This window comes from Urechidicola vernalis, from assembly GCF_031846385.1.
GTDB classification, from domain to species: Bacteria; Bacteroidota; Bacteroidia; order Flavobacteriales; family Flavobacteriaceae; genus Urechidicola; species Urechidicola vernalis.
The window spans coordinates 1-57,671 of record NZ_JAVRHV010000004.1; the positions used below are offsets into that span (position 1 = coordinate 1).

Annotated in this window: 57 protein-coding genes and 1 tRNA gene (1 of these 58 running past the window's edge); 16 read left to right on the forward strand and 42 right to left on the reverse strand. The window is 34.6% G+C overall.

What is annotated here, in order from left to right:
- Positions 1-133 precede the first annotated feature (133 nt).
- Complete coding sequence (locus RM519_RS08660; protein ID WP_311593311.1) at positions 134-1,315, reverse strand: tyrosine-type recombinase/integrase; 1,182 nt, start codon at positions 1,313-1,315, stop codon at positions 134-136.
- Positions 1,316-1,418: 103 nt separating this feature from the next.
- Positions 1,419-1,754 carry a single-stranded DNA-binding protein gene (locus RM519_RS08665; RefSeq protein WP_311593312.1) on the reverse strand — a complete coding sequence of 112 codons (336 nt, stop codon included), beginning with the start codon at positions 1,752-1,754 and terminating at the stop codon, positions 1,419-1,421.
- A gap of 171 nt (positions 1,755-1,925) precedes the next feature.
- On the opposite strand from RM519_RS08665, the gene RM519_RS08670 reads away from it, so the two are divergent.
- Both RM519_RS08670 and RM519_RS08675 read left to right on the forward strand, forming a co-directional pair.
- The gene (locus tag RM519_RS08670; RefSeq protein WP_311593314.1) at positions 1,926-2,522 is read left to right on the forward strand and encodes a YdeI/OmpD-associated family protein; all 597 of its coding nucleotides are present in this window, start codon (positions 1,926-1,928) and stop codon (positions 2,520-2,522) included.
- On the forward strand, positions 2,523-2,873 hold the full coding sequence (locus tag RM519_RS08675; RefSeq protein ID WP_311593315.1) for a hypothetical protein: 351 nt from the start codon (positions 2,523-2,525) through the stop codon (positions 2,871-2,873).
- On the opposite strand, the gene RM519_RS08680 is transcribed toward RM519_RS08675, so the two are convergent.
- The 6 genes from RM519_RS08680 to RM519_RS08705 all read right to left on the reverse strand — a co-directional run bounded on the left by RM519_RS08680 (position 2,874) and on the right by RM519_RS08705 (position 7,736).
- Positions 2,874-3,335, reverse strand: a complete 462-nt coding sequence (locus RM519_RS08680) for a CBS domain-containing protein (RefSeq protein WP_311593316.1) — start codon at positions 3,333-3,335, stop codon at positions 2,874-2,876.
- A 97-nt stretch (positions 3,336-3,432) separates the two neighbouring features.
- A complete protein-coding gene (pyk, locus tag RM519_RS08685) occupies positions 3,433-4,860 on the reverse strand; it encodes a pyruvate kinase (protein WP_311593317.1) in 1,428 nt (475 codons plus the stop codon).
- A 2-nt stretch (positions 4,861-4,862) separates the two neighbouring features.
- Positions 4,863-5,324, reverse strand: a complete 462-nt coding sequence (locus tag RM519_RS08690; protein WP_311593318.1) for an IPExxxVDY family protein — start codon at positions 5,322-5,324, stop codon at positions 4,863-4,865.
- 91 nt (positions 5,325-5,415) lie between these two features.
- The gene (rnc, locus tag RM519_RS08695) at positions 5,416-6,156 is read right to left on the reverse strand and encodes a ribonuclease III (RefSeq protein ID WP_311593320.1); all 741 of its coding nucleotides are present in this window, start codon (positions 6,154-6,156) and stop codon (positions 5,416-5,418) included.
- Positions 6,157-6,165: 9 nt separating this feature from the next.
- Positions 6,166-7,416 (reverse strand): beta-ketoacyl-ACP synthase II, encoded by a 1,251-nt coding sequence (fabF, locus tag RM519_RS08700; RefSeq protein ID WP_311593321.1) that lies wholly within the window; start codon positions 7,414-7,416, stop codon positions 6,166-6,168.
- A gap of 86 nt (positions 7,417-7,502) precedes the next feature.
- On the reverse strand, positions 7,503-7,736 hold the full coding sequence (locus RM519_RS08705) for an acyl carrier protein (RefSeq protein WP_311593322.1): 234 nt from the start codon (positions 7,734-7,736) through the stop codon (positions 7,503-7,505).
- A gap of 178 nt (positions 7,737-7,914) precedes the next feature.
- Here RM519_RS08705 and purN point away from each other — a divergent pair, with 178 nt between their 5' ends.
- Together purN and RM519_RS08715 are read left to right on the forward strand one after the other, a co-directional pair.
- Positions 7,915-8,484, forward strand: a complete 570-nt coding sequence (gene purN / locus RM519_RS08710) for a phosphoribosylglycinamide formyltransferase (protein WP_311593323.1) — start codon at positions 7,915-7,917, stop codon at positions 8,482-8,484.
- The gene (locus tag RM519_RS08715; protein WP_311593324.1) at positions 8,477-9,109 is read left to right on the forward strand and encodes a ribonuclease H1 domain-containing protein; all 633 of its coding nucleotides are present in this window, start codon (positions 8,477-8,479) and stop codon (positions 9,107-9,109) included. Before purN ends, RM519_RS08715 begins: the two co-directional genes overlap by 8 nt.
- Here the strand turns inward: RM519_RS08715 and dsrP are convergent, their stop codons facing one another.
- From dsrP to RM519_RS08760, 9 genes are all read right to left on the reverse strand, one after another.
- Positions 9,110-10,327, reverse strand: coding sequence for a sulfate reduction electron transfer complex DsrMKJOP subunit DsrP (gene dsrP / locus RM519_RS08720; protein ID WP_311593325.1), 1,218 nt, complete (start codon positions 10,325-10,327; stop codon positions 9,110-9,112). It abuts the gene before it with no gap.
- A 24-nt stretch (positions 10,328-10,351) separates the two neighbouring features.
- Positions 10,352-11,485: a 4Fe-4S dicluster domain-containing protein gene (locus tag RM519_RS08725; RefSeq protein WP_311593326.1), complete on the reverse strand. Its 1,134-nt coding sequence runs from the start codon at positions 11,483-11,485 to the stop codon at positions 10,352-10,354.
- Complete coding sequence (locus tag RM519_RS08730) at positions 11,485-12,120, reverse strand: cytochrome c3 family protein (RefSeq protein ID WP_311593327.1); 636 nt, start codon at positions 12,118-12,120, stop codon at positions 11,485-11,487. Before RM519_RS08730 ends, RM519_RS08725 begins: the two co-directional genes overlap by 1 nt.
- The gene (locus tag RM519_RS08735; RefSeq protein ID WP_311593329.1) at positions 12,107-12,799 is read right to left on the reverse strand and encodes a nitrate reductase cytochrome c-type subunit; all 693 of its coding nucleotides are present in this window, start codon (positions 12,797-12,799) and stop codon (positions 12,107-12,109) included. Before RM519_RS08735 ends, RM519_RS08730 begins: the two co-directional genes overlap by 14 nt.
- A gap of 2 nt (positions 12,800-12,801) precedes the next feature.
- Positions 12,802-15,126, reverse strand: coding sequence for a molybdopterin-dependent oxidoreductase (locus RM519_RS08740; RefSeq protein ID WP_311593330.1), 2,325 nt, complete (start codon positions 15,124-15,126; stop codon positions 12,802-12,804).
- A gap of 7 nt (positions 15,127-15,133) precedes the next feature.
- Complete coding sequence (locus tag RM519_RS08745; protein WP_311593331.1) at positions 15,134-15,370, reverse strand: hypothetical protein; 237 nt, start codon at positions 15,368-15,370, stop codon at positions 15,134-15,136.
- 142 nt (positions 15,371-15,512) lie between these two features.
- Positions 15,513-15,917: a hypothetical protein gene (locus tag RM519_RS08750; protein ID WP_311593332.1), complete on the reverse strand. Its 405-nt coding sequence runs from the start codon at positions 15,915-15,917 to the stop codon at positions 15,513-15,515.
- Between the two features lie 41 nt (positions 15,918-15,958).
- The gene (locus RM519_RS08755; RefSeq protein WP_311593333.1) at positions 15,959-17,074 is read right to left on the reverse strand and encodes a zinc metalloprotease; all 1,116 of its coding nucleotides are present in this window, start codon (positions 17,072-17,074) and stop codon (positions 15,959-15,961) included.
- Positions 17,075-17,237: 163 nt separating this feature from the next.
- Positions 17,238-18,455 carry an aminotransferase class V-fold PLP-dependent enzyme gene (locus tag RM519_RS08760; protein WP_311593334.1) on the reverse strand — a complete coding sequence of 406 codons (1,218 nt, stop codon included), beginning with the start codon at positions 18,453-18,455 and terminating at the stop codon, positions 17,238-17,240.
- A gap of 95 nt (positions 18,456-18,550) precedes the next feature.
- Between RM519_RS08760 and RM519_RS08765 the strand changes: the two genes are divergently transcribed.
- Positions 18,551-19,783, forward strand: coding sequence for a M14 family metallopeptidase (locus RM519_RS08765; RefSeq protein WP_311593336.1), 1,233 nt, complete (start codon positions 18,551-18,553; stop codon positions 19,781-19,783).
- Between the two features lie 4 nt (positions 19,784-19,787).
- Positions 19,788-21,122 carry a serine hydrolase domain-containing protein gene (locus tag RM519_RS08770; protein ID WP_311593337.1) on the forward strand — a complete coding sequence of 445 codons (1,335 nt, stop codon included), beginning with the start codon at positions 19,788-19,790 and terminating at the stop codon, positions 21,120-21,122.
- Between the two features lie 95 nt (positions 21,123-21,217).
- Here the strand turns inward: RM519_RS08770 and RM519_RS08775 are convergent, their stop codons facing one another.
- The 6 genes from RM519_RS08775 to RM519_RS08800 form a co-directional block, all read right to left on the reverse strand.
- On the reverse strand, positions 21,218-23,089 hold the full coding sequence (locus RM519_RS08775) for a M1 family metallopeptidase (RefSeq protein WP_311593339.1): 1,872 nt from the start codon (positions 23,087-23,089) through the stop codon (positions 21,218-21,220).
- 22 nt (positions 23,090-23,111) lie between these two features.
- Positions 23,112-24,773 carry a S8 family peptidase gene (locus RM519_RS08780; RefSeq protein WP_311593340.1) on the reverse strand — a complete coding sequence of 554 codons (1,662 nt, stop codon included), beginning with the start codon at positions 24,771-24,773 and terminating at the stop codon, positions 23,112-23,114.
- Between the two features lie 7 nt (positions 24,774-24,780).
- Positions 24,781-25,641, reverse strand: a complete 861-nt coding sequence (locus tag RM519_RS08785; protein ID WP_311593342.1) for an MBL fold metallo-hydrolase — start codon at positions 25,639-25,641, stop codon at positions 24,781-24,783.
- A 95-nt stretch (positions 25,642-25,736) separates the two neighbouring features.
- A tRNA-Cys gene (locus RM519_RS08790) sits at positions 25,737-25,807 on the reverse strand.
- Positions 25,808-25,853: 46 nt separating this feature from the next.
- A complete protein-coding gene (gene folB, locus RM519_RS08795; RefSeq protein WP_311593343.1) occupies positions 25,854-26,216 on the reverse strand; it encodes a dihydroneopterin aldolase in 363 nt (120 codons plus the stop codon).
- A gap of 1 nt (position 26,217) precedes the next feature.
- The gene (locus RM519_RS08800) at positions 26,218-26,424 is read right to left on the reverse strand and encodes a zinc ribbon domain-containing protein (protein ID WP_432280183.1); all 207 of its coding nucleotides are present in this window, start codon (positions 26,422-26,424) and stop codon (positions 26,218-26,220) included.
- A gap of 100 nt (positions 26,425-26,524) precedes the next feature.
- Between RM519_RS08800 and RM519_RS08805 the strand changes: the two genes are divergently transcribed.
- Positions 26,525-28,618 carry a glutamine--tRNA ligase/YqeY domain fusion protein gene (locus RM519_RS08805; protein ID WP_311593344.1) on the forward strand — a complete coding sequence of 698 codons (2,094 nt, stop codon included), beginning with the start codon at positions 26,525-26,527 and terminating at the stop codon, positions 28,616-28,618.
- Positions 28,619-28,643: 25 nt separating this feature from the next.
- Here RM519_RS08805 and RM519_RS08810 read toward each other — a convergent pair whose 3' ends face one another.
- From RM519_RS08810 to trhO, 11 genes are all read right to left on the reverse strand, one after another.
- Entirely contained in the window at positions 28,644-29,621 is a 978-nt protein-coding gene (locus tag RM519_RS08810) for a DUF4837 family protein (RefSeq protein ID WP_311593345.1), read from the reverse strand.
- A 10-nt stretch (positions 29,622-29,631) separates the two neighbouring features.
- A complete protein-coding gene (locus RM519_RS08815; protein WP_311593346.1) occupies positions 29,632-31,215 on the reverse strand; it encodes a LysM peptidoglycan-binding domain-containing protein in 1,584 nt (527 codons plus the stop codon).
- 1 nt (position 31,216) lies between these two features.
- The gene (locus RM519_RS08820; RefSeq protein ID WP_311593347.1) at positions 31,217-31,975 is read right to left on the reverse strand and encodes an exodeoxyribonuclease III; all 759 of its coding nucleotides are present in this window, start codon (positions 31,973-31,975) and stop codon (positions 31,217-31,219) included.
- Between the two features lie 9 nt (positions 31,976-31,984).
- A complete protein-coding gene (locus RM519_RS08825) occupies positions 31,985-32,641 on the reverse strand; it encodes a 3-oxoacid CoA-transferase subunit B (protein ID WP_311593348.1) in 657 nt (218 codons plus the stop codon).
- 4 nt (positions 32,642-32,645) lie between these two features.
- Complete coding sequence (locus RM519_RS08830) at positions 32,646-33,347, reverse strand: CoA transferase subunit A (protein WP_311593349.1); 702 nt, start codon at positions 33,345-33,347, stop codon at positions 32,646-32,648.
- Positions 33,348-33,358: 11 nt separating this feature from the next.
- Positions 33,359-35,686 carry a transglycosylase domain-containing protein gene (locus RM519_RS08835; RefSeq protein ID WP_311593350.1) on the reverse strand — a complete coding sequence of 776 codons (2,328 nt, stop codon included), beginning with the start codon at positions 35,684-35,686 and terminating at the stop codon, positions 33,359-33,361.
- 14 nt (positions 35,687-35,700) lie between these two features.
- Entirely contained in the window at positions 35,701-36,186 is a 486-nt protein-coding gene (locus tag RM519_RS08840; RefSeq protein WP_311593351.1) for a gliding motility lipoprotein GldH, read from the reverse strand.
- Entirely contained in the window at positions 36,179-37,483 is a 1,305-nt protein-coding gene (locus tag RM519_RS08845; protein ID WP_311593352.1) for a PSP1 domain-containing protein, read from the reverse strand. The genes RM519_RS08840 and RM519_RS08845 overlap by 8 nt, the downstream gene beginning before the upstream one ends.
- A 129-nt stretch (positions 37,484-37,612) precedes the next feature.
- On the reverse strand, positions 37,613-37,843 hold the full coding sequence (locus tag RM519_RS08850; protein WP_311593353.1) for a ferredoxin: 231 nt from the start codon (positions 37,841-37,843) through the stop codon (positions 37,613-37,615).
- Positions 37,843-39,087 (reverse strand): peptidase U32 family protein, encoded by a 1,245-nt coding sequence (locus RM519_RS08855; RefSeq protein ID WP_311593354.1) that lies wholly within the window; start codon positions 39,085-39,087, stop codon positions 37,843-37,845. The genes RM519_RS08850 and RM519_RS08855 overlap by 1 nt, the downstream gene beginning before the upstream one ends.
- A gap of 4 nt (positions 39,088-39,091) precedes the next feature.
- Complete coding sequence (trhO, locus tag RM519_RS08860) at positions 39,092-40,123, reverse strand: oxygen-dependent tRNA uridine(34) hydroxylase TrhO (protein ID WP_311593355.1); 1,032 nt, start codon at positions 40,121-40,123, stop codon at positions 39,092-39,094.
- Between the two features lie 208 nt (positions 40,124-40,331).
- Between trhO and RM519_RS08865 the strand changes: the two genes are divergently transcribed.
- Together RM519_RS08865 and RM519_RS08870 are read left to right on the forward strand one after the other, a co-directional pair.
- The gene (locus tag RM519_RS08865) at positions 40,332-41,321 is read left to right on the forward strand and encodes an aspartate-semialdehyde dehydrogenase (protein ID WP_311593356.1); all 990 of its coding nucleotides are present in this window, start codon (positions 40,332-40,334) and stop codon (positions 41,319-41,321) included.
- An 86-nt stretch (positions 41,322-41,407) separates the two neighbouring features.
- Positions 41,408-41,851: a GNAT family N-acetyltransferase gene (locus tag RM519_RS08870; RefSeq protein ID WP_311593357.1), complete on the forward strand. Its 444-nt coding sequence runs from the start codon at positions 41,408-41,410 to the stop codon at positions 41,849-41,851.
- Between the two features lie 3 nt (positions 41,852-41,854).
- On the opposite strand, the gene RM519_RS08875 is transcribed toward RM519_RS08870, so the two are convergent.
- The gene (locus tag RM519_RS08875; RefSeq protein WP_311593358.1) at positions 41,855-43,879 is read right to left on the reverse strand and encodes a YgiQ family radical SAM protein; all 2,025 of its coding nucleotides are present in this window, start codon (positions 43,877-43,879) and stop codon (positions 41,855-41,857) included.
- 111 nt (positions 43,880-43,990) lie between these two features.
- On the opposite strand from RM519_RS08875, the gene RM519_RS08880 reads away from it, so the two are divergent.
- Positions 43,991-45,139 (forward strand): NAD-dependent epimerase/dehydratase family protein, encoded by a 1,149-nt coding sequence (locus tag RM519_RS08880; RefSeq protein ID WP_311593359.1) that lies wholly within the window; start codon positions 43,991-43,993, stop codon positions 45,137-45,139.
- Between the two features lie 40 nt (positions 45,140-45,179).
- Here RM519_RS08880 and trxA read toward each other — a convergent pair whose 3' ends face one another.
- A complete protein-coding gene (trxA, locus tag RM519_RS08885) occupies positions 45,180-45,539 on the reverse strand; it encodes a thioredoxin (RefSeq protein WP_311593360.1) in 360 nt (119 codons plus the stop codon).
- 128 nt (positions 45,540-45,667) lie between these two features.
- On the opposite strand from trxA, the gene RM519_RS08890 reads away from it, so the two are divergent.
- The gene (locus tag RM519_RS08890) at positions 45,668-47,824 is read left to right on the forward strand and encodes a prolyl oligopeptidase family serine peptidase (protein WP_311593361.1); all 2,157 of its coding nucleotides are present in this window, start codon (positions 45,668-45,670) and stop codon (positions 47,822-47,824) included.
- A gap of 68 nt (positions 47,825-47,892) precedes the next feature.
- Positions 47,893-48,810 carry an ABC transporter ATP-binding protein gene (locus tag RM519_RS08895; protein ID WP_311593362.1) on the forward strand — a complete coding sequence of 306 codons (918 nt, stop codon included), beginning with the start codon at positions 47,893-47,895 and terminating at the stop codon, positions 48,808-48,810.
- Between the two features lie 33 nt (positions 48,811-48,843).
- Here the strand turns inward: RM519_RS08895 and RM519_RS08900 are convergent, their stop codons facing one another.
- The 4 genes from RM519_RS08900 to dinB are packed head-to-tail and all read right to left on the reverse strand — an operon-like array spanning position 48,844 to position 51,954.
- Positions 48,844-49,293 carry a 3-oxoacyl-ACP synthase gene (locus RM519_RS08900; RefSeq protein WP_311593363.1) on the reverse strand — a complete coding sequence of 150 codons (450 nt, stop codon included), beginning with the start codon at positions 49,291-49,293 and terminating at the stop codon, positions 48,844-48,846.
- A gap of 1 nt (position 49,294) precedes the next feature.
- Positions 49,295-50,398 (reverse strand): NAD(P)/FAD-dependent oxidoreductase, encoded by a 1,104-nt coding sequence (locus RM519_RS08905; protein WP_311593364.1) that lies wholly within the window; start codon positions 50,396-50,398, stop codon positions 49,295-49,297.
- Complete coding sequence (locus RM519_RS08910; protein WP_311593365.1) at positions 50,399-50,851, reverse strand: GNAT family N-acetyltransferase; 453 nt, start codon at positions 50,849-50,851, stop codon at positions 50,399-50,401.
- Between the two features lie 11 nt (positions 50,852-50,862).
- Positions 50,863-51,954, reverse strand: coding sequence for a DNA polymerase IV (gene dinB / locus RM519_RS08915; RefSeq protein ID WP_311593367.1), 1,092 nt, complete (start codon positions 51,952-51,954; stop codon positions 50,863-50,865).
- A gap of 72 nt (positions 51,955-52,026) precedes the next feature.
- On the opposite strand from dinB, the gene RM519_RS08920 reads away from it, so the two are divergent.
- On the forward strand, positions 52,027-52,425 hold the full coding sequence (locus tag RM519_RS08920) for a hypothetical protein (RefSeq protein WP_311593369.1): 399 nt from the start codon (positions 52,027-52,029) through the stop codon (positions 52,423-52,425).
- Between the two features lie 81 nt (positions 52,426-52,506).
- Here RM519_RS08920 and gdhA read toward each other — a convergent pair whose 3' ends face one another.
- Entirely contained in the window at positions 52,507-53,850 is a 1,344-nt protein-coding gene (gene gdhA, locus RM519_RS08925; protein ID WP_311593370.1) for an NADP-specific glutamate dehydrogenase, read from the reverse strand.
- A 192-nt stretch (positions 53,851-54,042) separates the two neighbouring features.
- Between gdhA and pheS the strand changes: the two genes are divergently transcribed.
- Together pheS and RM519_RS08935 are read left to right on the forward strand one after the other, a co-directional pair.
- Complete coding sequence (gene pheS, locus RM519_RS08930) at positions 54,043-55,062, forward strand: phenylalanine--tRNA ligase subunit alpha (protein ID WP_311593371.1); 1,020 nt, start codon at positions 54,043-54,045, stop codon at positions 55,060-55,062.
- An 18-nt stretch (positions 55,063-55,080) separates the two neighbouring features.
- Positions 55,081-55,479 (forward strand): hypothetical protein, encoded by a 399-nt coding sequence (locus RM519_RS08935; protein ID WP_311593372.1) that lies wholly within the window; start codon positions 55,081-55,083, stop codon positions 55,477-55,479.
- Between the two features lie 9 nt (positions 55,480-55,488).
- On the opposite strand, the gene RM519_RS08940 is transcribed toward RM519_RS08935, so the two are convergent.
- Positions 55,489-56,484: an NAD(P)H-dependent glycerol-3-phosphate dehydrogenase gene (locus RM519_RS08940; RefSeq protein WP_311593373.1), complete on the reverse strand. Its 996-nt coding sequence runs from the start codon at positions 56,482-56,484 to the stop codon at positions 55,489-55,491.
- A gap of 88 nt (positions 56,485-56,572) precedes the next feature.
- Between RM519_RS08940 and RM519_RS08945 the strand changes: the two genes are divergently transcribed.
- Positions 56,573-57,671: the 5' portion of a lipopolysaccharide biosynthesis protein gene (locus tag RM519_RS08945; RefSeq protein ID WP_311593374.1), read on the forward strand. The gene runs 359 nt beyond the window's last position; the window shows 1,099 of its 1,458 coding nt (coding positions 1-1,099); it begins with the start codon at positions 56,573-56,575; the stop codon falls past the right edge of the window.

Consider the following 57,671-nt stretch of genomic DNA (forward strand, 5'->3'; position numbering starts at 1 on the left):
TTGTTATATCCTAAGAAAAACTTGGTTTATCGGGGTATTATGCTCCCGATAAAGGAACTTTTGATTTATTTTATCAAAATTCAATAACCCTATTTTAATTCTTCTTGCAAAATCAAATATAAAAAACATTTCACTAATAATTAATGGATAATCTAGGATTGTTATAACCATTCTGGTTATTTATTAAACTTTTTGCAACAGTATCTAATGGGCTTTCAATATTTAATAAGTCTTTTTTCGAAACATGCGTGTAAATCATAGTGGTTTCAGGCTTCGCATGCCCTAACAATTCTTGTATATAACGCAGGTCTACTCCATTTTCTAATAAGTGAGTTGCATAACTATGCCGCAAAGTGTGTGGCGTAACTCTTTTTCTTATTTGCGCATTTTTACAAGACACTTTTAAAAATGATCGAATGCTTTCTGGGGCATATTTCGCGTTATTTCTTCCTTCTGCAAAATATAAATTAGGCGCATAAGTTGCCATATAATTTTTAAGCAAAGGAATCATACTTTGAGCCAAGATAATGTTTCTATCTTTTCTTCCCTTGGAGTTCTTAACAACGATTTGTCTTCGATCAATATCAATATCCTGAATTCTTAAATTAACCAACTCGCTTATTCTTAACCCTGCCGAATAGATCATAGCAATAATTGCCCGATGCTTTAAGTTTTTGGTGCTTTTTAGAATAGTTATAATTTCTTCTTTAGATAATACTGTCGGTAATATTTTAGAATTCTTAGGCCGTACTAATTTTACCGAATCAATCTTTGAATTTGAATAAAAAACGGTGAACAATTTTATTGCGCTAATAAGTTGTCGTTGGGTGCTAATACTATATCCTTTCGGAGCAAAAACTTCACCTAAATAGCGTTCAACATCCTTATGAGACAATTCCTCTAATTGTATATCATTTGCATATTCAATAAAATCGGCGATTAAGGTAAAGTAAGTTTTAACCGTACTTATACTATACCTCCGACCTTGTAAAAACTGTACATATAATTTTATAACCTGTTTGTTTTCTTTAGATATAATTTGTCGTTTTCGTAAAACCTTTCCCCTAACTTCTTTTTTTAAAGAAGGGTCCTTTATTATTTTAGTATACGCCTTAAAATTATTTTCGGCATTGTATAATGTAGAAGAGGTAAAAACAGTGTGCCATATTTTTAGGCGTTTACACCAGCGGTATTTTTTAGTGTTCTTAACAATATTGATTAATTCTTGATTAAAATCAAATTGTAATGCAAGACGTACTTCGCCATCATGTAGTATCTTTTTTAATTTAATAGGAGGAAGGGATGATATATGCATAGTTTCAATTTTTGTTTTAGACAACAAACTAAAGCCCCAAAGAGTATGGGGCTCTACTACTAGTTGCTTAAGTATATTTTTTAATTTATAAGTTAAGCCGCTTTTATTTTCCGCCCAACATCAACAACTCATTACATACCACTTCGGTAACATAGCGCTTGTTCCCTTCTTTATCATCATAAGAACGAGAGGTTAATTTACCTTCAATGGCAATTTCACTTCCTTTTTCTAAATAACTCTCTACAATATCTGCAGTTTTATTCCATGCAACTACGTTGTGCCATTCTGTATTTTGAACTTTTTCGCCTTGTGCATTTTTGTAGGTTTCGTTTGTAGCAATTGAAAATTTTGCTAATTTTTTTCCAGAATCCATGGTAATAATTTCTGGGTTGTTTCCTAGGTTTCCGATTAACTGTACTTTGTTTCTTAACGTATTCATAAGATAAGTTTTTAAATATTAATAAATGTTGTTTGTCAACTATTGACGATGCAAAGATGAATCGATTGGGTAAATCTTACCGGTTGTTAAACGGTTACTTTCGATAGTAAGCGATAGAGTCGTTTACATTCGAAAAAATAATTGTATATTTATTGAATAAATTGAAGGGTTATGAAAGGTTTTACATCAGTTGAAGAGTATATAGAAAATCATTCAGAATGGTTGCAAGAATTAGAGTTTTTACGAGAATTGACGTTTAAAACAACATTTGAAGAAACTGTAAAATGGGGAGCGCCTACCTATACGGTTAATGGAAAAAACGTGATGGGTATTGGTGCCTTTAAAAGCTATGTTGGCCTTTGGTTTTTTAATGGAAGTTTTCTGACGGACAAAGAAAACAAACTAATAAATGCCCAAGATGGAAAGACAAAAGGAATGCGACAATGGCGATTTAATTCGATTAAAGAAATGGATCCGAATTTAATTCTTTCCTATATGAATGAAGCCATTGAAAATCAAAAAGAAGGTAAAACGATAAAAGTTGCCAAACCAAAAAAAGAGGTTTTAATTCCAGTTGAATTAAAAGCAGCATTAGATTCAGATCAGAAATTAAAAGACGCATTTGAAAAGTTTACACCCTCAAAACAACGCGAATTTACAGAGCATATTTCTAGTGCAAAAAGAGAAGCAACAAAGCAAAGTAGAATTGAAAAAATTGTACCAATGATTCTACAAGGAATCGGTTTACACGATAAATATAGAAAATAAATGGAGGGGCAAAATTGTTTAGAATGCGGAACGGCATTCAAGGGTAGAATAGATAAGAAGTTTTGTTCTGATTATTGCCGGAACACTTTTAATAACAAAGTGAATAAGGAAAGTAAGAACATGATTCGTAACGTTAACTATCGTTTAAGGAAAAATTATAAGACGTTAAGCGAATTAAATAAATCTGGAAAAACGAAGGTTACAAGAGTAAAAATGATTAGTAATAATTTCGATTTTAATGTATTCACATCAATCTATACAACCAAAACAGGCAATACCTATTATTACGTATACGATCAAGGTTATTTGGCCCTAGAAAACGACTATTATTTATTGGTTAAAAGTGAATAACTACCAATCATGACCCTTATGGTCTAAGGCAGCTTTTAGAATATCTTTTTGTGAAATTTGCCCAATGAGATTTCCATTTTTCATTATCGGAAATCTTCGTCTTTTAGATTTTAAAAACTTGTTTGCTGCGTCAAAAATATCCATACTTCCATCAATGGTTTCAACATTTTTAATCATATACGATGAAACCTTTTTATCGCTTATTGGCATATTGTAATAACGACTTTCAGAAATTTGCTTAATACAATCTCCTTCGGAAATAATACCGACTAAATCACCCTTTTTATTTACTACAGGGCCACCAGAAATTTTATTGGAAATAAGTGTGTCAATTACACTTAACAATGTTTGGTCTTCGCTAAACGTGATTAGTTTTTTAGTCATAAAATCTGAAACTAAAATAGCTCTGTTTTCGTTTTTATCTATTGCTTTTTTCGGAGCTTTAAAGTTCTTGATTCCCATTATTTTCAATTTTGATTGAACGTGAATATAAACAAAAAAAATCAGTCATCCAAAGATAAACTTTTGAATGACTGACATGTATTTGTTTGAAGAGTGATTATTTTACCTGTGTTAATCTCATGGTATTCACCATTCCTTTTTCCTTAACAGGCATAGATGTTAAGTTAATTACGTAATCATCTTTTTGTAAAAGCCCCTTTTCTTTAGCAATCTGGTTGATTTCTCTTATCGTAGTATCTGTGTTTACTAAATTGCTATAGTAAAATGCTTTAACACCCCATAAAAGGTTTAACATTGTTAAAATTCGCTTGTTAGAAGTGAAAGCTAAAATATGAGTGTTTCTTGGTCTCCAAGCTGATACTTGAAAGGCTGTATAGCCAGAATTTGTTAATGTTGCTATGGCCGCTGCATCTATATCATTGGCCATTAACGCGGCATGATGACAAACTGCTTTTGAAATATATCGTTTTGTTTTAATATGCGGAGCATCAGCAGGAACTTTAATAATTGGAGAGTTCTCAACACTTTCTACAATATCAGACATATACTGAATTACATTAGCAGGATCTATACCTACAGAAGTCTCTCCGGACAACATAACTGCATCAGCGCCATCAATAATTGAGTTGGCAACATCATTCACTTCAGCTCTTGTAGGTACCAAGTTTTCAATCATAGACTCCATCATTTGCGTGGCAATAATTACTGGAATTCTAGCTTGTTTTGCTCTTAAGACTAAATTTTTCTGAACTAATGGAACTTCGTTCATCGGAATCTCAACTCCTAAATCACCACGAGCAACCATTATGGCATCGCAAAAAGGAATTAACGAATCTATATTTTTAACCGCTTCTGGTTTTTCAATTTTTGCAATCACCGGTATTCTATGTTCAGAGTGTTTCGCAATTAAATCGTGTAACATTTTTAAATCCTCACCAGTTCTTACAAATGAAAGTGCAATCCAATCTACTTCTAGCCCAATTGCAAAAATTGCATCTTCAATATCTTTCTCTGTTAATGCAGGTTGTGAAATATTTGTGTTTGGTAAATTAACTCCTTTTTTAGATTTTAATTCACCACCTCGTACAACTTTCGTAGTAACATTTTTATCTCCATCAGAATCAATAACTTCAAACATTAATTTTCCATCGTCAACTAAAATGTTTTCACCTTTTTTTACATCTTGAGGAAAAGTTTGATAGGTCATAAAGGCCTTCTTATTATTTCCGATACACTTTTCAGTTGTAAAAGTAAATGTGTCACCATCCTTTAAAAGCGCTTCTTCCATTACGCCAACACGTAATTTTGGACCTTGTAAATCTGCTAATATAGCTGTGTTTGTTCCAGTTTCCTCGTTTAATTCACGAATAATTTTAACGCGTTCTGTAACGTCAGAATAATCAGCGTGCGAAAAATTTATTCTAAAAACATTGACTCCTGCCAGAATCATATTTCTTAAAGTATCTTTATCTGAACTTGCTGGGCCAAGTGTAGCAACTATTTTGGTCTTTTTTGTTTGTGACATAGTTAAAAAATTAAATAATCCTTAGATTTTAACTCCGCTGGATTAATTTGATATGATGTTATAATTTGATTGATCTTATTAATTTTATCAATTCTTTTATTCAATTCGTTGTTGGTAATATCTCCTTCAATTTTAAGAAAATAATCTATATTTTTCTTTTCAGGAATTAGATATGAGATATTGCTAAACTGAACTTCACTATTAAATAGGTTTAATTCAGTCGATTGCCTTGCATTCCCTACAAATTTATTGGCAATTAAATGTATTGTTAGTTGATGTTGCTCGTTAATAAATTCAAAAACTGAAAACGAGGCGACATCATTTTTAAAATCTAATTGATTTTTTGAGTTTGTAAAATTTGTTTTCAAATGCCGATTTAGCAAAAATGCTAAGCGATAATCTTCTTCAGAAGTATGAATTCCAATTAATGAATAATCGTCTCCTAAATCTAATTCAAAACGCATAAGTAAATAAATGTACAGAATGCAAATTTACGCAATGTTTCGGTAAATTGAGTAGATAATTAAAACTAAAACGTTTTAGTGTTTACAGTTTTTATTGATTTTGGGAAATTTCTTTTTGAAAAGCATAATAGGCTCTTTTGGCGGCAATCTCTTCTGCTTTTTTCTTTGAAGTGGCTCTTCCTTTGGCAATTATTTTACCTTCTAATGATAATTTTACACTAAAATGACGCACCGTATCGTTGCCAGTGTCATCATAAATATCAAATAAAAAGTCCTTTTTCTCTTTCTGACACCACTCAATAAATAAACTCTTATAACTTGTAATTTTCCCTTCTAACTTTGGAATATCTACATAGGGTTTAATGACTCTTTTGCGAATGAATTTTTTACAAAATAAGTAGCCTCGATCTAGATAAATAGCACCGATTAAGGCTTCAAAAATATTTCCGTTTATATTTTCGCCAAATTTTGATTTGGCCACATTACTAGAAACGAATTTAATAAGATTTAAATCTCTTCCTAATTCATTTAAATGCTCTCTACTAACAATCTTTGAGCGCATTTGTGTGAGATACCCCTCGTTGCCCGATGGTACTTTTTTAAATAAGTATGAAGCAATTACAGCGCCAAGCATGGCGTCTCCAAGAAATTCTAAACGTTCATAGTTTTGAGGATTTCCTTTGGCATCTACATACTTAACAGATCTATGCACAAAAGCCTTTTTGTAATACGTTAAATCAACAGGTGAGAATCCTAAAATGGTTTTCAATTCACGATAAAAAGTCGCATCTTCTTTGGGATGCGACGGTATGATTTTTCGTATAAAACGCATTTAAAAGATTTAATCCATTTTTTTGAAAAGCACACAAGCATTGTGTCCTCCAAAACCAAAAGTATTACTCATTGCAATTTTTACATCGCGTTTTTGAGGTTTGTTAAGCGTAAGATTTAATTTTCCATCAATTCGTTCATCATTTGTTGTATGATTAATTGTTGGAGGAATTATTCCGTGCTTGATAGACAAGATAGAAGAAATAGCTTCTATAACTCCTGCTGCACCTAATAAGTGCCCTGTCATCGATTTTGTAGAATTGATATTGATATTGTAAGCATGTTCGCCAAAAACATCAACAATAGCCTTTGTTTCGGCAATATCGCCTAAAGGAGTCGAGGTACCATGTACATTTATGGCATCTACATCTTCTATTGCAACATTTGCGTCATCTAAACAGTTTAACATTACGTTTCTTGCGCCCAACCCTTCTGGATGTGGAGCTGTAATATGATGTGCATCTGCAGATAATCCGCCACCGCCTAATTCGGCATAAATTTTAGCACCACGTGCAACAGCGTGCTCGTATTCTTCAAGAATCATAGCTCCAGCACCTTCACCTAAAACAAAACCATCTCTAGTTTCGTCAAATGGTCTAGAGGCAGTCTCTGGACTTTCATTTCTTGTAGATAAAGCGTGCATGGCATTGAATCCGCCAATACCTGCTTTGGCTACAGCAGCTTCAGAACCACCTGTTACAAATACATCAGCTTTCCCTAATCTAATATAATTAAAGGCATCAATAATAGCATTTGCTGACGATGCACAAGCCGATACTGTTGTAAAGTTAGGTCCTCTAAATCCATATTTAATTGAGATAAACCCAGGGGCGATATCTGCAATCATTTTAGGAATAAAAAATGGATTGAATCGTGGCGATCCATCTCCAGCAGCATAATTTAATACCTCGTTTTGGAAAGTTTCCAATCCGCCAATTCCGGCACCCCAAATTACACCAACTCTATCTAGGTTTAATTGTTCCACATCTAATTTAGCATCAACAATGGCTTCGTCAGATGCTACCATAGCATACTGCGCAAATTTGTCCATTTTACGAGCTTCCTTTCTGTGGATAAAATCAGTCACATTAAAGTTCTTTACTTCACAAGCAAAGCGTGTTTTAAACTTTTCAGCATCAAAATGTGTGATAGGCGCTGCACCACTCACTCCATTCACCAACCCATTCCAATATTCTTCAATATTGTTTCCAATTGGTGTTAAGGCTCCTAGACCAGTTACTACAACTCTTTTTAATTCCATATGTGGATGATTTTATTGTTTCTAAAAAATGACTACGAGTCCAATTATTTACATATTGAACTCGTAGCTAGTGTATCTTTAGATTACTATTTTGCTCCTTCAATATAGCTAATTGCTTGACCAACAGTTCCAATATTCTCTGCTTGATCATCTGGAATTTGAATATCAAATTCTTTTTCGAATTCCATGATTAACTCAACAGTGTCAAGTGAATCTGCTCCTAAGTCGTTTGTGAAGCTTGCTTCTGCTGTTACTTCATTCTCGTCAACTCCTAATTTGTCAACGATAATAGCTTTTACTCTAGATGCAATGTCTGACATAATTTTTTATTTTTTAAATTTAAATTCTCGGCAAAAATAAAAAACTTATTTTGTTTATTCATCGTTACCCACAAAAATGTGATACTAATATAAAAAAATTAACTCAATTTTTGAACATTCTTCGTAATTGTTAATAATTATGCGTTTTTTTGTTCTCCTCTTTAACGCTTTACTATAGATGAAACGTATTGTCATTTTTGCATCTGGTTCTGGCTCAAATGCCGAAAATATATTTGAATATTTTAAAACGTCTAATGCAGTTAAAATTGTGAGTTTTATAACGAACAATCCAAATGCGAAAGTATTAGATCGCGCTAAAAGACTAGGAGTTGAAAGTTTGGTTTTTAATCGTTCCGAATTTAATGATGAAACTCTACTGGGTAAATACCTTCAAGAAAACGCAGACTTTATTGTGTTAGCTGGTTTCTTATGGCGAATTCCTGAATATATGGTGAAGGCATTTTCGAATAAAATGATCAATATTCATCCTGCTTTATTACCGAAATATGGTGGGAAAGGAATGTACGGAATGCATGTGCATAATGCTGTAGTAGAAAATAAAGAAAATGAAACAGGTATTACAATTCATTTTGTAAATGAAAACTACGACGAGGGTGCTATTATTTTTCAAGCCAATACCAACGTATTACCTTCAGACTCCCCTGACGATGTTGCTGGTAAAATACATGCGTTAGAATATGAACACTTTCCAAAAATAATTGAACAAGTACTTTTAAAGCATGGCTAAGAAAAAGTTTTACGTTGTTTGGAGCGGACATAAATCAGGTGTGTTTACATCGTGGAATGTCTGTAAGAAACATATTACCAACTTTAAAGGTGCACAGTACAAATCATTTGCTTCAAAGGATCTTGCAGAAAAGGCATTTAAAGGTAAATATGCCGATTATGTAGGTAAGGATACCAAAACGGTAAAATTATCTCCAGAAGAAATTGCGAAATATGGTAAACCCATTGTTCCTTCCTTAGCTGTTGATGCTGCTTGTAGCGGAAACCCCGGTAAAATGGAGTATAGAGGAGTAGACACCGAAACAAAAAAGCAATTTTTTATTCAAGGACCTTTTGAAAAAGGGACCAATAATATAGGGGAGTTTTTGGCTTTGGTTCATGGCCTTGGTTTTTTGAAAAACAACAAGTCCAACCTTCCTATTTATTCAGATTCGAAAATTGCGATGAGTTGGGTCAAAAAAGGGCAGTGCAGAACCAATTTACAGATTACTTCAGAAAACAAAGACTTGTTCGATTTTGTAAAGCGCGCAGAAAAATGGCTTAAAGAAAACAGTTACACTACCAAAATATTAAAATGGGAAACCAAAGCCTGGGGAGAAATTCCGGCAGACTTTGGTAGAAAGTAATCATTTTTTAAATCGTAGTTTCTTCGTTTCAATTCCAATGGCCGTCTTTGCAAGAATTGTGAATACAAAAGCACCCATGGCCCAAATACCAAGAGTCACCATTATTTCGATTCCTGTTGGTGTGTATTCAGCAATTTTACCATAAGGACCAGGAATAAATCCAGGAATGATCAATCCAAACCCTTTTTCTATCCAAATAGCAATAAATAACATAAAGCAAGCCACGTATAAGATTTTTAAATTGTTACGGAGTTTGTTGAATGTAAGAATTATTGTGGCTGTAACATTTAAGGTAATTGCCGTCCAGATCCATGGTAATAAAGCTCCTTTTCCATGTAACCCAAAAAATAAATAATACGCACTTTCACTGTGATGCGTCGGTGCATAGAACTCTTTAAACAATTCAGAAACCAACATAATTAAATTGATTTGTGCAGCAACAGTGACTACCATTGCTATTTTTTTGATGGTTTTGTCTTCTATTTTAAATTCGGAAAATGAACGAATCAATGCCAAAACCAAAATAATTAAGGCTGGCCCAGCAGCAAAGGCAGAAGCCAAGAATCTAGGACCTAATAGAGCATTGTTCCAAAATGGTCTTGCTTGTAATCCTTGATATAAAAAGGCGGTTACTAAATGAATTCCGACAGCCCAAAAAACAGATAAAATCGCACCTGGTATATATACTTTTGGGTTAGCTTCCTTACCCTGATAATGCCTAAAAAGGATGTAAAATGGGATACTAAGATTTAAAAATAAATAGCCATTCAGCACTAAAACATCCCAAGTCAACATAGAATTAGGGAAGTTAAAAACTCCAATTCCGGGAATCATATGCCATAATACGGAAGGCCCTCCCATATCTGCAACTACAAATGCTAAACACATAATTAAAGCCGCAACGGCCAATCCTTCACCAATCAATACCGCTTGTTTAAAATCAATATCTTTTAATACATATGTTGGCATTACCAACATGACTGCTGCGGCTGCCACACCAACTAAAAAAGTAAAATTAGAAATATACAATCCCCAACTAACACGATCTGTCATTCCAGTTACACTCAGGCCTTCATCTAATTGAATGGAATAACAATACATACCCGCTAGCATAACAAGTGTTAAAAAAGCCATCCATAAATGGTACCTTTTTGACCCATGTGTTATGGTATCTAAACTATCGGTAATTAAACTTTTTAAAACCTTTAATCTTCTCATTTGATTTCGTTTTATTGTTGGACATTAGTCCATGAAATACCAAAACTTTGGTTCTGTTCCTAAATCTTCTTTTAAACGGAAAACTTTTTTGTTTTCTAATACCCAACGGATAGAACTTTTTGGGTCTAAGAGGTTCCCGAATATTCTTGCACCGGTAGGGCAGGCTTCTACACAGGCTGGGTTTTCACCGGCTCTAGAGCGTTGAACGCAAAACGTACATTTTTCAACTACCCCTTTTTTACGCATTCTATTCCCTAAATAATGCTGGTTGTGATTTACTTGCTCTTCCGGAACTTCTGGTTTAGACCAGTTAAATCTACGACCATCATAAGGACAAGCAGCCATGCAATATCTACATCCTACACACCAGTCATAATCTACAACCACTAATCCGTCATCTTCTCTCCACGTAGCTTGGACCGGACATACTTCAATACAAGGGGGGTTGTCGCAATGGAAACACTGAGTACCCATATAAAAATGTCCTTCTGCTGGAACCTCATGATAGTAGTTATCATCAGCCTCATCAAACTTTAATCCTTTGCCGTCTTTCATTTCATGAATACGGATATATTGCATTTGTGAATTTCTATCTTGGTTGTTTTCTTCAACACAGGCATTCACACAATCCATATAACCCTGACATTTAGAAATGTTGAAAGCATAGCCAAACAAAACATCTTCCTCAGCATTTTTAGAAGACATACTTATGGTTTTACCTGTTCTTAATTGATAAGAGCGCACCAGTCTATCTACTGTCGCCGATTTCTCGTCATTGGTCATTAATTTATAGTTTCCTTTAAACTGTTCTTCCCAATCTATTTGTGCTTTTTCTTTGGTTTCATCTCCAGCCACTATACTGCATGACGTACTAACTGCACCAGCGCCAATTAGCAAACTTGCCGTTAGTTTTTTAAACGCAGATCTACGATCCATCTTAACATCAAATACTTGCTCAAAACCGTCTTTACTTCTTTCTTCTCCTATTGATGCATCTACAGCAGCCTCATAAAATTCTTGTTCGTTTAATTCTGGTTGCTTTTGATTTGAATGAGAACCGCAGCCGCCAGATGTTTTTCCACATCCGCAAGACGATTCTGATACCTTTTTCCTGCTATTAAGGTTTAGGGAAAACCATTTTTTACTGTCGTTGCTCATTATTTCCTTTCTTTAATTTTTTCTGTATTAAATCTTGCAGGCCATCTAGTTTCAAAACTAGGGCTGTGTGGGTTATGACAATTCACGCAAGTCATAGAAGCTCTTGGAGGTGCCCAACTTTCAATTCTTTTTCCATGTGCACCGCCAGTCCAATCTTTAAATTGGTTCGTATGGCATTGGCTACATAAATTATAACTGTTATTAAAATCAATTTTTTGGTCAGTTAAACTTGTTAATTGATCCATATTAGATCCATCATGGCATGTAATACAATTCATAGTTAATTCACTAGCATGCTTCAGTTTGATGTCCCAATGCGCTTTTTTACCTTCTCCTTTTTTTAATTTTGCTAAAGGTTCACTATGACATTCTGTACAGTTAAAAGATTTAATATGCTCTTTGCGTTTGGGAATTAGAAAGGTTTGACCATTTTCTGTAATTTCCATTAAATCCATTCCTTCTAAATATTTGTCTGAAGAAATACTAGTGCCATTGTAATGTTTGCCTTCCGCTTCAATTTTATCCGTTACTCCATGATATTCATGTTCGCCATGTTTTCCACAGGATGAAAATAAAATTAGGCATAAAACAAGGCAGCCTAACCTTTGTAATATTTGTTGACTATTTAGTTTCATTTAAATACTTTTTAAAGTTACCGATATCTGCAGTCTTTTTGTTATTAAGAACATGACATTGACGGCAGTTTACACGTTCTGGATGCGTGACTCTAATTTCTTTTGGGGCAGCCGGCCCAGCATGACATGATAAGCAATTTTCGCGCATTTGTATTTGATGTGGGATAATGGGCGGGCTACTTACTAAAGCATTGTTTTCTCCTGCTTTTGGCGCTTTATTTTTCGGAAAGTTTGTTCCTTTAAATGCACTTGCTGTTAGTTGTGATACATGACACTGCCTACAATTTATCATCTCTGGGTGCGGTGTTACAGGGGTGTACATTTTAAACTTTGCGGCATATCCACCATTTTCATGACATTTTAAACAACTATTGCCACCCATATTTCTTTCTTCAGTAACTTCATGCGGTATATATGGTGGCGCTCCATAATACGCACGATTCTCGTAGTAAGTATCTAAACTACGTTGATGATTTTCATCATAAGGCATTTTGTCGTACTCCAAGGCGAATTCTGCTCGTTTAAAAACCCCTTCTTCCGATGGTATTGAAGGTACAGCATCAGAAGCATCCAATGGAATATAAGCGTCTTCTAAACCTGATTCATAACTGCGATTCCATACCACAATAAAGGATAGGAATAAGAGGGTGAACAATGATAAAATTCCTGCTCTTTTCATAATTATGCTTTTTCAACTTTTACAGCACATTTCTTATAATCTGGCTCTTTTGAAATTGGACAGAAAGAATCAAGTGTAATGTCGTTAATTAACATATTCTCATCAAAAAATGGTACAAATACTTGCATAGGAGCAGGTACACCACGTTCGTTTACAGAAGCAGGTAAAATAATTTCACCACGCCTCGTTGTCAACTTCATTTTATCCCCGGTTTTTACTTGCATGCGTTTGGCATCTCCAGGATTTAACTCTACATACGCATGCGGCATTGCTCTATGAAGTACTGGAATTCTACGTGTCATAGATCCCGTATGCCAATGTTCAACCACACGACCAGTATTTAACCAATAAGGATATTCAGCATCAGGCTCTTCAGCAGCGGGTTCGTACGGACGTTGCCAAATCACGGCTTTACCGTCTGGTTTTCCATAAAAATGGTAATCTTCTCCGTTACTACAAGCCGGGTCGTATTTAGCGTTAAATCTCCATTGCGTCGATTTTCCATCTACATATGGCCACATTGCACCAGATTCTTCTTTAAGAACTTCCAGCGGAGCCATTCGATGTTTATCATTATCATGATGGCGACGGTATTCGTTATAAATCTCTTTAATATGTGTTTCTTCATTGTAGTAGAATTGCTTTTCGAAGCCCATTCTTTTTGCAACTTCTACCAATTGCCAAGTGTCGCTCATCGCTTCTCCTGGCGGGTCAATCATTTTCTCAAAATGTTGTGTTCTTCTTTCGGAGTTACCATACATTCCTTCTCGTTCTACCCACATTGCTGATGGTAAAATTACATCGGCAATATCAGTTGTTGGAGTTGGGTAAATGTCAGAAACCACAATAAAACGTCCTTCTTTTTTAGTAGCATCTCTATATCGTTTTAACTTAGGCATTGTTACCATCGGGTTGGTTACTTGAATCCACATAAACTTGATATCACCTCTATCTAAGGCTCTAAACATTTCTACTGTATGATATGTTGGTTTTGGGTCAATATTTTCTGCTGGAACATCCCAAATTTTTGCAGCAAACGCTCTGTGTTCAGCATTCGCTACAACTCCATGTGGTAGTTTATGTGTAAGTGTTCCAACCTCTCTAACAGTACCACAAGCACTTGGCTGCCCAGTTAATGAGAATGGACTATTACCAGGTTGTGAAATTTTACCTGTTAAAAGATGAATATTATAAACCAAGTTATTGATCCAGGTTCCTCGAGTATGTTGGTTCATACCCATACACCAAAGTGACATTACTTTTTTGTTTGGGTCTCCATAAAATGAGGCCATATATTTAATGTCCTTAGCGGAAACTCCCGATATTTTTTCAACCTTCTCAGGGGTATAATCTTCTAAGAATGTTTTGTATTCTTCAAATGATATTTTCTCTGGTTTATCTGTAAACGAATATTTGTCTTCCAAACCATAGCCCATATCTGTTAATCCTTTAGAGAAATTGCAATGTTTCGCCACAAAAGATTTATTTACCCAACCATTGTTTATTATTTCATAACAAATTGCATTGGCAACAGCTAAGTCTGTTTGAGGAAGGAATAAAATTGATTTATCTGCCGCCATACTAGTACGCGTAGTTCTAGTAGCAAAGTCGATAATTTTTACGCCTCTTTTTAAGCGCTGATCTAATAATCTAGAGAATAATACTGGATGCATTTCAGCCATATTATTACCCCAAAGGATGAATACATCGGCATGATCCATATCTTCATAACAGCCCATTGGTTCATCAATTCCAAAAGAAGTCATAAACCCAGTTACGGCACTAGCCATACATAAACGTGCATTTGCCTCTACATTGTTTGTTCCAATACAACCTTTAAATAATTTTGAAGCAGCATATCCATCTGGAATTGTCCATTGACCCGAACCATAAATAGAAACCGAATCCTTTCCATGATCTTTAATAGTTTCTTGCATTTTGGAAGCCACTAAATCAAGCGCCTCTTCCATAGAAGTTTCTACATAGCGACCATTTTTCTTTACCAGAGGTTTTGTCAATCTATCTTTGCCATAAAATGCCATTACGGAGTGGTACCCTTTTACGCAACACAAACCTTTGTTTACAGCGGAATTAGGATCCCCTTTAACCGCTACGGCTTTTCCATTTTCTACACCGACCATAACTCCACAACCCACACCACAGAACCTACAAGGTGCCTTTTTCCAATCTAAATCGCCTTTTGGTAAATTGCGTTGTTGTTCCTCGGCAAAGATAATTCCAGGAAACATAGAGGCAGCAGCGGTCATTGCAGACAATACAGCCATTTTTTTGATAAAACTACGTCTATTAGAAGTTGAAGTATACATTGTATTGTTAATTTTTAGGTGAATTGAAACCAGATACCATTGCCAATAATTTTAAACTCTTAATGGTGTCTAATTGATCTTTTAAATTTGCTTCTTCTGTTTTGTCTTTAGTATCAGTAACTAAAATTAAAACATCTTTATTTTCTGCAGGAATGACTTCGCAATTGGCCAAACTAGAAAGTTCAGCAACCAATGTTTCTTTTTGGTTTTCGTGCGGATGCGCCAAATAACTTTTTATAGGCATATAGCAGTTAGTTTAGTTTTAGATACCAAATTTAAAGGGAGCAATTTTTTAATTCTATGATATATATCATAGAGCCAGACAGGTATCTGTCTCAAATTTAATAAATTAATTTTAATTATTTGAAAGACAGTAAAAAGTTGCTCTAATTAGAATCGATGTAAATTAAATCGAAAATATAATCGATTAGTTCCTTAAGTTCGTTTGGAGGGTTTCCATGATCGAATGTTGATGATTTAAATTTTTTGCTATTACATTCAATTATCAAAGTTGCCGCCATCGCACCATCGAAATGACTTTTGGTAGAAGGGGGAACTAAAGTTGGAATAGCGTTTAAATCGATTTTACTTAAAAGAGCGTCTATTTTTTTCAATTCCTTTTTAGACAGTTTTTTTTGACCAGACTTTTGATTTTTGGAAAACTTTAATATTGAATTTGAAATTTCAAATTCAAAAGAACTTCCTCGGGTAGAGGCGTAATAACTTAAGGAGATATCATTATTTATATTTCCAATAAAAAGTAAAAATAAAAAACTAAAAGGGAGTTTCATTAAAAGAAAAAAGGAGGTCATTAGACCTCCTTATATTATGCTTAATTAATTAAATCTTCTCTAATTCCACCACTGGCAAACAATGCTCTCATTCTATCTACCTGCCCATTAGTAAACATATACATACAAGAATCATCAACATAATCCATATAATTCATATGCATATCTCTAGATCTACAATGAGAAATTACTTCATTAGGTCCAGGGCAATAGTAATTAGGTCTGTCTGAACTTGGAGTATCACCTACAAAATCGTCTTGCTTACAACGGCCATCACCCCAGATATGTCTTAGGTTTAAGTAGTGCCCTACTTCATGAGTTCCAGTTCTTCCTTGATCAAATGGTTGAGTAGCCGTTCCATTTGTTCCAAAGTATTTATGACCAATTACAACACCATCCGTAGTTTGTGAACCACCAGGAAATTGGGCGTATCCTAAAATAGTATTACTTCCTGATGTTAAATAATTTACCACCCATATATTTAAATGAGTTGATGGTGAAATAGCATCCTGACCACCATTACTTGAATATTTCATAGAGTTGTCAGTCGGCCAAGAAGTTCTGTTACTTTGTTTGATAGTTGTTCCTGCTAGGGTGAATTGTACATTAGCATTTCCCGCTACTCCTGAAAAATCACTAGGTATAGAACTAAAGTCACCATTACTTGCAGAAAAATCGGCATTTAATACATCAATTTGAGATTGAATTTGAGATTGAGAAATGTTTTCACTAGAGTTATTATAAATTACATGAACATAAACAGGGATATTAACAGTACCTTCATATGGTGTAGGTTCTTCGCCTCCACCACCGCCATTGCCGCCGCCATTGCCATTTCCTCCACCTGGTCTATCAGGTTTTTTACCAGCAATAAACTGACGCGTGTGTTTTTCTACATTATACATTTTTTGATACAAACCAGGGTTAGCGTCTAACTGTTGGTTTAATACTTTCATAGAAAAACATTTTTCTACAATTCCTTTTCCATTCGCAACTTTGCCGGTGTCATCTGACTGATCTGTATATAGGTAAAAATCGGTCATGTCAACATCTTGAGCAACAGATAATTCATCCGATGATGGGACAATTTCAGATTGATCTTCACAAGAAATTAGAAATGCTGTACATAGTAAAAGTAATAAGCAACTTTTTTTCATTTTAAATAATTTAAGTTAGTAATAATTTGAGGTCGTTTAGCAATTTTTCGACATCCCAATTTAACAAAAAAATATTAAAATGCTCGGGGGTAGTTGATTATGAGTTTAATTAAAGAAGAAAAATTAATGAAAAATAGATTTGATTGAATTTTATTCAAAAAAACTATCTAAGCATCATCTGTGCTTTTTGCACTGCACCTACTAAAACATCAATTTCTTCTTTGGTATTGTAAAATGAAAATGAGGCTCTAACGGTACCTGGTATTTTATAAAAATCCATAATAGGTTGTGCACAATGATGTCCAGTACGAACAGCGACTCCAAGTTTATCTAATATCACACCAATGTCATAAGGGTGGATTCCTTCTATGTTAAATGAAATGACTGACGTTTTCTTAGATGAAGTACCGTATATTTTAAGACCGTCAATCTTAAGTAGTTCCGAAGTTCCGTATTCGAGAAGTTCCTTTTCTTTAGTTTCAATTATATCAAAACCGATTGCATTTGCATAATCTAATGCTGCTCCAAATGCAATTCCACCACAAATATTTGGTGTTCCAGCTTCGAATTTATGAGGTAAATCTGCATAGGTAGTTTTTTCAAAAGTGACCTCTTTAATCATTTCACCTCCGCCTTGGTATGGTGGTAGTTTATTAAGCCATTCTTCTTTTCCGTAAAGCATCCCAACTCCTGTTGGTCCATAAATTTTATGTGCAGATGCCACATAGAAATCAACATCTAATGCTTGTACATCAGGCTTAATATGCGGACAAGCCTGAGCGCCATCAATTAAAACAGCAGCACCCACTTTATGCGCTTTTTTTATGATTTCTTCAATTGGGTTAATAGTTCCTAAAGCATTCGATATATGATTGGTAAAGACCAATTTAGTTTTTTCAGAAAGTAATTGATCATAGGCATCCATTTGTAATTCTCCTTCTTGGTTCATAGGAATTACTTTTAGAACTGCACCTGTGCGTTCGCACAACATTTGCCACGGAACAATATTAGAATGATGTTCTAAAGCAGAAACAATAATCTCATCGCCCTTTTCAAGAATTTCTGCAAATCCGGTTGCGATAATGTTGATGCTATGAGTTGTACCTGAAGTCATAATGATTTCAAAAGACTTCTTAGCATTGAAATGTTTTTGAATTTTTAAACGCGCCTCTTCGTATTTATCGGTTGCTTCCTGGCTTAAGGTGTGCACACCTCTGTGAATATTGGCATTGTAATTAGAATAGTAGTCTACAATTGCATCAATAACCGGTTGCGGTGTTTGTGCAGTTGCAGCATTGTCGAAATACACCAATGGTTTTCCGTTTACTTTTCGGTTTAAAATCGGAAATTCTGATCGGATCTTTTCTATATCAAATGCCATAATATGCTAATTGTCTGAATAAGATACAAAACTACAAATTAAGTGCTATTTTTGATGCAATCTAAATTGGAATTATCTCAATAATTATTAGCTCTATGAACATTCTTAAAAAGTTAACGCTAACTATTTTAACTTCTGCATTAATTGCTAGTTGTGCCACTGGAAAATTAAAAACATATGATGTACTTAAGCCCTCTGATACTTCAACCAGAGAAATAAGTTATCAAGAAAAGAAAATATTTAGCCCAGATGAGGTAGTCTATGCAGACAATCAATTTTTAGGGGCACGTTTAAATAGCTTTGAAAAGTTAAACGATTCTACATACCAAGCAACTATTTTGCCTGAGAATGAACCGATAAATCAAAGCCCAAATTATGCATTTCAAATTTGGTCTAAATCGGAGAAAGAAATTTATTTAAAATTAAATTATCCAACATCTGTTCATCGTTATTGGCCAAAATTAAGCGATAATAGATTGCACTGGTATCCAATAGACTCTAGCCGATATAAATTAGTGGATTCTCTTCAAAACGCACTATTAAAGTTAAAAATTTCTCCTAAAAAACAATGGGTTTCTGCACAAGAAATATGGAATTCAGACGACAATAAACAATGGTCTGAAACAACGTCAAATCATGAGAACGTTCGCTATTCAGTTATTGGTAAGAGTAAATTAGGAAAAGACATCATTGCCTTAGATATCTATAAAGATTCTCCAAAGAAAAAAGACATGATTGTGGTGGTAAGCCGCCAACATCCGCCAGAAGTAACGGGTTATTTGGCCATGCAATCTTTTGTTGAAGAACTATTAAGTGACACAAGATTGTCAAAAGATTTTTTAGAGAAACATAGAATATTGGTTGTTCCAATGATCAATCCAGATGGTGTAGATTTAGGACATTGGCGTCATAATACTGGAGGAGTCGATTTAAATAGAGATTGGGCTTATTATAAACAAACCGAGGTTGATGTAGCCGTGAACTATCTTGTTAATGAGTCAAACAAATATAAAAACAAGGTACTATTCGGTATCGATTTTCACTCCACCCAAACAGATTTATATTACACAATTCCTGAAGAAACAAAATCAGTTATCCATCCATTTAAAGACTATTGGATTCAAGGGATTGATGACGCATTTGAAGGGTATACGCCAGATGACCAGCCTTATGCTTTAGAGCAACCCGTTTCAAAAACTTGGTTCTACAAACAGTTTGGTGCAGAAGCCATGACCTACGAGATTGGAGATGAAACACCACGTGATTTTATAGACGCTAAAGCTAGAGTGGCGGCAAAGGAAATGATGAAGTTGTTAATTCTGAGATAAGTATATGAAAAAGTTTTTTAAGTATTTCGTAATATTCTTGGCTCTTGGGTTGGTATATACAGTGTATACAAACTATCCGAGGCTCAATTTAATTACAGGTTTTTCCGCAAAAAGTACGGCTTCAATCGTGTTTTTAGCGGATAGGACATTAGAATCGGTAGAAGAATTTGACAATAACTTTCCTCCAATTACGGAAGGTGCTAGTAGTGTAGATAAAGTTTCTAAAACTACATCGGCCAAGGTGTTTGGATTGAAAAAAAGAACGGCAGTTTATAGGGAAGGCCTTGGGGCCGTTTTGGTGAACGATGAATATGACGAGAACGAACCCTATCTCGTTCCGAAAAGAGATAAAACACCAAAAGCACTTCCGTTTCCTTATGGGAATTTACCTCAAAAAGATACCGTATTTAAAAATGTTGATTATAACAGGATTAACGGAGCTGTAGATCAGGCTTTTGATAAAAATGGGGACTGGAATAAGAAGACGAGGTCTTTATTAGTTGTTTATAAGGATCAGATTATTGCTGAGCAATACGCAGATGGCTTCGACGAAAATTCATTGCATTTGGGTTGGTCTATGACAAAAAGTGTGATGAGCACTGTTTATGGGGTTTTGAACGAACAAGGAAAAATGGATGTGAATTCGCGTGCACCAATTGTGGAATGGCAGAACGATGAACGCGCTGAAATTACAATTAACAATCTGTTACAAATGAATAGTGGCTTGGATTGGGTAGAGGATTATTTTATCATTTCTGATGTAACCAAAATGTTGTTTTTAGAGAGTGACATGACGAAATCGGCTATTGAAAAACCACTTGTTGGTAAACCAAATGAGTCTTGGTATTACTCTTCTGGAACGAGTAATTTATTATCCGGAATTTTAAGAAATCAATTTGATTCACGTCAAGCCTATTTAGATTTTTGGTATTCTGATTTTATTGACAGAATTGGAATGCATTCCATGACTGTTGAAGCCGATATGGCAGGAAATTATGTAGCCTCATCATATGCATGGGCTACTGCGCGCGATTGGGCAAAATTTGGTTTGTTGTACGAGCACGATGGCAATTGGAATGGAGATCAAGTATTAACTGCAGAGTGGATTGATTATGCCACTACTCCAACCAATACATCTAACAATACCTATGGAGCACAACTTTGGTTAAATGCAAATGGGAAATTCCCGGATGCGCCTAGAAATATGTTTTATGCCGATGGATTTCAAGGCCAACATGTTTTTGTATTACAAGATCAAGATTTAGTTATTGTTAGAACGGGACTGTCGGATATTGACTACAATTATATCATTAAAGAAGTATTAGAGAGTATTAAGTAGCGTGAGCTGTTATGCTACCTTTCATTGGATTGACAATTAAAAAACCCAGTTCTGAAAATACAGAACTGGGTTTTTTAATTATAAGAATTGTCTTACTAATTTTTAACTTCTAAATCTGCTGGTTGTTCTTCACCAACAAGTTCAATAACATTATTGGTTCTATCAACATCCGCCATTAATTGAGAAGGGTCAATCTCTACAGATTTAATATCCTTAGATGCTTTAATTGTATATGTTGGATGCACCCAAGCCCAGTTGCTTAAAACAGTCGCTTGTGTAGGTTTTTGGCCTAACATCATTTGTAACGGAATGTAAAAATCTTCAGAAGTACCATCCGTATAGTTAACGGTTACATCAACAGGCATTGGCATTTTACCAATTCTTTCTAAAGTGATGTTTTTATTTGCTACTACTTTAATACCGAAATCTATAGTATGTGTAGTTTTAGCAAATTCGTTTAAATACCAATCTAATTGCATTCCAGAAACTTTTTCTGCAGTCCTTTTAATGTCGTTTGGAGTTGGATGTTTAAATGAAAAATCTTCAAAATACTTATGAATAGTTTTGGCAAGATTTTCTTTACCAATTACATATTCTAATTGTGCTAAAAATACAGCCCCTTTGCTATAAGCAGCAGCACCATATGCGCTATTGTATTTGTAATGATCTGCATAGGTTGTTAATGGTTGCTCTTTTCCAGAATTTGCCAAACCGATGTAACCTCTATAAGATCCACTCGCAGGATTACTGCTTTTTCTCTCCATCACTTCATTCATTGCTCTACCAGAAATGTATGATGTAAATCCTTCATCCATCCATTCGTGTTTTGTTTCATTGGTAGCCAATAAAAATTGGAACCAAGTGTGCGCAAATTCGTGAGCCGTAACTCCAATTAAACTTCCTAGATTTCTACCACCTGTAATTAAGGTACACATAGCATATTCCATACCGCCATCACCTCCTTGAATAACAGAATATTGCTTGTAAGGATATTGTCCAATATGCTTGTTGAAATAAGAAAGGATATCGGCTGTTTTAGGTTGTAATAATTTCCAGTTTTTTGTGATCGTTGAATCGTTTTTGTAAAAGAAGTGCAATTCAACATCATTCTCTGCTATTATTTTATCATGAATATATTCAGGATCTGCAGCCCATGTAAAGTCATGTACATTTGGTGCTTTAAAATGCCAAGTTAATTTTTCACCTTCTGGCAATTTCATTTTCTTATCCGGATTTTCATATCCATGCCCAACTTCTTGCGCATTTTGTAAATAACCAGTTCCACCAATAGTGTAGTCCTTATCGATATGAATTGTTACATCATAATCTCCCCAAACCCCATGAAACTCGCGAGCAATATATTCTCTTGCGCTCCAACCTTCAAAATCATATTCGGCAATTTTAGGAAACCATTGCGCCATTGATAAAGCAATTCCTTCCTTACTATTTCTACCGTTTCTTCTAATTTGTAAAGGAACTTGTGCTTCCCAAACCATTTCAAAAGTGGATTTTTTTCCAGATGCTAAAGGTGTATTTAAAGTTACTTTTAAGATAGTTCCAATAACTTCAAATTTTACAGGCTTTCCGTCTTGTTTTAATGAAAGTATTTTTTGATAACCTATTTCATTCGGTTTTAATTTTGCAATTCTAGATTCATAAACAGGTCTGTATTTAGAACCTACATTCTCAACCATTCTTTTATCTGGATCGTCAATATTTTGCAAACGAACATCCATATTGCTTCCTGGTTGAAAAGCGTTAAAGAACAAGTGATAAAACACTTTATCCAAATCGTCTGGTGAATTATTGGTGTAAACCAATTTTTGATTTCCTTTATATTGATATGTATTCACATCCATATCGATATCCATGGTGTAATCTACATGTTGTTGCCAATATGAATGTGATTGCGCAGATAACGAAACAATACACAGGCATAATAAAGAGGTTAAGATTAGTTTTTTCATGCTACTGAATTTAGGTTATTATTTATTTTTGGTTAACTATTTGATTTGCTAAAACTAAGGCATTGTATGCGTTTAAGATACTTCCTGAAACTGATAGGTCTTTAAAAGCAACTAAGGTTTCATCGCCACCTGGCAATAATACATCAAAATTCACTTTTGTTCCAGAATTCATAATAATATGTTTTACTTGGCTTGCAGAAAGTTCTGGATAGTAAGATCTAATCAATGCAGCAACTCCCGCTACTGCCGGAGCGGCCATAGATGTTCCTTGAATCGATTCATATTCATTATTAGGAACCGTCGAATAAATTTCAGATCCTGGAGCGAAAATATCTACATTCTTTCTTCCGTAATTAGAAAATGATGAAACTAAATTTTTATCGTAATGCTTCGTAATAGATCCAATAGTAATTACATTGTCTACTATTTCAGTAATTTTATCTGGAGCATCTGTTGGAAAGTTATTTACTTTATCAATATTCTTCGCATCGTTTCCGGCAGCATGTACTAAAAGTACGTCATGTTTCTCGGCATATTTTATTGCATCATAAACCCATTCTGCGTTTGGCGAGTATGATTTTCCAAAACTCATATTAATTACTTTAGCACCATTGTCTACAGCATATCTAATGGCAAGGGCAACATCTTTGTCATATTCATCTCCATCTGGTATAGCACGTACAGAAAGTAATTGTACATTTTGAGCAACTCCATTCATTCCGGCACCATTATTTCGGGTAGCGAATCCAATTCCCGATACATGCGTTCCATGCATTTCATCTTCTAAAGAACCAATTACATAGTTATTTCCGTAAGGTACATCAGAGAGATTAGTTACATCATCATTGGTTTTTCTACCATTAAATTCAAGATTGTAGTTGAAATCTGCCTGCCCTTTATAATAGTCTTTCCCTTCTTGAAGTTTTTCAATAAACTCTTGCGGACTTCTGCCTGCAGCGACAACTTTTATTAAATAAGGGTCGATTTTATCTTGAGGTAATGTCTTTAATTCGTCTATTGAATAAGTAGATTTGTTCAATTCTTTTTGCGCAAAAGCATCGCTTTTAGAAATGCGTTCTAATAGCCCCGAAAAAAAGGAAACATTCATTTGTAATTCCTCGTTTTTCTCATTGAACTCGGCCTTTAGTTCTTTGTAAAAGACATACTCTTTTTGTTGAGATTCTGATACTTCTTCCTCTGAAACTCCATCGTAAGTTTTGCTTAACGCTGCATACAATCTTGTTAATTCTAATTGCTCTGGGTTCGCGGTTCCTTCAGGGCCGCCTAAAAAATTCCAACCATTAATATCATCAACATACCCGTTTTTATCATCATCTTTTCCGTTGTTTGGAATCTCATCAATATTGGTCCAAACGTTGTCTTTTAAATCTTCATGTGTAATATCAATACCAGAATCAATAACTCCAACAATTACCGTTTCCCCTTTCTTATCGGCTAAAAACTCGTAGGCTTTTTCGATACTCATACCCGGAATAGAGTCCGTTGCCAAATCGACCTGAGGCCATTTCTGTAATTCCTCTAAATACATTTCCTGTTGTTTTGCAGGCACATTTATGGTTTCAAATGTATTCTCTGGAACAGGAATTTTATGAATTGATTTTGAGGGATTACAACTCGCTAATAGGGCTATAAATCCTAAACTTAAAAAAGATGTTTTGTTCATTTACTATTTAATTAAAAATTTCTGAGAATTTAAATGTTTGGTTTAATCGAACTCCCTTTTCGGTGTCCTTAACCGTACATAATTCTGTTTTACAATCGTGCTCTAAAAAAAGATAATAGTTTTGGTTAGCAGCAATCTTTAGAAATTTTTCTTTTTCTTGAATTGTGAGCAACGGTCTGGTATCATATCCCATAACATATGGTAAAGGAATGTGTCCGGTAGTTGGTAACAAATCAGCCATAAATACCAAGGTTTTATCTTGATATTTAAGCATTGGTAGCATTTGTTTTTCTGTATGTCCGTCTACAAATAAGACGTCGAATCCAAGCGAAGTGTTTATAATTGAATCAGTACTATTATGGTTTATAAAGTTTAACTGACCACTTTCTTCAATTGGAGTTATATTTTCTTTTAAAAAGGAGGCTTTTTCTCTAGCATTTGGTTTGGTAGCCCAATCCCAATGGTTAGAATTACTCCAAAATTTTGCATTTTTAAATGCGGGTTGATAAAAGGTTTTATCGTTATTCCATTCAATGGCACCTCCGCAATGATCAAAGTGCAAATGCGTTAAGAATACATCGGTAATATCATCTCTATGAAAACCTAAATTGGCTAAAGATGTATCTAAGGTAAAATTGCCAAATAGGTAATAATATCCAAAAAATTTGTCCGATTGTTTGTTTCCCATACCCGTATCAACAAGAATTAAACGGTCACCATCTTCAATTAAAAGACAACGCATGCTTAAATCAATCATATTATTGGAGTCTGCTGGATTGGTTCTTTGCCACAAACTTTTTGGCACAACGCCAAACATGGCACCACCATCAAGTTTAAAATTTCCAGTTTCTAAAGGGTATAACTTCATCTATTCTTATGCGGCTGCAAAGGTCTGAAATTAAAACAATTATTTCTGTTAAAAAAATTAAAAAACCGCCAATACAAAGTAAGGCGGTTTTCTAGAGGCGTCGAACGGATTCGAACCGATGTACAAGCTTTTGCAGAGCTCTGCCTAGCCACTCGGCCACGACGCCAATAAGGCTGCAAATTTAATTATTTTTATTTTGCAAACAAGTATTTTTAACCTTTCCTTTTTCTACTTAAAGAAACAGTTACCATTTCTACATTTCCGCCTATCGGTGGATTTATTTTTGAAACATCTATATTCGCGATAGTCACCATTGGGATTTCCTTCAAAATTCTAACGATAATTCGATCTGCCACATGTTCTAGAAGTTTCGATCTAATGGCCATTTCTTCCTTAACTATAAGGTTTAGATGTACATAGTCGACTGTATCTGCAAGTTCATCAGACATTGTTGATTTTGCAAGGTCTGCTTTTACTTTTATGTCAACTCGATAATCAGATCCAATCTTTCCTTCTTCTACTAAACATCCGTGATAGGCATATAACTGAATGTTTTCAACTTTTATAATGCCCATTTTATCCTGTAAAAAAATCAAAAATATTACTTAAAGCTCTTGTTGGGGCCTTATAAAACTCTGTGTATTTACATCTTTCACAAGTAACAGAAGTGTATTTCTCTGTTTGTACATCAAAAATTTTGGATAAGGCTCCGCCCGTTGCTCTCATTTGTCCAATTTCGTACGAATTGCTTTTACACTTTGGACAGGTGTAATTTAATCCCATTTCATTCATCTCATTTCTTTTTTTCAAATATACAAACCACGCCATTATTTGTAGTGGTATTGCCAAAAAAATCAATAATTTTGCAATTCATTTTAATACTATGGCTGAAGAGACTAAATCTTTGAATTTTATAGAGCAAATCGTTGAAGATGATTTGGCAAATGGATTGGATAAAAGCAAGTTGCGTTTTCGTTTTCCTCCAGAACCTAATGGGTATTTGCATATAGGACATGCAGCATCTATCTGTTTAAATTTTGGATTAGGGCTGCGTTATAATGCACCTGTAAATTTGCGATTTGATGACACCAATCCGGCGAAGGAGGAGCAAGAATATGTAGATGCAATTAAAAATGACGTACAATGGCTTGGGTTTAAGTGGGATCAAGTATTGTATTCTTCGGATTATTTTCAGCAATTATATGATTGGACGATTGATCTAATTAATGATGGAAAGGCGTATGTTGACGAACAATCTTCTGAAGAGATAAGAGAACAAAAAGGAACGCCAACAAGCCCAGGAACAAACAGTCCATATAGAGATAGGCCCATTTCAGAAAACTTGGAATTATTCCAAAAAATGAAGGATGGTGCATTCGATGAAGGTGCTGTTGTGTTGCGTGCTAAGATTGATATGCAGCATAATAATATGCATATGCGCGATCCAATTTTATACCGTGTATTAAAAAAGTCGCACCACAGAACTGGAGATGATTGGTGTATTTATCCTATGTATGATTGGACCCATGGAGAATCTGATTATTTGGAGCAAATTTCTCATTCGTTCTGTACATTAGAATTTAAAAGTCATAGAGAATTATATGATTGGTATTTAGACCAAGTTGTAGATTCTGAAAAAATAAGACCAAAACAACGTGAGTTTGCGCGTCGAAACTTGAGTTATACGGTAATGAGTAAGCGTAAATTATTGCAATTAGTTGAAAGCGGTGCCGTTAATGGTTGGGACGACCCTAGAATGCCTACAATATCTGGATTGCGAAGACGAGGTTATACACCAGAATCTATTGTTAATTTTAGTAAAATTTCTGGAATTGCGAAACGAGATTCTATTACCGATGTAGCCTTATTAGAATTTTGTATTCGAGATTATTTGAATAAAATAGCGCCAAGAGTAATGGCTGTGTTAGATCCATTAAAAATTGTAATCACGAATTATCCTGAGGACAAAGAGGAGTTTGTTGATGCTAATTATAATGATTACGAAGAAGGATTTGGAAGTAGAGCAGTCCCATTTTCTAGAGAGATTTATATAGAGAAAGAAGATTTTAGAGAAGAAGCCAATAAAAAGTTCTTTCGTTTAAAATTAGGAGGTGAAGTTCGTTTAAAAAACACCTATATTATTAAGGCGAATGAGGTGATAAAGGATAGCGAAGGAAATATTATTGAAGTACATTGCACTTATGATGAGGATTCTAAAAGTGGTAGTGGTACCGAAGCAAGTAAAAGAAAAGTGAAAGGAACTTTGCACTGGGTATCTATAAAACATGCCGAAAAAGTGGAAGTTCGGTTATACGATAGATTGTTTACAGATGAGGCACCAGATGGTCATAAAGAAAGAGATTTTAAGGATTTTATCAATCCAAATTCTTTAGCAATAGGAACTGCATTCGTAGAGCCTAGCCTTAAAAATTCTGAAGTAGGGGATAAATTTCAATTTCAACGTAAAGGATATTTTTGTGTAGATACCGATTCGAATACAGACAAACTAATTTTTAATAAAACAGTAGGTTTAAAAGATTCCTTTGCAAAGATTGAAAAGAAAGCATCACAACCTGCTAAGAACGATTCGTTTGAAAAAGTAGGACCGCTAGCGGGTAAATATTTGAAAGCGAGAAGCGACGAAGATAAAAATGAAATTAAATCAGAAATAGCGGGGTTAAGTCAGAATATCTCTTTCAACTTTTTGTTAAGTCCAATGCAAATAGCCAAGTCAAACAAAGAAATTTTAGCCTGTTTGTTAGTGTTAGGTTCGGGTATTGAAATAACAGAAAATAAAGAGTTCGATGGTTTTATTACAAATATTTTAAAATCGAATAATTCTACAATAAAAGTAGAAGGGATAAAATACATATTGAACAATACAATGTTAAAGACAAAGTTCAATTCTGATTTGAATACCTTAAAAACAACGGATAAGAACAGTTATGTAAGAAACTTGCTAGAAGAGCAACTTTAATAGATACTTTATTTAATAATCGATTTTAGTTCAGTTTTACAGTTTTTAAAACCGCTTCAATCTCGAACATATAATCTCTTTTGTTGGTTGCCGGAGCATAGGTAAATCCTTCTATTACTACTAATCTATTGTTAGGTTTGTCTACAATAGTATAACTTAAAAAAGGGCCTGCCATAAATGCATTTTTTACTTCCCATTTTCCTCTAGTTTGATACGCTTTCTTTTCATCAATTTTAGTGGATAGCACTTGGGGTGGATATGCTGCTTCTGTAATCATATACATTCCTTCTTTTTCACCAGGAATATACTTTTCACCAATTAAGTCTCTTGTAGTTAAAATGTTTAACCCATCTTCATCTTCTTGAGACGAAATAGGCATTTCATAGACTAACAAATTTGTGTTTTGTCCATCACGCACATGCTGTCTAAGCCATAAAAAATCACCTGTATCATCTACCAATTTATAGGCTCCAGGAATTTGCATACTAACTCCTAAGTTTTTTAAAGTATTTAATTTACTAATATCCAATTGATTTTTTCGCAATCTATATTGAACGGCTTTTAAATCTTCATTCTTAAATATTTGAACAATATGCGCTTTCTTTTCTTCAATAGTTTTGAGCAATGATTCCTTATTTGGCTCTATTAATTTCACAATAGTTTGTGGTTTGGCATATACGTCTCTTTGAATGGTAAACTCAGATGTAGCTCCTAAACCAACGATTAAAATACTTTTAGATCGTTTAAATAAGTGGCCAAAACCATTTACTTCTACATGTGTAATATTAAATTGTGGTTCTTTTTGTGGAAGCCCATAAACATCTTCTCTTAGCGCATCTTGTAATGCGGTTCCTTCAGCATTGTCCCAAAATTCATTGTCCATTACAACTAATAATTGGTTCATTCTTCCGTTGGAATCCACCAGCATTAGTTCTGGTTTTTTATTATTACAAGAAAATAATACGGCACATATTATTAATGTAGAAAGGACACGAATTTTCATAAAAGTTGAATTAATAGATTTTTAGTTTCATTCCAGGTTTCAATGACTTAGCCGACCAAATATCATTCCATTCTTTCAAATTTTGAACTGAAACATTAGAATATTTTTGCGAAATTAACCAAAGAGAATCTCCTTTTTGAACGGTATACGTTTTAAATGAACCTTTAGGTTTTGAAGTCGTTGAAGATTTTTTGGTTGTTGAGGTACTAGCCGTTGCACCCGACTTTCTTGGATAAATTGTAAGACGTTGCCCAACCTTTAAGCGATTGCTTCTTAACCCATTCCAGCGTTTTATTGAACTGACACTTACTCCGTATCTATTTGCAATTTTTCCTAAATAATCTCCGCTTACAACTCGGTATCTAATACGATCATTTTGTTCTATGTATTGTGGAAGTGTCTGTTCACGTTTTTTCTCTTCTTCATCAACAAAAGCGTATAACTCTTTTTCATTGCTTGCAAATTGACCGATATTGTACAATGGAAGTCTCACATAATAATCACGTCCTTTTACATGAGGTATAATATCTAACTTGTACTGAGGATTTAAGAATTGCAACATCTCAATATCAACATCTAAATATTTGTTTAATTGCTCAAATGTTATCTGCTGTTTTAGATGAATTGTATCAGTTTCAAATAAATTGATCACCTCTTTTTCAGGTTTTAAACCATGTTCTTCGGCATATTCAAAAATATAAAGTGTTGCATAAAAAGCAGGTACATATCCGGCCGTTTCTCGAGGTAAATAATTTCGCATGTTCCAATAATTCTTGCTACCACCCGAACGTCTTATGGCCTTGTTTACGTTTCCTGGACCAGAATTGTATGCAGCTAGCGCTAAATCCCAATCGCCAAACATTTTGTACAATGCCGCTAAATATTCACAAGCAGCTTTAGTCGCCTTTAATGGGTCTTGACGATCATCTACATAAGAACTAACGTCTAGTTTAAATTGTTTCCCGGTTTGATACATAAACTGCCATAACCCAGTTGCGCCTACTCTAGATTTTGCTCTTGGCTTTAAGGCGGATTCTACAATGGCTAAATATTTCATTTCCATCGGAATGTCATATCTATCCAGCTCCGCTTCAAACAAAGGGAAATAGTATTGTGCGCGCGCCATTAACTTGGCAAATGTTTGTCTTCGGTTTTTTAAATAACTTTTAATTATGCGTTCTAAACTAGCGTTGTACTCTACATTAAAAGGGGTGTTACTATCTAAATGCGCTAAACGTTCTTTTAAAAGTTCAGTTGGTAATTCTGGTAAAACCACATCTTCTAACAATTCTTCTGTAAGTACATATTGAATTGTATCATACAAAGGAGAGCTGTACATTTCTTGTAACCATAAACTATCAATTAACGTAATCTCTTTATGATTTTTTAACTGATTTGTTTCTGGAAGAACGGTATCATTTATTGCAAGATTTGCTTCTTGTAAATTTTTTATGGTATCGTTTACTGTATTTTCCTTTAATTCGCTAAAACGAGTTTTCAGTGAATCAGTAATTGTTTTATCTGCTTCTTTTTGAGCAATAATTTCACTCGAAAAAAGAAGAACACATCCTATTAGGGCTATTCTCAACTTCATATTAATCTATTTCTACTCCAATTGGGCAATGGTCTGAATGCTTTGCGTCAGGTAAAATAAAGGCTCTTTTAATTTGATTTTTTAAAGGCTCGCTAACCATGCAATAGTCTATACGCCAACCTTTGTTATTATTACGAGCATTCGCTCTGTAGCTCCACCAAGAATAATGATCTGGTTCTTTGTTTAGATGTCTAAAACTATCTATAAAACCACTGTTTATAAAGTTTCCAATCCATTCTCGTTCAATAGGTAGAAATCCAGAAACGCCTTTCATTTTCGGATTGTGAATGTCTATTGCTTCATGACAAATATTATAATCACCACAAATAATTAGGTTCGGAATCTCTTTCTTTAACTCATTTACATATTCTTGAAATTCTGCCATATAGTTCAACTTAAAATTAAGTCGAGCATCATTTGTTCCTGAAGGTAAATACAAACTCATTATGGATACATTGTCAAAATCAACGCGAAGGTTTCTACCTTCAAAATCCATTGTTTCTATTCCTGTACCATATTCCACATGATTGGGTTCAGACTTGCATAAAACAGCAACACTGCTATATCCTTTTTTTTGTGCAGAAAACCAATAATGGTATTTGTACCCTACATCTTCAAACACGTTTAAATCCAATTGCTCTTTGTGTGCTTTTGTTTCTTGAATACACACAACGTCCGGATCTGCGGCCTTTAACCAATCTATAAACCCTTTTTTAAGGGCTGCTCTTATGCCATTTACATTATAAGAGATTATCTTCATTCTTTATACTTATAATTTCATTTCAGGAATAACTCCTTCAACAATTAATTTTCCTGCCGTTGCAGTTTTAATTTCCTCTACCGATACTCCGGGAGCTCTTTCGATTAAGTGAAATGCATTTTCTTTTATTTCTAAAACCGCTAAATTGGTCACTATTTTCTTAACGCAACCCACACCCGTTAGAGGTAGTGAACATTGTTCAAGTAATTTAGATTCTCCTCTTTTATTGGTATGCATCATAGCAACAATAATATTCTCTGCAGAAGCTACTAAATCCATAGCACCTCCCATCCCTTTAACCATACGTCCAGGAATTTTCCAATTGGCTATATCTCCATTTTGAGCAACTTCCATGGCTCCTAAAACTGTTAATTGCACGTGTTGTCCACGAATCATGGCAAAACTAGTGGCTGAGTCAAATAACGAACCACCTTTTAAAACGGTTACTGTTTGTTTTCCTGCATTTATCATATCTGCATCTTCGGTTCCCTCAATAGGAAATGGTCCCATTCCAAGTAATCCGTTTTCAGACTGAAACTCAACTTCAATTCCTTCCGGAATATAATTTGCAACCAGGGTTGGAATTCCAATACCCAAATTTACATACCATTTATCTTGTAATTCTTGTGCAATTCTTTGTGCTATTTCTTGTTTTGATAACGCCATAATATTAAGATTTAGGAGTTACTGTTCGCTGTTCAATTCGCTTTTCATAATTTGTTCCTTGAAAAATGCGTTGAACAAATATTCCTGGTGTATGAATTTGATTTGGGTCTAATTCACCAACCTCTACCAATTCTTCTACTTCGGCCACTGTTATTTTACCTGCCATTGCCATCATTGGGTTAAAGTTTCTAGCAGTTCCTTTAAAGATTAAATTACCTGCAGTATCTCCTTTCCATGCTTTTACAAAGGCAAATTGTGGATTAAATGCATGTTCCAAAACATACATTTTTCCATTGAATTCTCTCGTTTCTTTTCCTTCTGCGACTTCAGTTCCATAGCCAGCAGGTGTAAAAAATGCCGGAATCCCAGCCCCTGTAGCTCTGCATCTTTCGGCCAACGTGCCCTGCGGAATTAAATCTACTTCCAATTCGCCGCTTAACATTTGGCGTTCGAATTCATCATTTTCTCCTACATAGGAAGAAATCATTTTTTTGATTTGACGTTTCTGTAATAGTAACCCCAATCCAAAATCATCTACACCAGCATTATTTGATATACAAGTCAAATCAGATACTCCGAGTTTTACTAATTCAGAAATACTATTCTCTGGAATTCCACAAAGGCCAAATCCGCCCAGCATAAATTCCATTCCTGATGTTACTCCTTTCAGAGCTTCTTCAGCATTAGAGACTACTTTGTTTATCATGGCAATAAATTTTAAAATTCTATTTCTTCTTCTACCTCTTTTTTCTTTTCTTCTAAAGGATCTTCACCTTCTTCAGGTTCGTCAGAGCAGTTAATTCTAATTGAAACGTCCTCAGGTTTTTCAAATTCTTCTTGACTTATACTTAAAGATTCATCTTCATATAATTTCTTATAGTACAAAGCCCATATTGGCAGTGCCATAGAGGCTCCTTGCCCTTGTGTAATAAATTCGAAATGCGTAGCGCGGTCTTCACCACCTACCCAAACACCAGTGGCTAAATTTGGAACTATTCCCATAAACCAACCATCAGACTGGTTTTGAGTAGTTCCTGTTTTACCGGCAATAGGGTTGGTAAACTCATAAGGATATCCGGTAGCAATGTTATCCGGATAACTGCCCCAATTTCCTCTTAAACGGACACCTGAACCGGCAGTAGTAACACCTTCTAATAAATTCAATATTACGTATGAAGATTCCTCACTCAAAACCTCTTTGGTTTCAGGAGTGAATTGTTCTAGAATTGTACCGTTTTTGTCTTCAATCCGTAACACCATCATTTGTCCAACTCTTAAACCTTTGTTTGCAAAAGTAGAGTAAGCGCCAACCATTTCATATAAACTTAGATCTACAGAACCTAAAGCAATGGCAGGTACTTCTGGAATTTTACTATCTATGCCTAAAGAATGCGCAAACCGCACTACGTTCTTCGGATGTACTGCATCAATTGTTCGAGCTGTAATTACGTTTACTGATTTTGCCAAAGCATCTTTTAAAGTAAGCATTCCGCCATAAGCATCTTCAGGGTTTTCATCCGCTCCAGAATTTTTTGGAGACCAATCATCTGGCATTCCGTATTTGTCCTTAGAGATTGTATATGGTGTATTCGGGAAACTATCACATGGAGACCATTTCAATTGATTAATTGCAGTTGCATATACAAATGGTTTAAAGGTTGACCCCACCTGGCGTTTTTGTTGTTTTACGGCGTCAAATTTAAAATGCTTATAATTTGTACCTCCTACCCAGGCTTTAACATGGCCTGTTTGCGGTTCTATGGACATTAAACCAGCACGTAAAAAATGCTTGTAATAAACAATGGAATCATAAGGAGTCATAATTGTGTCTATATCTCCTTTGTATGAAAACACACGCATTTCGGTTTTTTCACGAAACGTTTGTCTAATTTCTTTATCATCTTTTCCTTGTGCCTTCATCCTTTTCCAACGTGTAGAACGTTTCATAGCTTGTAGCATTATGCGCTCACGATCTTCTAATTCAACATCATAGAATGGGGCTGTTTTATTTCGTTTTTGTTCTTTAAAAAAGATGCGTTGCAAATTTTGCATATGCTCATTTGCTGCTTCTTCCGCATATTGTTGCATACGAGAATCTATAGTTACATAAATCTTTAAACCGTCTCTATGTAAGTTGTATTTATCTCCATTTGGTTTTGGATTGTTTTTAATCCACCCATTCATATAACTTCTTAGATATTCTCTGAAATGAGTTGCCAAACCATCGGCGTGACTTTCCGGAGACCAGTTTAAAACAATAGGTAATTCTTGAAGAGAATCTTTCTCTTTTTCTGTCAAAAAGCCATTTTTAGCCATTTGACTGAACACTACGTTTCTTCTTGCTAAAGATTTGTCTTTAGAAATTTCTCTTTTCGGATTAAATTGCCTTGGGTTCTTTAGCATTGCTACCAAAACCGCTGATTCCTGAACATTTAAGTCCTTCGGTTCTTTCCCGAAGTAAATACGAGATGCCGAACGAATTCCAACAGCTAAATACAAGAAATCGTACTTGTTCAAGTACATGGTTAAGATTTCTTCTTTGGTATATTGGCGTTCTAACCGAATTGAAATTACGTATTCTTTCACTTTTTGAAACACACGGCCAAAAACATTTTTAGACCCTTCTCCATGAAACAATAATTTTGAAAGTTGCTGAGTAGTAGTGCTTCCTCCACCGTCTTGACCCAATTTTACAATAGCTCGTGCAGTGGCTTTAAAATCGATTCCTGAATGTTCAAAAAAACGTTCATCCTCTGTAGCTACTAGTGCTTTGACAAGGTTGTCTGGTAAGTCTTTAAATTTAACCGGAGTTCTGTTTTCATAAGCATATTTTCCAAGTGTCTTACCATCAATAGAAATTACTTCAGAGGCTAAATTTGATTCTGGATTTTCTAATTCTTCAAATGAAGGCATATGTCCAAGCGCACCAATGGATGCTAATAAAAAAGGTAATATTGCTAGAATAACACCTGCAATGAACAGTTGCCAAAACAATTTAAGGTAGTTTCTAGACGTTGCTTTTTTTGCTGATTTTTTCTTTGCCATTTTTAAATGGGAGTTTAATGGTTTATTGCTTCTATTCTAAAGCCAAGGTCTGTAACACCTCTTAACGAATCTAATGCCTGAATATTGCCAATTTTACGCATTGCTTGTTCCACTTTTATTGTGTATTGTCCTAGCTGGTTAAAGCGGACATTTTCTTTATAAAATAATTTATTTTCTTTAATATCTGTATAACCCGATCCAAGAAAGTTTCCTTCTTTATCCGTCATTTCATACTCTAGAGTATCAATTACTCTAAACCCATCAGGAAAATTGATTTGCGCTATAATAAATAGATTGCTGAATTCATAATCTTTGTTGTTCCTTAGGTTGATAAATAAGTTGTTCGTTGTAATTGTATCATCAACCTGCACATTAAACAAAACGGGCTTGTTTTTAAGCCAAATATCATTGTCTAATGAGTTGTATTCATCGAAAACTCGATTAGAATCACATGAAATAATTGCAATTCCCAAAAAAACAATTAAGAAAATATTACGCATCTTTTTGATTGTTTTGGTTTGGTTTAGGTCTTGGTTTTCTTCTTTTATTTCGGTTATTTCCTTGATTAGGATTCTTATTGTTGCCTTGAGGTTGCTGTTTTTTAGGACGCTCTTTTTGTCCACCTTCTTTTTGCCCTCCCTTTTGTTTATTTTGATGTTGAGGTTTTTTGCCTGGTTTTCTTTTATTTCTTCTTCGTTTATTACGTTTTGGTTGATCAAATCGTGTTAGACTATCCTCACCTACTGCATCTTCAAAACTTACCTTTTTCTCCGAAACAGCATCCAATTCGTAATCTTCTAAAGATGATACAGTCTCACCTCCTTTATTCGCTTCAACTATTTCTTTTAGTTGTTCAAGATCTAATTTGTACCATTTAAAAGACTCATCTTTATACGTATACCAGAACTCTTCTTTAAAAATATCCATTTTCACAAAAACAGCGTCACCTCTATCTGTTTTTAAAACGGTTTCTTTTTTAGGGAAACTTTTAATGGCATCTAAATAAGAATCTAATTCAAAATTTAAGCAGCATTTCAGTTTTCCACATTGTCCTGAAAGTTTTTGAGGGTTTAGAGATAATTGTTGATAACGTGCCGAAGCCGTGTTCACTTTTCTAAAATCAGTTAACCAAGTTGAGCAGCATAACTCTCTTCCACAAGAACCGACACCTCCTAAACGAGCAGCTTCTTGTCGCAGTCCAACTTGCTTCATTTCTACTCTAATGCTAAATGCACTAGCTAAATCGCGAATAAGTTGTCTAAAATCTACACGTTCATCGGCTGTATAATAGAAGGTTGCTTTATTTCCATCACCCTGATATTCAACATCTGACAACTTCATTTTTAGGCCTAAACGACCTAAAATTTCTCGGCCTCTTCTTTGTGTTTCAATTTCTTTATCGCGTGCTTTTTCCCAAATATCAATATCACGCACAGAAGATTTTCTATAGATTTTTTTAACATCTTCGCTGTCAATCGCCACCCCCTTTTTCTTCATTTGAATGCGAACCAATTCACCTGTAAGCGATACCGTTCCAACATCATGCCCTGGCGATCCTTCAACAGTAACCACCTCGCCCATGCACAATTGCAATCCTTCGTTTTTGTAGAAATGTTTCCGTCCGTTTTTAAAACGAACTTCCACTATATTGAAAGGTTCCTGACCGCTTGGAAGTGTCATATTAGACAGCCAATCAAAAACCGTTAATTTATCACAACTACCAGTACCACAGTTTCCATTGCTTTTACAGCCTTTTGGAACACCATCTTTGGTAGTAGAGCAACTATTACAGCCCATATTTATATATTTTGAAATGTCTAGTTAACAAGATTAAAAGACATTAGGGATTCAACCAATCATTTTCACTAATCCGTAAAGATATGGAAAAAAGAAGAGGTGAATGAGAAAAATTTTAAGCGAAAGTAACTACACCTGTTTTACATCAATAATCTTAACTGGGCAGGCTTCTTTAGCCTTAAAACTCTCATCAAAAATATTTTCGTCAGGCGACTTTAGGGTAAAAAAACCTTTTTTCTCTTGTGAATGTAGTAAGACCGATTTTCCGTCTTTTTTTGACATTTGAAACTGTCCTGGCGCTAATTCAACACAATAGTTGCAACCAATACATTTGGCTCTTTGTAAAGTAATTACAACCATTAGGCTTCAACTTTGTTTTCTACTATTTTGTATAATTTATCTGAAGGACGAATTCTAAATTCTAAAGGTATGGTCACAGAATCGCCTTTCTGGGCTTTCTCTCCAGACAAATCATTTACATACATTTCTGAAACCTTCATTTCTTTTGCTCCTGTAGTTGGCCCTGTAATTAAAATAGTGTCACCCACATTTACGTCATAAGCTTCAATCTTAAATTCTCCAATTTTTGGTTTCGGAAAATAGTGCATTCCTTTACCCAGATAAACTTTTTTCTGTGTAGCATGACTTCCAGAACCTTTGCTCCATTCTCCTAGCTTTTGGCCTAAATAATAGCCACTCCAAAATCCACGGTTATAGACTTTCTCCAATTCTTGCATCCAACCGATTACCTTTTCTTTGGTATATGTTCCTGCTTCAATTTCGTCAATCGCCTCTCGGTAGCATTTTATAACTCTGGCAACATATTCTGGAGCGCGCCCTCTTCCTTCAATCTTTAAAACTTTAATTCCTGCATCTTCAATTTCATCTAAAAAATCAATAGTACATAAATCTTTTGGAGACATAATATACTCATTGTCCAGTTCCATTTCAAAACCAGTTTCCTGATCTATGACCGTATATTTTTTACGGCAGTTTTGCTTACAAGCTCCTCTATTTGCAGATGAGTTGTGCGAGTGTAAACTCATATAGCATTTTCCTGAAACCGCCATGCAAAGCGCACCATGTCCAAAGATTTCAACCTCTAGTAATTTACCTGAAGGTCCTCGAACATCATCCTTTTCTATTTGCTCTGTAATCTTTTTTACCTGGCGTAAGCTCAACTCACGACTCAATACTATAGTATCAGCAAACATGGCGTAAAACTTCGCAGTTTCAATATTGGTGATATTAATTTGAGTAGAAATATGCACCTCCATTCCAATAGCTCTTGCGCTAGCAATTACCGCCTGATCCATTGCAATTACTGCAGTGATATCGGCATCTTTTGCTTTTTGTATCAGTGTTTTTACAATCGATAAATCGTGATCGTAAACAATTGTATTCAGGGTAAGATAGGTTCTTACATTCTTCGCGTTACATCTGTCAGAAATTTCTTGTAAATCTTCTAGGGTAAAATTAATAGATGCTCTAGCCCTCATGTTCAATTGCTCAACACCAAAATAAATGGAATCAGCACCATTATCTAAAGCGGCTTGCATAGATTCAAAATTCCCTGCAGGTGCCATTAGTTCTATTTTTTGCATCCTATTACTTTTTGAATTTTAAGGCCTCAGAACGTCCTTTTTTGAAGATTTTATTGCTATTTCCTTTTCCTTTTCGCAATGCTTTTTGCTCTTCAAAGGATAAGGCGGCAATTTCCTTGCAGTCTTCGGAACAACAAGTATTCATTTTCTCTGAACATGATTCACATTGAATAAATAACAAATGACATGCTTCATTATCACAATTCACATGTGTATCACAAGGCTCACCACATTGATGACAATTAGAAACTACATCATCAGAAATACGTTCTGCTCTTCTATGGTCAAACACAAAGTTTTTACCTTTAAACTTATTTTCCAACTCTTGACTTTCAACTTGACGTACGTAATTAATGATTCCGCCTTCTAGTTGAAATACATTCTTAAATCCTTTATGCTTGTAATAGGCGCTCGCTTTTTCACAGCGAATACCTCCTGTACAATACATCAACAAGTTTTTGTCTTCCTTGTTATCTTTTAAATCTTCTTCAATAATGTCTAAAGAATCTCTGAACGTATCAACATCAGGAGTCACTGCACCATCAAAATGACCAATTTCACTTTCATAATGATTTCGCATATCCACACAAACAGTGTTAGGATCGGCCAACATATTATTAAATTCCTCTGCATTTAAATGAACCCCAATATCTGTAACATCAAACGTATCATCATTCAGACCATCGGCAACAATTTTATTTCTAACTTTTATTTTTAGTTTTAAGAATGATTTATTGTCTTGCTCAACAGCAATGTTTAATCGCACATCTTTCAGGAAATCAATACTGTCTAAATGGGCTTTAAACTGCTTGAAGTTTTCTGCAGGTACAGACAACTGAGCATTGATACCTTCATAGGAAACGTAAATACGCCCTAAAACATCTAATTTATCCCATTCAATGAATAAGTGATCTCTAAAAATCTGTGGATTTTCTATCTTATGATATTGATAGAAAGAAATTGTTAAACGGTCTTTTCCCGCTTTATCTATTAATTCAGCGCGCTCTTTGGCACTTAACTTATTGTACAGTTGCATGCTATACCAATTTAGTTAAACAAAAATTTCCTGCAAATGTACGTTAGATTCCTTGATTTTGAGCCATTTTAAGTCAAAAATACTTGTTACGCATTCAATTTTGTTAACTATTTAACAATCTGATAAAAATTGATTAAAATTCTCTAATTCATTTTTATATGGTTGATTTTTCCAATCTTTGCACCACTAAAATTTAAAGAAAGAAATTATGAGAGTTGCTGTTGTTGGCGCTACTGGAATGGTAGGAACTGTAATGTTGAGAGTGTTAGCTGAAAGAAAATTTCCAATTACGGAATTAATCCCTGTTGCTTCGGCAAGATCTGCGGGTAAAAAATTACCATATAACGGAGAAGAATATACTGTTGTAACATTAGAAGATGCAGTAAAAATGAATGTTGATATAGCGTTGTTTTCTGCTGGAGGAGATACATCTTTAGAATGGGCTCCAAAATTTGCAGCGGCCGGAACAACGGTGGTAGACAATTCATCGGCATGGAGAATGGACCCAACTAAAAAATTGGTAGTTCCTGAAATTAATGGAGATGTTTTAACTGCTGAAGATAAAATTATAGCGAACCCAAATTGTTCTACAATTCAGTTGGTAATGGCATTGGCGCCATTGCATGACAAGTATAAAATGAAGCGTTTGATTATTTCTACATACCAGTCCGTTTCTGGAACAGGTGTAAAAGCTGTTCAGCAATTAGATAATGAAGAAGCAGGTGTTGAAGGTGAAATGGCCTATCCACACCCAATTGGAAGAAATGCTTTGCCACATTGTGATATTTTTATGGATAATGGGTATACTAAAGAAGAAATGAAATTGGTAAAAGAGCCGAAGAAAATTTTAGGTGACGATTCTTTTGCGGTAACAGCAACCGCTGTTCGAATTCCTACTGCTGGTGGACATTCGGAATCGGTAAATGTTGAGTTTGAAAATGATTTTGATTTGGATGAGGTTCGTCAATTATTGAATGACTTCCCTGGAGTAGTTGTACAAGATGATTTAGCAACAAACACCTACCCAATGCCAATTTATGCAAATGACAAGGATGAGGTTTTTGTGGGAAGATTGAGAAGAGATGAGTCTTTACCGAATACATTGAATATGTGGATTGTTGCGGATAACTTAAGAAAAGGAGCCGCAACAAATACGGTTCAAATCGCGGAATATTTAGTAGAAAAGGAATTGGTTTAGTGTCGAGATTGTTAGATTTCTAGACTTTTAGATATTAAGAACCCTTTTGTTTTTTCAAGAGGGTTTTGTTTTTAAAATAAACAACTATGAATTATAGAAAAGCAACTTTAAAAGATTTGGCACAGTTGGCACAACTGTTTGATGCGTACCGTGTTTTTTATAGAAAAGAAACTGATATTATTGGGGCGAAAGAATTTTTAACCGAACGCTTTAATCAACAAGATGCAGTAATTTTTATAGCAGAAGATTCGGAAGGTCAACTTACTGGGTTTACACAATTGTATCCGTTATTTTCTTCTACAAGAATGCAGAAATTATGGTTGTTAAATGACTTGTTTGTAAATCCGAATACCAGAGGAAAAGGAGTTTCTAAAGGATTAATAGAACAGGCTAAAAGATTGGTAAAAGAATCTGGTGCCTGTGGAATGTTTTTAGAAACCGAAAAAAGTAATACAATTGGTAATAATTTATATCCAGTAAGTGGTTTTAAATTAAATGAAGGGTCTAATTATTATGAATGGAGCGTTTAATGACTAACGACGTTTCTTCATTACCGAACGATATTGCTTGTTTTTTCCGCCTTTCTTATTATTAGAGCTGGCGTTATCGTTGTAAGAACTATTTCTTTTTTTAGACCGGTTTTTACGTCGAGGTTCTTTGGATTCTGTTATGGTTTCATCAAACGTATTTCTAGTTTTTCCACCTTTATTTTTTCGCCAAGAATTATTTTCCGGCAATAACACATTTAATAAATCACCTCTACCTAAATTAGTTAAAGTGTTTTTAATCCAAGCCTTATTTTCTTTTTTGTACCAAAAGAAAAATCGATGTTGCTCGTCCTTTTCTTTTTTAGTTTTTGGAGTCTTAGTTGGCTTCATGGTATAGGGATGATAACCACTATAGTAAATCACAGTCGCAACAGTCATTGGTGTTGGTGTAAATCCTTGAACCTGCTCTAATTGAAAGCCCATGTCTTTGGTTTCTGCTGCAAGATTCGCCATATCTTCGACCTCACAGGCAGGATGATTGGAAATGAAGTAAGGAATCAACTGCAGGTTTAATTTCTTACGAATATTGATATTATCAAATCGTTCCTTGAATTTATGGAAGTATTTAAAAGATGGTTTTCGCATCAATTTTAGAACAGGGTCAGACGTATGTTCTGGAGCCACTTTTAAGCGTCCTGACACATGATTGGTCATAACCTCTTCGGTATAAGCATCCAATTCTTTTGGGTCTGCATTTTTATTGAATTCTGGGACCAACATATCATGTCGAATTCCACTACCAATAAACGATTTTTTAACCTTTGGATGCTTATCTACTGCTTGGTATAATTTCGTTAATGGTTTATGCGAAGTATCTAAATTGCTACAAATAACTGGCGAAATACAAGAAGGAGCTACACACTTATCACATATAGATTGTACCTTTCCTTTCATTTTATACATATTGGCCGATGGTCCGCCAATATCAGAAAGATAGCCTTTGAAATCGTCCATGTTTGCAACGGTATCTACTTCTTTCAAAATAGACTCTTGGCTACGGCTTGCAATAAATTTTCCTTGATGCGCAGAAATAGTACAGAAGCTACAACCGCCAAAACATCCTCTATGAATATTGATCGAAAACTTAATCATTTCATAAGCCGGAATAGGTCCTCTTTTATTGTATTTTGGATGGGGTAATCTAGTATAAGGAAGTTCAAAGGACGCATCAATTTCGTCCTCGGTCATGGTTGGAAAAGGAGGATTGATAATTAATCTTCGATTTCCAATACTTTGAAAAATGCGCTTTGCAAATAATTTGTTCGATTCCTGCTCAATTACTTTGAAATTAGAGGCAAAAGTCTTTTTATCTTTTAAACAAGCTTCGTGTGAATTGATTTCAACATCTTCCCAGTTTTTGTTCTTTGGAAGTTCTTCGTTTTTATCAATAAAAACAGCAGTTTGTTTTATGGTTTTAATACTCTCAAAAGGAACTCCTTTCTGAAGTAATTCGACTATTTCTCTAAGGGGTTGTTCTCCCATTCCATAAACGAGCATGTCTGCTTTTGATGTTTCTAAAATAGAAGGTAACAACTTGTCAGACCAATAATCATAATGAGTAACTCTACGCAATGATGCTTCAATTCCACCTATTAAAACAGGCGTTTCTGGAAACTTTTCCTTTAAAATTTTAGAATAAACAGAAGTGGCGTAATCTGGTCTAAAACCTTTATCACCATTAGGTGTATAAGCATCTTTATCTCTACGTTTTTTGCTAGCGGTATAGTTTGAAACCATTGGATCCATACATCCACCAGTAACCGCAAAGAACAATTTTGGTTTTCCAAGTTTTTCAAAATCTTGCAAATTATCATTTACACTTGGTTGCGGTACAATTGCAACACGTAATCCATAACTTTCTAGGATACGACCAATAACGGCAGGTCCAAAAGATGGATGATCTACATAGGCATCTCCACTAAAAAGAATTACATCTAACTCTTCCCAACCTCTAATCTTTACCTCTTTGTTTGTAGTAGGTAGCCAATCTGATAATCTCCTTTCTTGCATGGCGCAAAGGTACGGAATAATTAAGGATAGTATAATTCAACTTATTCGATTTGTTTCTTAATTCAAAAAATTAGAACTTGGCTATCAATACCTTAATTAAATTCAATAAAAATGAAAAAATCCATTTCAAGAAGAGCGTTGATAAAAACAGGAATAAAAGCCGGAATGATCATTCCTTTTTTAGGACATAGTTTATTTGCAACTACACATGAAAATGCTGATAAAAAATTAAAAATCTTAATTTTAGGCGGGACTAGTTTTTTGGGTCCTCATCAAATTGCCTACGCAATTGCGAGAGGTCATTCCATTTCAACTTTTACGAGGGGAAAAACAACACCAACAATTTATAAGGATTTGTTCAAACAAGTAGAACAACTTACAGGAGATAGAGAGAATGATTTGTCCGCTTTAGAGAATAGAAAATGGGATGTGGTAATTGATAATTCGGGAAGAAAGACAGAATGGACGAAAAAAACAGCAACTTTACTTAAAAACAATGTTCGTTATTATATCTATACATCTTCAACGGGTGTTTACTATCCATATCTTGGGGATAATATTAGCGAGGAAACTGAATTGAATTTAACAGTTCCAGAAGGAGTAAGTGAATACGAAAAGTTGGAGTATGATTATGGTGTAATGAAAGCGACTTCGGAAAATGAAGCGATTAAAGCCTTTGGAAAAGATAGGGCAATTATTGTAAGACCAACTTATATGATTGGTCCGGCGGACAGAACGGACAGGTTTATCCATTGGCCGATAAGGTTGGCAAAGGGAGGAGAAGTATTAGTTCCAGGAAAGATTGATGACCCTGTTCAATATATCGATGTTAGAGATGTGGCAGAATGGATGATTAGATTGGCAGAAAACAATATTTCAGGAACTTTTAATGCTGTTGGGCCGGAAAAAGAACAAACCATGAATGAATTTGTAAAAGAGGCGAAGAAAACTTTTCCAGTAAAATCGTCCCTTATAAAGATTAATGACTATAAATTTTTACAAGACAATAATGTTCATTTTTTGGTGCCTTGGATTCCATCAGAAGGTAAGAATTATGGATCTTCTAGAATTAATAATGAAAAGAGCATAGCAAATGGACTATCGTTTAGATCGCTTCATAATTCTATAAAAGACACACATGATTGGTGGTATTCAGATGCTATTGATGACGAAAGAAGAAATAAAGTTGAATTAAATCCTAAATCAGTACTTGTTCGTGAAAAGGATTTAATTACGAAATGGAAGAAGAGAGAACATTAAAATCTGTGCCTTGAAATAAACTTCATTGGCACAGATTATTTTATTTTTCTACACTCAACACATCTTTTATAATGCGTTCTAGTTCTACTTTTGGCAGTGCACCTTGCGCCATTTGAGGTTGTCCATCCATAGGAATAAATAACATTGAAGGAATACTTCTAATTGCAAAGGCTGCCGATAATTCTTTTTCTGCTTCAGTATCTACCTTGTAAATATCTACTTTACCCTTAAAATCTTCAGATAATTCCTCTAAAATTGGAGCAATCATTTTGCATGGTCCGCACCAATCAGCATAAAAATCTATGATCGCAGGCTTATCACCTTCAAATTTCCAATCTTTATTTTTACTATAATCAAACACTTTGTCAAAAAATGTTTGTTGTGTTAATAATTCTGTCATGTCTTAAAAATTTAATCTTCTTGTTGGACGGCAAAGATAAGTTTAACTTACAGATCTATTTGTAACATGAGTAGCAAAGGTTTTTAATCAAGTTAATTTTAAGTATTTTTGGATCTAAACTTACACTCATGAAAAAACTACTATCCATTGTAGTGTTAGGTGCAACTATTGCATCATGTACTACTGCAGAGAACAAGCAAAATTTAGAGCCATTGAATTATCCTACTACTAAAAAAGTTGATACGATTAACAATTATTTTGGAACTGATGTTAAAGATCCGTATCGTTGGTTAGAAGACGATATGTCTGAAGAAACCGGAGATTGGGTTGCCAGTCAAAATAAAGTAACCTTCGGGTATTTAGAAAACATTCCATACAGAGATGAATTGAAAAATCGTTTGGAAAAATTATGGAATTACGAAAAAATTGGAGCCCCTTTTGTTGAGGGGGAGTATACCTATTCTTATAAAAATGACGGATTGCAAAACCAATATGTAGTGTATCGCCATAAAGGAGATGAGAAAGCAGAAGTTTTTTTAGATCCAAATACTTTTTCTGATGACGGAACTGTTTCTTTAGCCGGACTATCCTTTTCTAGAAGTGGAAAATTGGCAGCATATTCTATTTCGGAAGGTGGTTCTGATTGGAGAAAAATTCTAGTAATGGATGTGGAATCTAAAGAAATAATGGAAGATACATTGGTTGATGTCAAATTCAGCGGTGTTTCTTGGTTTAAGAATGAGGGTTTCTATTATTCTAGTTATGACAAACCGAAAGGGAGTGAATTATCTGCCAAAACAGACCAACACAAAGTGTATTATCATAAGTTAGGTACGCATCAAAAAGAGGATGTACTTATTTATGGAGGTACTGATGCAGAAAAACATAGATATGTGGGCGCAGGAGTATCTGAAGATGACCGTTATCTAGTCTTGACAGCAAGTATTTCCACTTCAGGAAATAAGTTGTTTATTAAAGATTTAACAAAGAAGAATAGCAAATTTGTAACAGTTGTAGATCATACAGATAGTGATACTTATCCTATTGATAACGTTGGAAGCAAACTATATATAGTGACGAACTTAAATGCGCCAAATAAAAAAATTGTTACCGTAGATGCATCGAACCCAACTCCAGATAACTGGGTTGATTTTATTCCAGAGACTGAACATGTACTTTCCCCTTCATCTGGAGGTGGTTATTTCTTTGCAGAATATATGGTAGATGCTGTTTCCAAAGTAAAGCAATATGATTTTGATGGAAAATTTATTCGAGATGTTGAATTGCCTGGCATTGGGAATGCTGGTGGTTTTGGTGGTAAAAAAGATGCTAAAATAGATTACTATTCATTTACGAACTATAGTACTCCTGGTAGTATTTATAAATTTAACGCAGATACTGGAACGTCTGAATTGTATTGGCAACCGACTATCGATTTTAAAAGTGATGAATATGAAAGCAAGCAAGTTTTTTATAATTCTAAAGATGGCACCAAAGTTCCGATGATTATCACCTATAAAAAAGGATTAGAATTAAACGGGAAAAATCCAACCATACTTTATGGTTATGGAGGGTTTAACGTCAGTTTAAATCCTGGGTTTAGTGTAACCAATGCAGTTTGGATGGAAATGGGAGGTGTGTATGCTGTACCAAACCTTAGAGGCGGTGGAGAGTACGGTAAAAAATGGCATGTTGCAGGAACTAAACTTCAAAAACAAAATGTGTTTGATGATTTTATTGCTGCGGCAGAATATTTAATTACAGAGAAGTATACCTCATCGGATTATTTAGCGATCAGAGGAGGATCGAACGGAGGCTTGCTAGTTGGTGCGACTATGACACAAAGACCAGAGTTGATGAAGGTGGCTTTACCAGCAGTAGGAGTTATGGATATGCTGCGTTATCATACATTTACTGCAGGTGCTGGATGGGCTTATGATTATGGAACAGCCAACGACGACAAAGAAATGTTTGAATATTTAAAAGGGTATTCTCCTGTTCATAATGTAAATGAAGGAGTTGCTTATCCTGCAACATTGGTTACAACTGGTGATCATGACGATAGAGTAGTACCCGCACATAGTTTTAAGTTTGCTGCTGAGTTGCAAGCAAAACAAAAAGGGACAAACCCAACATTGATAAGAATAGAAACGGATGCTGGTCACGGTGCTGGAACTCCAGTTTCTAAAAGAATTGAACAGGCGGCTGATATCTTCAGTTTTACCCTGAACAATATGGGGTTTGAAGAATTGCCAAGTGCAACAAAAGAGAAAGTAAAAGGATAATTTAACCATCTTTAATAAAAATTTTGAAAGCCCGCTTTAACAGTGGGCTTTTGTTTTATTTTTGTCCCATGCTAAGTGTAGAAAATATTTCCTTTCAATATGATAAAGATGTTATCCTAAAAAGCATCGATTTTAAAGTGCTTCCTGGAGAGCATTTATCCATTATTGGTGAGAGTGGTTCTGGAAAAAGTACGCTACTTCAATTAATTTATGGCGAGTTTGATTTAAATGAAGGGCAAATATTTTGGAAGGAAACAGAAATTTTAGGCCCCGAACATAATTTGGTTGCAGGTTATGAGTTTACAAAATCTGTAACGCAAGAATTTAATATTATGCCTTTTATTACGGTGGCGGAAAATGTAGGAAAGTACCTATCAAACACCAGCCCTTCATTAAAAAAGCAGCGTATTGCAGAATTGTTAGAAGTCGTTGAGTTAACCGGGTTTTCAAATACAAAAGCGCAATATTTAAGTGGCGGGCAGAAGCAACGTGTTGCTATTGCTAAATCCTTGGCTAAGGAGCCTGAATTGTTATTGCTCGATGAGCCTTTTAGTCACATAGATAATTTTAAAAAACAATCGCTTAGAAGAAAAATATTTAGATATCTAAAGGAAAAGAATATAGCATGTTTAGTAGCTACGCATAATCATGAAGATGTGTTGGGATATGCCGATAAAATGCTTGTAATTAACAACGCACAAATCGAAGCATATGGAACACCAAAGGATTTATATAACAAGCCAAAGACCAATTTAATTGCATCATTTTTTGGTGAATTCAATGAATTGCCTAACTACGGATTTGTATACGCACATCAATTAAAAGTGGTTGTAAATTCTGAAATGAAAGCCGTTGTTGAGCAAAATTATTACAAAGGAAATAATTATTTAATACAAGCGAAATTAGATGGAAACCCTCTCTTTTTTGAACACGGCGATGTTTTGGAAATCGGAGAAAGTGTTTGTTTGAAAATTGAAGAATTATAGCCAAAAGAATCGGAAAGAATCATATGTCAAGGGTTACACTATTTTTAAGATTTTAGTTCGCTTCCCTCTGAACTCAATCTCTTCATTCTCAGATTTTCCCATTAATAATTTTCCAATAGGAGACTGGCTAGAAATTGCAAAATAAATTTCGTTTCCAATTTTAATCTGGCCTTTGCTTATGGCAATAAAAAAAGTACCACTACTCGAATAAACCAAACTTCCGAGGTGCACATTGTTATGATCAGAGTCTAATTCAATTTTAGATAAATGTTCTTGCATTTTTTGAACCTCTATCAATTGTTGACCTGCTTTTTCCATTTCTAATTGCAGCATGGCTCTTCCGGTTTCATGTTTATCTCCAGCAGAACTTTTGGTTTCAGAATGTAGGGCATTTTTATTTGATTGTATGGTTTGCTCTATCGTGCGCAACTTACTTTGCACAAATTCTTGGCATGCTTCAAAAAGTAGATTTTTCACTTCCATATTAAACGATATTAGCAACTTCTTTTCCAATACTACTTCCTATTGCAACTCCCATTCCGCCTAAACGCACCGCACAAAAAACATTGTTAGACACTTGTTTAACGATGGCTTTTTTCTGTGAACCCACACCCATTATTCCACTCCATCTATGATCAATTTTCACTTCTTTATTGGGTAGGATCACTTCTTGTAGTAATTTGTCTAATTCATTCTGAATCTGATCCGTGGTACCAAATGTTGTGGTCTCCTCACCTTTAAAGTTGAGGTTTCTTCCTCCTCCAAATAATATTCGATTGTTAATGTTTCTAAAATAATAATAGCCTTCATCTAAATGGAATGTTCCTTTAATATGCAAATCGTTTATTGGTTCTGTAATTATTACCTGAGCACGAGCTGGCTGTACATTTTCATCCAAAAATTCTTGCGCAAAGCCATTTGTCGCTAAAATAATTTTGTCAACACCAAAAGAAAACCCATCCTTTAAGGTTATTGTACCAAAGTCGTCAATGTAATTTACATCTGCATTGTTTAATATTTTCACTCCTTTTGACTGAACTTTTGTAAGTAGTGCACTCATCATTTTACCAGTATCAATTTGCCCTTCAAACTTGTTAAAAATTAGCTTTGGGTAAATTTTTTCAAATTGAAAATTATTTTCTGAAGCCGAAAACACGGCATCTTTAAAAACTGGGTTTAGATAAGAATTGATTTCATTCATTTTTGAATAACAGGTATCAAACAGATCTGAATTTTCAGTGAATAATTCGTACCCTCCTTTTTGTTGAAAATCAATTACAGTATCACCCAAGGTTTCCCTTAGTAAGTTTAAGCCATCCCAGCGTTTTTGAACCAAGTCAACCACTTCTGAAATAGAATGACGTTTTAAATCGCTTATAATTTCAGAAAGACTTCCGAAGCAAGCGAACCCGGCATTTTTAGTACTCGCACCTTGTGGTAGTTGTCCTTTTTCAAGAATTAAAATATTTGACTGAGGGTATTTTTCATTTAAATGTAAGGCCGTAGAAAGACCAACAATTCCACTTCCGATTATGGCAAAGTCTACGTTTCTAAACCACGATTTTAATTCCCAATAACTGTAATTCATTTATAAATTCTTTTGAAAACAAACACTATCACCGACATGTTTGTATTGTCCATAATTAGGAATGACTTTATATTTATTTTTTAAATAAAAGGCCACTGCACTTGTCATTCTTTTACCTGTCTCTAACGTGCAATTTTTAAATCCTATTTCCTTTGACCAATCTTCTAATGCGGTTAAAACATTTTGAGCAAGTCCTTTTCTTCGGAACTCTTCTGCAACATACATTCTTTTAATTTCTACTGTTTCATTCGAATAACTTCTATACGCTCCACATGCTGCAGGTATTTCATCAACATAAATAACTACAACATATTTTAAGGTCTCAATCGTATTAAATTGCTTGTAAAACTCATGCTCTTCTCCGTCCATAACTTTAAGATACGCATCTAGTTGTTTTACCAACTCAATAAAATCCGAGTTTTCAGAACTGGTTCTGACAACGTTTATTTTCATACACTTTAAGATTAAAATTCTAGTTTTAATTGCACATCAAGCACTTCTTCTTTTTTCTTGGTATTCACGTTTAAATTAGTCACAGATATGCCCAACAAACGTACCGAATTTTTCAATCTTTCTTGGTATAATAATTCTCGTACATTTTCTAGTAATACACTTTTATCTTTTACAAAATAAGGTACGGTCTTGCTTCTTGTTTGTTGGGTAAAATCACTGTATTTAATTTTTAAGGTTATGGTTTTTCCTGCTAATTTAGATTTTTTCAAGCGACCCTCCAGTTCATCTGCTATGCGTTCAAGTCGCTCCATCATAAAAACTTCTGAAGTTAAATTTGTTTTAAAGGTGTGTTCCGCAGCAACTGACTTTGGTGTATGGTTTGGATTGACAACACCATTATGAATTCCCCGAACAATATTGTAATAGTGCTTGCCCGATTTCCCAAAATTAGTCGTTAAAAAGGCTTCGTCTTTTCCTTTTAAATCTTTTCCAGTAAAAATACCGAGGTTGTACATTTTGGTAGTGGTAACTTTACCTACACCATAGAATTTATTAATTTCCAATCCTTCTAAAAACGACAAAGCTTCTTCAGGTGGAATGGTTTTTTGCCCGTTTGGTTTGTTTATGTCAGAAGCAACTTTAGCCAAAAATTTATTATATGAAACACCAGCAGATGCGCGCAAACTTAATCTTTCATAAATCTGGGCTCTAATCTCTTTGGCAATTAAAGAAGCCGATGGGTTTCCCTTTTTATTTTGAGTAACATCCAAATACGCTTCGTCTAAAGACAACGGCTCAACTAAATCGGTATATTCAGAAAATATGGATCTAACTTCTTTAGAAATTTCTTTGTATCGATTAAATCTTGGGGGCACAAATATCAACTCCGGGCAATTTTTACGAGCAATGACACCACTCATGGCAGATCTTACTCCAAATTTTCGGGCTTCGTAGCTAGCAGCTGAAACTACACCTCGCTCGCTTTCACCTCCAACAGCAACGGGTTTCCCTCTCAATTCGGGATTGTCTAATTGCTCTACCGATGCATAAAAAGCATCCATATCTACATGAATAATTTTCCGATATGTTGTTTCACCTTCCACCAATCAAAAATAAGGTAAATGCAGCATTAAATATTATATTGTAAATTAGTGTTCTAATTAAAAAAATAAATTATGAAAAAACTACTATTTAGTTCAGTAGTATTGTTGCTGTTTTTCGTTGGCACAACTACTGTAAATGCACAATCAATTCCTAAAGTTAAAGTTCCTACATCATCTAGTGATGTTCAAATGGAACAAATGAAAGCGTTATTTGATACACCAGAAGCACAAGCAAAGGTGAAAGATATGTTATTGAATAACCCAGAGATGCGACAAAAAGCAATTGATTATTTAAAAAATAATCCTGAAACAAAAGAAAAAGTTGTTGAGGCAATTAAGAAGAATCCAAATGCGATGGACAAGGTTATGAAGTATATAAAGGATAATCCAGAGTTGATTAAAAAAGCCATGGATTATATTAAAAGCAATCCAGAACTTTTGAAAAAAGCAATGAGCCTTATTGGAATGTAGTAAGGTTTAAAAATAACAAATTAAAAAGGGTACAACCATTACAGTTGTACCCTTTTTCGCTTATTTGAATTAAGAATAATTTTATACCACTCCTTGTGCTAACATAGCGTCCGCTACCTTAACAAAACCAGCAATATTTGCTCCTTTTACATAGTTTACGAATCCGTCTTCTTCTTTTCCGTATTCGATACAAGAATCGTGAATATCGGCCATAATTCCTTTTAAACGCTCATCTACTTCTTCACGTGTCCAAGAGATACGTAATGAGTTTTGAGACATTTCTAATCCTGAGGTTGCAACTCCACCAGCATTAGATGCTTTTCCTGGTGCAAATAAGATTTTTGCATCGTGGAATTCGTGAATAGCTTCTGGTGTAGAAGGCATATTTGCTCCTTCTGCTACACAGATACACCCATTTGAAATTAATGTTTTAGCGGAATCACCATTTAATTCATTTTGAGTTGCACAAGGTAAGGCAACATCACATGTAACACTCCATGGTGTTGATCCTGCAACAAATGTAGCGTTTGGATATTTTTCAATGTATTCAGAAACACGAGCGCGTTTCTCGTTTTTCAAATACATAACGTGCGCTAGTTTTTCAGCATCAATTCCGTCAGTATCGTAAATATATCCAGAAGAATCTGATAATGTAACTACTTTTCCGCCTAACTGTGTTGCTTTTTCAGCAGCAAATTGAGCTACGTTTCCAGATCCAGAAATAACTACAGTTTTTCCTTCAAAAGAATCGCCTTTAGTTTTTAACATACTCTCTGCAAAGTATACAGTTCCATATCCAGTTGCTTCTGGTCTAATTAATGAACCACCCCAAGTACGTCCTTTTCCGGTCAATACTCCGGTAAATTCATTTCTCATCTTTTTGTACATACCAAATAAGAATCCAATTTCTCTTGCGCCAACTCCTATATCTCCCGCTGGTACATCTGTATTTGGTCCTATATGGCGACATAATTCAGCCATAAAACTGTGGCAGAATCTCATAATTTCATCATCTGATTTTCCTTTAGGATCAAAATCAGATCCACCTTTACCACCACCCATAGGTAATGTTGTTAATGAGTTTTTAAAGACTTGCTCAAATGCTAAGAACTTTAAAATACTCATGTTTACAGAAGGGTGAAAACGCAAACCACCTTTGTATGGTCCAATTGCAGAATTCATTTGGATACGGTATCCACGATTTACATGAATCTCTCCATTATCTGCTACCCAAGGTACACGGAACGTAATTGCGCGTTCTGGCTCTACCATTCTCAATAAAATATTTTTACCGAAGTAAATGTCCTTATCAATAATATAAGGAATTACCGTTTCGGCAACTTCTTGTACTGCTTGTAAAAATTCTGGCTCGTGTTGATTGCGAACTTTTACAAGATCCATAAAACCTGAAATTACTTTTTCCATAATTTTGAATGTGTTTTTTTTTGCATTTAATAAATTACGATGCAAATATAATTAAATTGATATTTTAACCTCTTTTTTTTATCAATTTATTCTTTTGATGGATTAAAGATTTTTTATTGAAAATTCTATCACCATCTTTATGAATTAGAATCGATAAAAAAATGTAAATTTGCGGTCTAATTTCAAGAACAAATGTTAGATAAGGTAACGGAATTAATTGGTGATGTTCAGGCATTTAAAGCGGTTTCAAAGGAAGAAATTGAAGCCTTTAGAATTAAGTATTTAGGAAATAAAGGTTTGCTAAAAGAGTTGTTTACTGAGTTTAAAACAGTAGATGCCTCAATGAAGAAAGATTTAGGCCAAGCTTTAAACAGGTTAAGAAACGCTGCTACTGATAAAGTAAAGGAATTAAACGATGCCATTGAAGATACAGCAAGTTCAAAGGCTATTTATGGCGATTTAACCCGTCCTTCTGAACCGATTCAATTAGGTTCGCGTCATCCAATATCACTGGTTAGAAATAGAATTATTGAAGTGTTTTCTAAAATTGGTTTTACAGTTTCTGAAGGACCAGAAATAGAAGATGATTGGCATAATTTTACAGCCTTAAATCTTCCGGAATATCACCCGGCTAGAGATATGCAAGACACATTTTTTATTGAACAAGATCCAGATATCTTATTGAGAACGCATACAAGTTCTGTTCAAGTCCGATACATGGAGGAGAATGAACCTCCTATTAGAACAATTTCTCCAGGTCGTGTATTTAGAAATGAAGATATTTCTGCTAGAGCACATTGTATCTTTCATCAGGTAGAAGGTTTATACATAGATACTGATGTTTCGTTTGCAGACTTGAAACAAACCTTATTATACTTTACGAAAGAGATGTTTGGTAAGTCTAAAATTAGATTGCGTCCATCATACTTCCCATTTACAGAGCCAAGTGCTGAGGTAGATATTTATTGGGGATTAGAAACGGAAGTTGATTATAAAATTACCAAAGGAACAGGTTGGCTAGAGATTATGGGTTGCGGAATGGTAGATCCAAACGTTCTTAAAAACGCGAATATAGACCCTGAAAAATATACAGGATATGCATTCGGAATGGGAATTGAACGAATTGCAATGTTGTTATATCAAATTCCGGATATTCGTATGTTTTATGAGAATGATGTGCGTTTTTTAGAGCAGTTTAAATCTGTTTTGTAATTATAAGATTTTATTGCAATGAGAAAAGACATTCAAATACCTGAAGTTACCAATGTAGTTATGGCTGTTGTAAAAGAGTACAACGACATTTATAAAACGGATGATTGGAATGTTTACATTCTCAATAATAAAAAGGTAGCCATTGAAATGGTATTAATTGTTTCTCATGGTTATGACGATAAGGATACCACTTCTAAAATGCGTCATAAAATTCAGAAATTGCCTGCAAACTCCTTTGCTAAAGTAGAATTGATTCAACCTGAGTTGTTCAAATTGAACAATGAATTTAAAGTCTCATTTTTCTTAGACAATCAGTTACAAGAAAAGAACTTTACATTTAAAAAGAACTCTTTAAAAGAAAGTGCCTTGCGTGTTGTTAAGGAACTAGGAGGGAAAAAAGGGATAGTTGAGAAATAAGTCTCTAAATCAATCTAGTAAATCAGTCAATTTTTTAAACTGTTTTTTGGGGTTTTTACCTTCATAAAGGATGCGATAGACGGTATCTATAATTGGAGTTTTTGCACCGTTTTTTTGATTCAATTCAAAGGCACTTTTGGTAGCATAATAACCTTCGGCAACCATAACCATTTCGAATTGTGCTGACTTTACGGTATAGCCTTTTCCAATCATATTCCCGAACATTCTATTTCTACTAAAAGTTGAATACCCGGTTACCAATAAATCACCTAAATAAGCCGAGTTGTTAATATTACGTTTCATTTTATGAACCTTTTTAATAAAACGCTTCATCTCTCTAATTGAATTTGACATCAGTACCGATTGGAAATTATCTCCATATCCTAAACCATGCGCAATTCCTGCGGCAATGGCATAAATATTTTTAAGCATTGCGGCATATTCCGTTCCAATAATGTCATCAGATGTTTTGGTTTTAATATACCTGCTAGCTAAAGAATTTCCGATAATTTCAGCTTTATTTTCATCTCGACAAGCGATCGTTAAGTAAGAAAGCCGTTCTAGAGCAACTTCTTCTGCATGACATGGACCGGTAATTACACCAATATTTTCGAATGGTACTTTTAAAATATCATGAAAATGCTCACCTACAATTAATCCGGATTCTGGAATGATTCCTTTAATGGCAGAAAATAATATTTTACCTTCAAATGAAGTGGTGATTTTTGCCAATTCTTGGTGTACAAAAGCAGATGGAATTACAAAAATTAAATAATCCGCATAGTCAATCATTTCATTGATATCATTCGACAATTTTAACTGATCTATATGGAATTCAACAGATGTTAAATAATTAGGATTGTGCTTGTTTTCCTGAATATATTCTAAAGACTGTTCACTTCTAATATACCAGCCAACGGTTTCCATATTTTCACACAGCATTTTTACAATTGCTGTTGCCCAACTTCCACTTCCAAAAACTGCTATTTTAGGTTTATTGCTCATTTAAAGGAATTTTATCCTTGCCAAAAATACTATTTTTAGATGAAAGTAGTTACGAATTTATATATTTGTAACTACTGAAATCATCCCTTTGAGCGCACTTAAACGTTTTTTTAAAGACACCATTATTTATGGTATTGCAGCTGTTTTACCTCGGGTAATTAACTTTTTATTGGTGCGTATTCATACTGATGCCTTGCCAACTAATAATTATGCCGAAAACACCGATTTTTATATCTGGGCAAGCTTATGGGCAGTATTGTTAACCTTTGGTATGGAGACCGCTTTCTTTAGGTTTTACAATAAAGAAAAGAAAAAGGATTCATTGATTTCAACAGCCTTTATTGCGACGGTTTTGAGTGTAGGAATATTCTTAACCATAATCATCATTTTCTTCGATTCGTTTTTGCATGTATTCGATTTTGAGAACAATCCGTTTAGGTTAAAAGTTTTTGTTGCTATTATGGCTTTGGATACGTTGGCCATGATTCCATTTGCATATTTACGAGCGTCTAATAGACCTTTAAAATACACCTTTATTAAATTGGTAAATGTTGGAATAATTGTAGTTATAAACCTCTTGTTCTTAAAGTATATTCCAACTGCAATAGAGAATGGGAAAAGTGTATCTAGTTTAATTGAAAACAACTATGGGTTGATTCCCAAAGTTGAATATATTTTTATAGCAAACTTATTGGGAAGCGCTGTTTCCTTTATTCTTTTATTACCCTATTTATTACGATTTAAATTTATTTTTGATGGTGTTTTACTTAGAAAAATGCTTTCATACGGGTGGCCAATTGCAGTTGCTGGAGTTGCCTATGTAATAAATGAAAACCTAGATAAATTTTTAATTAAACGATTGATTGGTGATTCTGAAATGGGAATTTATGCTGCTTGTTATAAGTTGGCCATTTTTATGAATCTATATATAATGGCGTTTCGATTGGGAGCGGAACCTTTCTTTTTTAATCATGCAGATAATAAGGATGCAAAGAGAACCTATGCAAGAATATTAAACTATTTTGTAATAGTTGGTGCATTGGTATTTGTCGGAATTGTGGGCTACATTGATATTATAAAAAAATTATTCATAAACGAGGCTTATTGGGATGCTGTTATAATTGTACCAGTAGTTTTATTAGCGTATTTGTTTTTAGGGATATATCATAATTTGGCTGTTTGGTACA

Coding starts and splice junctions, on each gene's coding strand:
- RM519_RS08870 (WP_311593357.1), top strand. CDS start 41,408: ATGAATTATAGAAAAGCAACTTTAAAAGATTTGGCACAGTTGGCACAA.
- RM519_RS08775 (WP_311593339.1), bottom strand. CDS start 23,089: ATGAAAAAACTAATCTTAACCTCTTTATTATGCCTGTGTATTGTTTCG.
- RM519_RS08675 (WP_311593315.1), top strand. CDS start 2,523: ATGGAGGGGCAAAATTGTTTAGAATGCGGAACGGCATTCAAGGGTAGA.
- RM519_RS08735 (WP_311593329.1), bottom strand. CDS start 12,799: ATGAAAAGAGCAGGAATTTTATCATTGTTCACCCTCTTATTCCTATCC.
- RM519_RS08940 (WP_311593373.1), bottom strand. CDS start 56,484: ATGAGCAATAAACCTAAAATAGCAGTTTTTGGAAGTGGAAGTTGGGCA.
- RM519_RS08845 (WP_311593352.1), bottom strand. CDS start 37,483: ATGGGCTGTAATAGTTGCTCTACTACCAAAGATGGTGTTCCAAAAGGC.
- RM519_RS08830 (WP_311593349.1), bottom strand. CDS start 33,347: ATGATAAACAAAGTAGTCTCTAATGCTGAAGAAGCTCTGAAAGGAGTA.
- RM519_RS08730 (WP_311593327.1), bottom strand. CDS start 12,120: ATGAAACTAAATAGTCAACAAATATTACAAAGGTTAGGCTGCCTTGTT.
- RM519_RS08755 (WP_311593333.1), bottom strand. CDS start 17,074: ATGAAAAAAAGTTGCTTATTACTTTTACTATGTACAGCATTTCTAATT.
- RM519_RS08935 (WP_311593372.1), top strand. CDS start 55,081: ATGAGAAAAGACATTCAAATACCTGAAGTTACCAATGTAGTTATGGCT.
- RM519_RS08880 (WP_311593359.1), top strand. CDS start 43,991: ATGAAAAAATCCATTTCAAGAAGAGCGTTGATAAAAACAGGAATAAAA.
- RM519_RS08690 (WP_311593318.1), bottom strand. CDS start 5,324: ATGCGTTTTGAATTAGATTTAGGAGACGATTATTCATTAATTGGAATT.
- RM519_RS08865 (WP_311593356.1), top strand. CDS start 40,332: ATGAGAGTTGCTGTTGTTGGCGCTACTGGAATGGTAGGAACTGTAATG.
- RM519_RS08840 (WP_311593351.1), bottom strand. CDS start 36,186: ATGCGTAATATTTTCTTAATTGTTTTTTTGGGAATTGCAATTATTTCA.
- RM519_RS08680 (WP_311593316.1), bottom strand. CDS start 3,335: ATGGGAATCAAGAACTTTAAAGCTCCGAAAAAAGCAATAGATAAAAAC.
- RM519_RS08820 (WP_311593347.1), bottom strand. CDS start 31,975: ATGAAGATAATCTCTTATAATGTAAATGGCATAAGAGCAGCCCTTAAA.
- RM519_RS08785 (WP_311593342.1), bottom strand. CDS start 25,641: ATGAAGTTATACCCTTTAGAAACTGGAAATTTTAAACTTGATGGTGGT.
- RM519_RS08715 (WP_311593324.1), top strand. CDS start 8,477: ATGGCTAAGAAAAAGTTTTACGTTGTTTGGAGCGGACATAAATCAGGT.
- RM519_RS08765 (WP_311593336.1), top strand. CDS start 18,551: ATGAACATTCTTAAAAAGTTAACGCTAACTATTTTAACTTCTGCATTA.
- dsrP (WP_311593325.1), bottom strand. CDS start 10,327: ATGAGAAGATTAAAGGTTTTAAAAAGTTTAATTACCGATAGTTTAGAT.
- RM519_RS08825 (WP_311593348.1), bottom strand. CDS start 32,641: ATGGCGTTATCAAAACAAGAAATAGCACAAAGAATTGCACAAGAATTA.
- RM519_RS08740 (WP_311593330.1), bottom strand. CDS start 15,126: ATGTATACTTCAACTTCTAATAGACGTAGTTTTATCAAAAAAATGGCT.
- RM519_RS08800 (WP_432280183.1), bottom strand. CDS start 26,424: ATGGGATTAAATTACACCTGTCCAAAGTGTAAAAGCAATTCGTACGAA.
- RM519_RS08815 (WP_311593346.1), bottom strand. CDS start 31,215: ATGAAGTTGAGAATAGCCCTAATAGGATGTGTTCTTCTTTTTTCGAGT.
- RM519_RS08745 (WP_311593331.1), bottom strand. CDS start 15,370: ATGCCTATAAAAAGTTATTTGGCGCATCCGCACGAAAACCAAAAAGAA.
- RM519_RS08805 (WP_311593344.1), top strand. CDS start 26,525: ATGGCTGAAGAGACTAAATCTTTGAATTTTATAGAGCAAATCGTTGAA.
- RM519_RS08900 (WP_311593363.1), bottom strand. CDS start 49,293: ATGGAAGTGAAAAATCTACTTTTTGAAGCATGCCAAGAATTTGTGCAA.
- RM519_RS08905 (WP_311593364.1), bottom strand. CDS start 50,398: ATGAATTACAGTTATTGGGAATTAAAATCGTGGTTTAGAAACGTAGAC.
- purN (WP_311593323.1), top strand. CDS start 7,915: ATGAAACGTATTGTCATTTTTGCATCTGGTTCTGGCTCAAATGCCGAA.
- RM519_RS08875 (WP_311593358.1), bottom strand. CDS start 43,879: ATGCAAGAAAGGAGATTATCAGATTGGCTACCTACTACAAACAAAGAG.
- rnc (WP_311593320.1), bottom strand. CDS start 6,156: ATGCGTTTTATACGAAAAATCATACCGTCGCATCCCAAAGAAGATGCG.
- fabF (WP_311593321.1), bottom strand. CDS start 7,416: ATGGAATTAAAAAGAGTTGTAGTAACTGGTCTAGGAGCCTTAACACCA.
- RM519_RS08850 (WP_311593353.1), bottom strand. CDS start 37,843: ATGGTTGTAATTACTTTACAAAGAGCCAAATGTATTGGTTGCAACTAT.
- RM519_RS08910 (WP_311593365.1), bottom strand. CDS start 50,851: ATGAAAATAAACGTTGTCAGAACCAGTTCTGAAAACTCGGATTTTATT.
- RM519_RS08770 (WP_311593337.1), top strand. CDS start 19,788: ATGAAAAAGTTTTTTAAGTATTTCGTAATATTCTTGGCTCTTGGGTTG.
- RM519_RS08780 (WP_311593340.1), bottom strand. CDS start 24,773: ATGAACAAAACATCTTTTTTAAGTTTAGGATTTATAGCCCTATTAGCG.
- RM519_RS08895 (WP_311593362.1), top strand. CDS start 47,893: ATGCTAAGTGTAGAAAATATTTCCTTTCAATATGATAAAGATGTTATC.
- RM519_RS08670 (WP_311593314.1), top strand. CDS start 1,926: ATGAAAGGTTTTACATCAGTTGAAGAGTATATAGAAAATCATTCAGAA.
- RM519_RS08890 (WP_311593361.1), top strand. CDS start 45,668: ATGAAAAAACTACTATCCATTGTAGTGTTAGGTGCAACTATTGCATCA.
- RM519_RS08855 (WP_311593354.1), bottom strand. CDS start 39,087: ATGCAAAAAATAGAACTAATGGCACCTGCAGGGAATTTTGAATCTATG.
- folB (WP_311593343.1), bottom strand. CDS start 26,216: ATGGGCATTATAAAAGTTGAAAACATTCAGTTATATGCCTATCACGGA.
- RM519_RS08665 (WP_311593312.1), bottom strand. CDS start 1,754: ATGAATACGTTAAGAAACAAAGTACAGTTAATCGGAAACCTAGGAAAC.
- pyk (WP_311593317.1), bottom strand. CDS start 4,860: ATGTCACAAACAAAAAAGACCAAAATAGTTGCTACACTTGGCCCAGCA.
- trxA (WP_311593360.1), bottom strand. CDS start 45,539: ATGACAGAATTATTAACACAACAAACATTTTTTGACAAAGTGTTTGAT.
- RM519_RS08835 (WP_311593350.1), bottom strand. CDS start 35,686: ATGGCAAAGAAAAAATCAGCAAAAAAAGCAACGTCTAGAAACTACCTT.
- trhO (WP_311593355.1), bottom strand. CDS start 40,123: ATGCAACTGTACAATAAGTTAAGTGCCAAAGAGCGCGCTGAATTAATA.
- RM519_RS08750 (WP_311593332.1), bottom strand. CDS start 15,917: ATGAAACTCCCTTTTAGTTTTTTATTTTTACTTTTTATTGGAAATATA.
- RM519_RS08810 (WP_311593345.1), bottom strand. CDS start 29,621: ATGAAAATTCGTGTCCTTTCTACATTAATAATATGTGCCGTATTATTT.
- RM519_RS08725 (WP_311593326.1), bottom strand. CDS start 11,485: ATGAGCAACGACAGTAAAAAATGGTTTTCCCTAAACCTTAATAGCAGG.
- gdhA (WP_311593370.1), bottom strand. CDS start 53,850: ATGGAAAAAGTAATTTCAGGTTTTATGGATCTTGTAAAAGTTCGCAAT.
- RM519_RS08660 (WP_311593311.1), bottom strand. CDS start 1,315: ATGCATATATCATCCCTTCCTCCTATTAAATTAAAAAAGATACTACAT.
- pheS (WP_311593371.1), top strand. CDS start 54,043: ATGTTAGATAAGGTAACGGAATTAATTGGTGATGTTCAGGCATTTAAA.
- RM519_RS08705 (WP_311593322.1), bottom strand. CDS start 7,736: ATGTCAGACATTGCATCTAGAGTAAAAGCTATTATCGTTGACAAATTA.
- RM519_RS08760 (WP_311593334.1), bottom strand. CDS start 18,455: ATGGCATTTGATATAGAAAAGATCCGATCAGAATTTCCGATTTTAAAC.
- RM519_RS08920 (WP_311593369.1), top strand. CDS start 52,027: ATGAAAAAACTACTATTTAGTTCAGTAGTATTGTTGCTGTTTTTCGTT.